The sequence below is a fragment of the Clostridium cuniculi genome (genome assembly GCF_004353185.1).
GTDB classification, from domain to species: Bacteria; Bacillota; Clostridia; order Clostridiales; family Clostridiaceae; genus Clostridium; species Clostridium cuniculi.
On sequence record NZ_SMUS01000024.1, the window covers coordinates 1 to 57671 of the forward strand.

The following is a 57671-nucleotide window of genomic DNA, read 5'->3' on the forward strand; positions in this document are numbered from 1 at the left end:
AGATGAGATTTCCCATAGCATAAGCTAGTAAGACCCCTTGAAGAACACAAGGTTGATAGGTCAGAGGTGTAAGTGCGGTAACGTATGTAGCTGACTGATACTAATAGGTCGAGGGCTTGACCAATAAAATAGAATAATTCATGTGCAATTTTGAGATAACAATCTCAAAGATCTGGTGATGATGGCGTAGAGGAAACACTCCTTCCCATTCCGAACAGGAAAGTTAAGCTCTACAGCGTCGATGGTACTGCACGGGAGACTGTGTGGGAGAGTAGAACGTTGCCAGGTAATGTGGCTCGATAGCTCAGTCGGTAGAGCAGAGGACTGAAAATCCTCGTGTCCCTGGTTCGATTCCTGGTCGAGCCACCAGGAAAAGCACTAACATAAGTTAGTGCTTTTTATTTTATATTAAAAAATATTTTTACATAAATGAAATATGAATAAATTTATAATTAAATATTAAAAAAATAACCTCGCTAGTTTAAAATGTAAAATATTATTTCAAATAAACTAACGAGGCCAAGTTTAAATTTAAATTGGTTTTTATAATGAATTTAAATCTTCAAGAATTGTATTAACATGTTCTTTAACTTTAACTTTTCTATATTCCTTAACAAGAATACCTTCTTCATTAATTATAAAGGTACTTCTTTCTATACCCATAACTTTTTTCCCATACATATTCTTTTCTTTAATAACATTGAATAAATTACAAACTTCTTCATTTTCATCACTTAAAAGTACGAAAGGAAGATTAAATTTTTCAATAAATTTAGCATGAGATTTTAATGAGTCTCTACTTACACCTATAACAATTGCATTTTTGTCAGCAAAGTTATTACTATTATCTCTAAAGTCACATGCTTCAGTTGAGCAACCAGGAGTATTATCTCTTGGATAGAAATAAAGTATTACCTTCTTACCTCTATATTGACTTAATTTATGTTCCTTATCATCAGAACCCATTAATGAAAAATCAGGAACTAAAGAATTAATTTCTACCATATTGACCTCCTAAATTTATTTAATAATAATTATTATATAATAATTAAAAAATATAATCAATAAAATAATTGTAACTATATACATTGGTAAAAATCTGTTATAATTATATACATCATATATAAAAAAGGAGAAATTTACATGGAAAACAAAGTTTTAGCTACTATTTCAGGTGTTGAAATAACAGAAAATGATTTAAATGCAATAATAATGAGATATCCAGCAGATAAAAGAGGAATGTTCAATTCTGAAATGGGGAAAAAGCAATTATTAGAGCAAATGATCTCATTTGATTTAATGCACAAATTAGGGACTGAAATGAAAATAAATGAGACAGAAGAATATAAAGCAAATTTAGCTCAAGTTGAGAAAGATTTACTTACACAATTAACAATTAATAAAGTATTAGCTGAGGTGACAGTTACTGATGAGGATGCTGAAAAATACTATGATGAGCATAAAAATGAATTTGAACAACCAGCAACAGTATCTGCAAAGCATATATTAGTTGATAATGAAGAATTATGTTCTGATGTTAAGAATAAGATAGAAAATGGAGAATTATCTTTTGAAGAAGCTGCAAAACAATATTCTACATGTCCTTCTAAAGAACAAGGTGGAAATCTTAGAGTATTTGGTAGAGGAATGATGGTTCCAGAATTTGAAGAAGCTGCTTTTGCGTTAGAATTAGAAAAAGTAAGTGAACCAGTTAAAACTCAATTTGGATATCATTTAATTAAAGTTGATGCAAAGAATGAACCAAAAACTTCAGAATTTGCTGACGTTAAAAATCAAATTATTCAAAAATTAATTCAAGAAAATCAAGAAAAGAAATATTTAGATTTAATAAAAGAACTTGAAGCTAAATATGATGTTAAGAGATTTTAATCTTAATATAAGATCTAAGTAAAATTTATAATAAAAATCACATGTATAGGTAATTTGCTCATACATGTGATTTTTATAATTATTAAACTTTTATTTAATAATTATAGTAATTCTTCATAACTATATATGTAATTATCACATTCTTTTTTTAACAGGTCTATTTGATGTTTAGCATGTTCATCATACACACCAGTAACTTTCATGCCAGCTAACTTTACACCTTCAACAGCAGCTATTATATCTTCATATACCATGCATTCAGAAGGATTAACTCCTAGCTTCTTAGCAGCTAATAAATATATGTCTGGATTGCTTTTGCTTTTTTTTACTTCATCTGTAACTGTAATGGCATCAAATAAATCAAAAGCATTGTTGTTTTTTTAAGTTGCAGTTAATAAAGGAATTGAATTACTAGTAGCTAGTCCTATTTTTATTCCTGATTCTTTTAATTTTTTTAAATAATTAAGAGCACCTGGCTTTAGTTTTACATTATTTTTATAATGATTATAGGCCATAGTGTTCCAAGTTTTCATTATATCTTCAATTGAATCTTCAATTGAGAATCTATTTTTGAAGTATTCAGCTGTTTGAGAAAAGCTTAAATGGGTAATTTCATCATTTAAGTTATCTGGAACAGCATGTCCTTTTTCTGATAAATAATCTATATCTATTTGTTGCCATACCCACATAGAATCAACGAGAGTTCCATCTAAATCAAATATAGCAGCTTTTATATTATTCAAATAATCATCTCCTAAATATAATTTTACATAACAAAAAAGAGATAGATCAAAACCTATCTCTTTGGTCGGGGTGACAGGGATCGAACCTGCGACCTCATGGTCCCAAACCACGCGCGCTCCCATCTGCGCCACACCCCGAAGTACATTTAATATTATATGAGCAATTTATAATTATGTCAATACTTTTAGTAAAATATATTTTAATATTTTGTTTAGTTGATAAATCATATTTATAAATAATGTGCTATAATTTTATATTGTAAATATTTTTGTGAGGTGAGAATATGAATATTACAACTTTAGTAATGTTTCTAGGGAGTTTAGGCTTTATATTGTTAGGAGCATTTTTATTAAACAATAAATATATAAAAAGTATGGATACTAGTGACAAAGAAGTTTATAAAGAAGTTAAAGCAATGAAAGTTAGTGGATATACTAATATAGCAATAGGGGGAATAGGCTTAGTTTGTTCTGCTATATCTTTTATTTCAGGAAATGTTAGTAAAACAGTAGTTACTATATTCGTTATATGTATAGCTTTATTATCTACTACTCAATACATATTAAATAAGAAAATTAGAAAGTAAGTAATAATTATTATTCGCATATTAAAATTCAAATATAAGAAAATAATTATTAATATGGTTAAAAAAGGGTATTTATTTTCCAGTAAAATAAAAATGAGTATACATTTACATTAAGCAAAATGCTTATTTTTAAAATTTACCATTGTCCAAAGTTTCCATAAGTGATATAATGGTAGAGAAAACAAAGGAGAGGGGGAAGGTCAGAGACCTTACGGATAATTATGAAGAAAAAGATAATATCAGCTACATTAGCTGCATTTCTGGTTATTACTTCAGCAATGCCTGCCTTTGCTACACCAAATCAAGAAGTAATAGAAAATCAGCAGAAATATGATGAGTTAACAAAGAAGATAGAGGATATAAACGATCAAATATATAGTTTAAATGAACAAATAGAACCTTTAGTTCAAACAATTGAATCAAATAATGCTCAAATGGAACAAATAAAGGTTGAAATAGAAAATACACAAAAAGAAATTGAAACTGCTAAAGAGGAAATCGCTAAGACTGAAGAACTTTTAGGTAAGAGAATTAGAGAGTTATACAAATCAGGTGGACAAAGTAGCTACATAATGTTGTTATTTAGCGCTGATAGTTTTAATGATTTAATTAGTAAGATTGAATCAACTAGCAGATTAGTGAACATAGATAAAAAGATGGTTAAAGAGTTAGAGGACAAGCAAGATTCTCTTAATGATAAGATTACATCTTTAGATGAAAAAGATAAAGAACTTACGAAGGTAAATGAAGAAACTGAAAAATCTTTAAGTGAATTTGAAGCTAAAAAAGCTGAACAAGAGGCATTAGTTGCACAAGTACAAGCTGAACAAGAGGAATTTGAAAGAGAATTCTTAGCTGTTTCAGAAAGAACATTGGTACAAGCTCAATTTTCTGTTATAGAGAATTCTTCAAGCTCAATAGATGATTTAAACAGTGCAATTAGCCAATTAAGAAGTATTAGAGATGGTCAGCTTAAGAGTAATATAGTTAAAGAAGAAGTAAATGCTAAGATAGAAGTTGCAAAAGATAAGGTTTCTCAACTTCAAGCAGCTATAGATGCAGCAAATTCTGCTAGTAAACCAAATAGAGGTGACTCAACAGTATCAGCAACAGGTAATGCAATAGTTGATTATGCATATCAATTTTTGGGAACACCTTACCTATGGGGTGGGACAACTCCAAGTGGATTTGACTGTTCAGGATTCACTCAATATGTATTTAAAAATGCAGCTGGAGTGAGCTTACCAAGAACAACATATGATCAAATAAATGTAGGAGTACCTGTAGCTTATGAAGATTTACAGCCAGGGGATTTAGTTTTCCCTCATACTGGACATGTTGGTATATATGTAGGCGGAGGACAAATGATACACGCACCAAGTACTGGTGATGTAGTTAAAGTTTCAAGCGTATATAAATTCTACACTGCAAGAAGAGTATTATAATTTGGATTTAGAGGCTAGGATTATTAATCCTAGTCTTTTTTGTGTATAATATGTATAATAAAAGTACTTAGTTTACAATTTAGTTAAGGAGTGTTTTATGGACATTAAGATAAATGTTGATGAAAGTGTTGATGATTTACAGCTAAAAGGATTAAAGTTAATTCAAAAACAACAAGGGTTTAGATTTGGCGTAGATGCAGTTTTATTATCACATTTTGCAAATATAAAGAATAAACATAGAGTTATTGATTTATGCACAGGAACAGGAATAGTTCCATTTTTAGCTTATGGTAAGTATTCACCTAAGGAAGTTATAGGTATAGAAATACAAGAAGATATGGTTGAAATGGCTAATAGAAGTTCTTTACTTAATGATACTACAGATATAGTTAAATTTGTTCATGGTGACTTAAAAGATAAAGCACTATTAGATTCTTTAGGTAAATTTGATGTATTAACTGTTAATCCACCGTATAAGTTAAATAATGCAGGAATAGTTAATCCAGATGATAAATTAGCAATAGCTAGACATGAAGTAATGTGTACATTAGAGGATGTAATTATAGCTGCTAGAAGATTGCTTAAAGATAATGGTAGAATGTTTATAGTACATAGACCAGAAAGATTAGCTGATATTTTCGGGCTTATGAGAAAATATAAAATAGAGCCAAAAAGAGTTAGAATGGTTCAGCCTAATACTAAAAAAGCACCTAATATAGTTTTAGTAGAGGGCCAAAGAGACGGTGGGGCATTTTTAAAATGGGAAGAAACACTATATGTATATGATGATAATGGAAACTATAGTGAAGAGATAGATCGTATTTATGGAAGGAAGTAGTTATATGGAATATGGAAAAGTATATTTAGTACCGACACCAATAGGCAATTTAAAAGATATAACATTAAGAGCATTAGAAGTATTAGAAAGTGTAGATGAAATTGCAGCTGAAGATACAAGACAAAGTTTAAAACTATTAAATCATTTTAATATAAAGAAACCTCTTTTTAGTTATCATCAACATAATGAACAAGGAAAAAGTGATGAAATATTATCTAAACTTCAAGTAGGGAAGAATATAGCTATAGTTACAGATGCAGGTACACCGGGAATATCAGATCCAGGAAGTGTCGTAGTTAGAAAATGTATAGAAAATAATATATCATTTGAAGTATTACCAGGAGCCACTGCTATAACAACAGCTTTAGTTTATTCTGGTTTAGATACGACGAAGTTTATTTTTAGAGGATTTATTCCAAGAGAAACTAAAGAAAGAAAAATATTAGCAGAAGAAATCAAAGATAAAAAGGAAACATTAATTTTTTATGAATCACCTCATAGGCTTATAGATACTTTAGATTATTTAAAGAAAACATTAGGTGATAGAAATATAGCAGTTTGCAGAGAATTAACAAAATTACATGAAGATATATATAGAGGAACTATTGGAGAAGCTTATAATTGGTTTTTAGATAATAAGCCAAGAGGAGAATTTGTATTAGTTATTTCAGGTAAAAGTGAAAGTGAGTTTAGAGCTGAAAAAGAACAAGAGCTTAGTGGAATAACAGTAGAACAGCACTTAATGAATTTAATTAATAATGGAGTAGATAAAAAAGAGGCTATAAAGATGGTTGCAAAAGAAAGAGAAATGCCTAAAAAAGAAGTTTATAAGATAGCAATTAATTTATAAATTAAAAAGAGAGGGTACCAAAAGGCAACCTCTCTAATTTCTTTGATAAAATTATGTATAGTAATAATTAATTACTTTCCAACTTTTAATTCTTCCATGCAGTTCTTGCAGATGTTTTTACCTTTATAGTTAACAACATCTCTAGCATCACCACAGAAGATACAAGCTGGTTCATATTTCTTTAATATGATTTGCTCACCATCTACGTATATTTCTAAAGCATCTTTTTCAGCGATGTCTAAAGTTCTTCTTAATTCTATTGGAATAACAATTCTTCCTAATTCATCTACTCTTCTTACAACTCCAGTTGATTTCATTTAAAATTCCTCCTTAAAACAAGTTTCGACATTTAGCAGATTAATATTAGCAGATATGTAATTAAAAGTCAATAATAAACTTTAAAAAAAGTTTTAATTACAAAATTCTCTTTAAATTAATTCATAAATAAACTATACTACCATATTTTTGAAAAGTCAATAACCTTTTATAAAATAAATGACAAAATAAACATAATAAGACATATATTGTCCACTAATATTGTAGAATTACAGTGGACAAGTTTAAAAATATTAAATATATAATAATAAAAAAAGAAAAAAAAGTAAAAAAGTTGAATTTATAAGTATAGTTTTATTAAGAGATGTTAAAAATTAATATTATATTAACAAAAAAAATAACACATAAGATAGATAAAAATAACTTGTAACAAGTTTATAGTTACTATATAATATAAATATTGAATTATAGAAGAAAAATGAGGTGAAATAATATGGTTAATAAAATTGATAATAAATATATAAAAAAAATTGCAGAAGAGATATCTAATACATCAATGATACCTTATGAAGAGTTACCGAAATATGATCTTTTTTTATCTCAAGTAATAGATTTTTTAAATGATAAATTCGTTGAAGATAAATATACTAATAATATAGTTCAAAATTATATAAAAAGTGAAGTTATTAGTAAACCTGAAGATGGTAAGAAGAGAGGTTATACTAAGATACATTTAGTTCAACTTGTGTTATTAAGTTATATGAGACCGATACTTACAACAGAGGAAATTAAAAAAGTATTCAGCTTAGCTTTTAATGAGATAAATGATAGAACAGATGATATTATAGATTGGGAAAGTGCATATAAATTATTTTTTGAAATTCAAGAAGAAAGTTTTGATAAAAACTTAAATGTTACTGCAATAAATGACGAAAAATTAGATTTAATCATTAAAGAATTCGATTTAGATGATAAGGACGAAAATAGTATCAGAACTTTTGTTATAGTATTATCTTTAATAGCTCAAGCTAGCGCTATTAAAAAATTAGTTCAAAAAATAGTAAAAGAATATCACTCATAATTTTAAGCTACCGATTTAATTGGTAGCTTTTTTGTTATAATAAAATAGTAATGTAAGAGAGGAATGCTTATGAAGGAGAAATTACTATTTAGAGAATCGGTTAGAGGGATAGTGGAATATGTATTAAAAACCGGAAGTTTAGATGATAGATTTGTATCTAGAGGTCGTGCTGTAGATGGAACAATTGCTCATGGAAAGCTTCAAAAAGATAATGAATTAATATATGAGAATTATGAAAAAGAAGTAAGAATGAAACATGAATTTCATAAGGATAATATAATTTTACTAGTTGATGGTAGGGCTGATGGAATTATAAATGAAAATGGAAATATAATTATAGAAGAGATAAAGTCAACTTATATGGATTTAAGTTATTTATATGAGGATTATAATTTACTTCATTGGGCTCAGGGAAAGTTTTATGGTTATATTTATTGTATAGATAATAATATAGAAAATATAACTATAAGATTGAGTTATTTTAATATAAATACAGATCAGGTTAGATCTTTTGATCATGTTTATAGCTTAAAAGAATTAGAGGATTTTGTACATGATTTAATAAATAAATATTTAGAGATATTAACTTTAAAAGAATCATTTAAAGCAGAGAGGGATAAAAGTATAAAAGAGTTACAATTCCCATTTAAGTCATATAGAAAAGGACAAAGAGAACTAGCAGTAAGCTGTTATAGTAGCATAAGAAAAAAAGGAATATTATTTGCACAAGCTCCTACAGGAATAGGAAAAACTATATCCACCATTTTTCCGGCTATAAAGGCAATAGGAGAAGGAATGGGAGAAAAGATAGTATATTTAACTGCAAAAACAATAACTAGAACTGTAGCAGAAGAGGCGTATATTAAATTATTTAAAAATAATTTAAAGTTTAAAGTAGTTACTATTACTGCAAAAGAAAAAATATGTCTTAATAATGAAGTAAAATGTAATCCAGATGATTGTGTTTATGCAAAAGATTACTTTACAAAAATAAATGATGTAATAAATAGTTTAATAAAAAGCAATAATATATTTTTTAGAGACGAAATAATTGAATATGCTAACAAGTATAAGGTATGTCCTTTCGAGCTTTCTTTAGATTTAAGTAATTGGTGTGATGGAGTTATTTGTGATTATAACTATGCTTTTGACCCCAGAGTAAAGCTAAAAAGAATATTTGAGGATAGAAATGAAGAAAATATATTATTAATAGATGAAGCCCATAATCTTGTTAATAGGGCTAGAGAAATGTATAGCTGCACTTTGCAGAAAAGTAAAGTAATGGGTGTTAATAAGATTATAAAAGGAAAAGTACCGAAGTTGTATAAAATTTCCAATTCTATAAATAAAGAAATGATACATATAAGAAGAGAATTAGAGGAAATAAATAAAAAATTTAAATATCATAATGAGGAATACAAAGAATTAATAAAGCTATTGAGGGCATTTATTAATGAAGCTGATAATTACTTAGTAAAAAGTAAGGGAACAGAAGGATATGAAGAAGTACTAGAGTTTTATTATGAAGCAAGAAATTTTATTTCAGCAAGTGAATTATATGATAAAGAATATACAACTATTTTAAAAAGTGATAAAAGTGAATTTAGTATAAAAATATTTTGTATTAACCCTGCTAAAAATTTAAGGAAAGTCATTAAAAATACCTATTCGAGTATTATATTTTCTGCTACTTTATCTCCTATAAAGTATTATGTTGATTTAATAGGAGGAGATGAAGAAAGTTTTAAATTAAGATTCGATTCACCATTTAATAGAGAAAACTTATCAACTTATGTATATCCTCTAGATATGAGATATGTTAATAGAGAAAAGAATATTGATATATTATGTAATATTATATATAAGTTTATTAATGAAAAAAAAGGTAATTATATGGTGTTTTTACCGTCCTTTGAATATTTATATAAGGTATATTCAAGATATATAGATATATATGGAGAAGAAGGAACCCTGATACAAGAGGAAAATTTGTCGGAAATAAAGAAAGAGGAGTTTTTAAAAGCTTTTAATGAAGATGATAATATAATTGGATTTACAGTTGTAGGTGGGATGTTTTCAGAAGGAGTAGATTTACCTGGTGATAAATTGATTGGAGCTATAATAGTAGGAGTTGGATTTCCTATGGTTTCTATTGAAAATAATATAATATCAGAATACTTTAAAGAAAATGGTTTTGATTATTCTTATACTTATCCAGGAATAAATAAAGTTCTTCAATCAGCAGGAAGAGTAATAAGAACAGAGAATGATAAAGGAAGAGTATTATTGATAGATAGAAGATATAAAAGTCCTAAATATAAATTTATTCTACCTAAGGAATGGGAAGTAGAAGAGTATAAATTTAGCTGTAAAAAATAGTAATTATATATAATAAGGGATATATTATATATTAGAAAGGAAATATGGTGATATTATGTCTAAAAAAGAGGTGGTAAGAAAAAAGGGATTCTTTGATTTTATAATTTATTTTATAGTTAAAATAAGAGATGATGATATTTTTGCTTTGGCAGCTCAACTAGCATATTATTTAATATTATCATTTTTCCCTTTTTTAATTTTCTTATTAACATTAGTTGGATTTAGTAATTTAGATTCCATGGAAGTATTAGGGGCATTAAGAGCTATATTGCCTACTAGTGCATTTGAACTTATTTATAATGTAATTATAGAAGTTATTGAAAAACAAAATACTGGATTATTAGGAGCTTCTTTATTATTGGTGGTTTGGTCTGCATCTTCAGCCTTTAGGGCTGTAATTAAAGGGATAAATAAGGCCTATGGATTAAATGAAAATAGATCATTTATTAGAAGAGCTTTTATAGCAATTATATGTACATTTGCATTAGCTTTTGTAATAATGTTAACATTAGTAATGCTAGTATTTGGACGCTTAATAGGAGAGTTATTGGCATCATATTTACCATTTCCAAGTGTGGTATATAAAGTATGGAATTTTCTTAGATATGTACTTGTTGTATTTATGATGATATTGATTTTTGCAAGTATATATAGATATACTCCTTCAAAAAGACTTATGTGGAAAGAAGTTTTACCAGGGGCCATTTCATGTACAGGTGGATGGTTAATTGTTTCTTTAGGTTTTTCATTTTATATAAATAATTTTAGTAATTATTCTAAAATATATGGTGGTTTAGGTGCAGTTATTATATTAATAACATGGTTATATCTTACTTCAATAATTTTGATTCTTGGAGGAGAGATTAACTCAGTTATAGTTATAAGAAAAACTAATCTGTTAAATTAATTATATTTTCTATGATTTTAATATATAAATTTGTTTAATTGTAATAATTTCAAAATATATTTCTATAATTTATAGTTATAATAAAATTTCCATGAATAGAAAAATTTGAAGTGGTTATACTCAAAGGTGAGATATTCAGGAGGTGCAATTAAATGAATAAAATAGTATTATTAGGAAAACTTATAAAGGACCCTGAACTAAAAACTATAGATAATGGTGAAAAAGTTTTTACAAGGTTCATAATAGCAGTAGATAGAAACTTTAAATCTGCTGATGGAACTAGAAAGGCGGACTTAATTCCAGTAACTATATGGGGAAGAAAAGCAGAAGTTGTTTGTAAGTATATGACTAGAGGTAGTTATATTAGCTTAAGTGGTAGATTAAAAACAGGAAGTTATGAAGATAAACAAGGGAATAAAAAATATATAGCGGAAGTTGTTGCTGAAGACTTCAAATTTGTTGGAAATAGAAGAGAAGTTAGAGAGAATAACGAAGTTAGTGGCGAAGAATAAATTATTATATAGAGGTTGTTAAGAAACAATCTCTATTTTTTTAAATAAAATTTTCCATGTTAGGATAGTTTTCGACACTTATTTTAATGTATTAAATAATATTATTAGTAAGTAAAGTTATAATATTAACTGAAAAAAGTGTAATAAATTACAATTATGTTGAAAGCTAAGGGAAATTTTATTTTGTACAGCACCACCATTTGACATAATTTTAATTCAATGTATGGTATTGTTTTATTATTAAATAATATGTAGAGGGGTAAGGGTATTATGAAGATAAATAAAACATTAAGTAAAATAGTAAATATTAATGAGAAAGAAGTTAAATATATTTATAGAATTACTGAAAAGAGCATAAAAAATAGACAAGCATTTGGAATTGAAATTGAAAGACAAGATTTTAATAATGGAGAAATAACAAGTTTAGAAAGAGACTCTGTAAGCTTAGTGGCTAGTGAAGAGAAGAAAGCTGATGATATATTATTATTGTTATTTAATAATTTAGTTTCACCTATTCATTTAGTTGATATTGTTGGTGAATATTCAGATTTGTGTGCTGCTGAATTTTAGTTTTTAAAATTATATTTACATAAGGGATATTTACAGAGGATAATTAAGTTATTCTTATAGATATATAGTTTAACAAAAGAGGTGATTTTATGATATTGGGAATTGGAACAGACATAATAGAAATAGAGAGAATTGAGAAGGCAATAAACAATACACCAATGTTTTTAAAAAAGATATTTACTAAAAGAGAACTTGATGAATTAAATAAGGGTACGCTTAGAGTTGAGAGTGTAGCTGGAAATTTTGCTGTAAAGGAAGCAGTAAGTAAAGCTGTAGGAACAGGTATGAGAGGGTTTACCTTTAATGATATAGAAGTTTTTAGAGATGAACTAGGAAAACCAATAGTGCAAGTATCTGATAAAGTAAAAGAGCTAATAAAAGTTGATAATTATATATTTAATGTTTCTATTTCTCATAATAGAACTTGCGCAATTGCATTTGTAGTACTAGAATCGCACCAACCTACATAATATTTATATAGTAATGAATAACATAAATAATATTTTTTTAAGTAACTTAATAATAAAATATGAATAAAATCTATAGTTGCTTAATATTAGTAATAATGAAATAGTGCTTATGGGAGGATATATGAAGAAAAAAATTATTATAACATTATTACTAATCATACCTTTTATATCTATTTTTCTTGTTGTTATTTTTAGGGGAATACTTTCACCAAGTAATGAGGATATAATTAGGGATTTAAAAAATATTAAATGTTATGAAACAAAAGTTGAGTACATAGTTAAGAATAGCAAAGGAGAAGAACGAGAGAGTACAGTTCAATATTATTCAAAAGAAGAGGGAGTAAGGGTAGAATTCGATGATGACAAAGTTAAGCTTTATAAGTCAGATGGAATTCATGTAAGGGATAATTCATCTACTGGTGAATATGTGATTGAAAGTGATATGGACATACTTCATTCAATGGCATTTATGAATAAAATATTATCTTATCCACTAAAGAGTGATTCTATAAAAGAGGGACAAGAAGAGTGGGGAGATAAAATATATATACAAGTGGATACAGAGTTATTTTTAAACAATGAACATTTTGATAGTGCTAGGATTTTTATAAATAAAAAAACTAAGACACCTATTGGAATTGTAATTTATGATAAAGATGGTAACGACTCAGTACGAATAATTTATGAAGATTTTAAAATTGTTAAAGAAGTTGATGAAAACTTATTTAACTAAGGATTATTAAAATTATTAGATGAATGCTGAATGTAAATTCAGTATTCATCCATATAAGTTATAAAAATAGTAAGAGTTAAATTGAACAAATGATTAAATATAGATGAATAATACAAAGAAAATTTTGCCGTTGTAGTATTTAGTTCAGTCTAGTTGTATTAACCATAGTGACAATCTAAGTACATAGTAATCATTTTATAGAAGAATGATTAAAAATATACTTTTAAAGGATTAATAATTGTAAAAAATATAAAATTTGCTCATATAATGACATTTCTATTTACAAAATGACATATTTTGAAATATAATTTTCTTATACATAGGGAAGAGAACTCCTAGGAGGTCAAATATGTCAAAAAAAATAGATAATATAATAATCCGTAAATTTAAAAATGATTTTGAAAAAAGTAGTAAATTTATTAAAGATAGTTTAATAGTATATAGTGAGGAGAATGAAGCAAGTGAGTTCTTTGAATTAATGAAAAATGGATATAAAGAGATGTCGAAAATTAATTTAGAACTTGCATATGATGCTAATTCATCACAAAAGTCACTTAAATACAAATTTGATGACATAAATGAATATGAGAAATGGCTTTGCGGAGTGTGATATTTTTAATGACGACTATGGTTGTAAAAAGAGGGGATATTTTTTATGCAGATTTAAGTCCTGTTATAGGCTCTGAGCAAGGTGGAATTAGACCAGTGATTATAATACAAAATGATATAGGAAATAAGTATAGTCCTACAGTAATAGTAGCGGCTATAACTTCTCAAATTAATAAAGCCAAGCTTCCAACACATGTGGAAATTTCATCAGAAGAGTATGGATTAAATAGAGATTCAGTTGTGTTATTAGAGCAAATAAGGACGCTAGATAAAAAAAGGCTTAAAGAGAAAATAGGCCATATGACAGATGCTGATATGAAAAAAGTAGATAAATCATTACTTATTAGTATAAGTCTAGCTTAAAGGTTTAATTTAACTAATTATTAAGACAAAGTAGGGATACTTTGTCTTTTTTAGTATAAAAATAAATATATTTTATAATTGATATTAAATGTGATATACAATTTAAAAACAATAATGTATACTTTAATTAAAAATAGTGTATACAAATAGAAATACTTATGTTAAAATAAATCTGGGTAATTTACATAATTATAGAGTATAATAAATTATATTAATATAAATTGTTACAACGGAGGCTTTCAAATGGTTAATAATGTAGAAGAATTAAAATCAATATCTAAACTAATCAGAAAAGATATAGTTTCAATGTTAACAGAATCAGCATCAGGACATCCAGGTGGATCTTTATCTGCAGCTGATATTGTAACTACACTTTTCTTTAAAGAAATGAACATAGATCCAAGTAATCCAAAAAATCCAGATAGAGATAGATTTGTATTATCAAAGGGTCATGCTGCACCAGTTTTATATAGTGCATTAGCAAGAAAAGGATTCTTCCCAGTAGAGGAATTAAGTACTTTAAGAAAGTTTGGATCAAGATTACAAGGTCATCCAAGTATGAAATGTTTACCAGGAATTGATATGTCAACAGGTTCTTTAGGCCAAGGTATTTCTTCTGCTGTAGGAATGGCTTTAGCAGGAAAAATAGATAACAAAGCATATAGAGTATATACTATTTTAGGTGATGGTGAATTAGAAGAGGGTCAAGTATGGGAAGCTTCTATGTGCGCAGCTCACTATAAATTAGATAACTTAACTGCTTTTGTAGATTTTAATGGACTACAAATAGATGGGAATATAGAAGATGTTATGAATCCATCACCAATAGATAAGAAGTTTGAAGCTTTTGGTTGGAATGTATTAGTTATTGATGGACATAACTATGATGAAATAATAGATGCTATAGAAAAAGCAAAAGAATGTAAGGATATGCCAACAGTTGTTATATGTAAAACTGTTAAAGGAAAAGGCGTATCATTTATGGAAAATGAAGCAGCATGGCATGGTACAGCGCCAAGCAAAGAACAATGTGAAAAAGCTTTAGCTGAGATTGGAGGAGACAGATAATGAGTAAGAAAATCGCTACAAGAGAAGCATATGGAAAAGCATTAGCAGAATTAGCAAAAGAAAATGAAAATGTAGTAGTCTTAGATGCGGATTTATCTAAATCTACTAAAACAGCTGACTTTAAAGCAGTTTCACCAGAAAGATTCTTTAACATGGGAATTGCTGAAGGAAATATGATGGGAGTTGCTGCAGGTTTATCAACTTGTGGAAAAATTCCATATGTAAGTACATTTGCAATGTTTGCAGCAGGTAGAGCTTTTGAACAAATAAGAAACTCAATCTGTTATCCTAAGTTAAATGTTAAAGTTTGTGCTACACATGCTGGATTAACAGTTGGAGAAGATGGTGCATCTCACCAAACTGTTGAAGATTTATCATTAATGAGAAGTATACCAAATATGGTAGTTATCTCACCAGCAGATGCAGTTGAAACTATGGCTGCAATTAAGGCTATAGCTAAATATGATGGACCTTGCTATGTAAGATTAGGAAGAGCTGCAGTTAATGTAATAAATGATGAAAGCACTTATGAATTCAAATTAGGAAAAGGTGTTGTAGTATCAGAAGGTAAAGATGTTACTATAGTTGCAACTGGAATTATGGTTGATGCTGCTATAGAAGCGAAAGAAATTTTAGCACAAGAAGGAATTGATGCTAAGGTTATAAATATACACACAATAAAACCTTTAGATAATGAGTTAATTATCGCAGCAGCTAAAGAAACAGGAGCTATAGTAACTGCTGAGGAGCATAGCGTAATTGGTGGATTAGGTTCTGCAGTTTCAGAAGTTGTTACTGAAAAATATCCAGTACCAGTTTTAAAGGTTGGAATTAATGATACTTTTGGAGAAAGCGGTAAGCCTGATGAATTATTAAAGGCTTATAACTTAACAGCACAAGACATAGTTAACAAAGTTAAACAAGCAATTACTTTAAAAAGATAGATTATATATACCACAAAACAGCTATTTTACCACTTAGAACTGCGATAAAAAAATCGCAGTTTTTTTGTTGTTAAAAAAGGTATATAATGGTGAAGTGTGTTAAATCATTTAGGATAAAAAAAGTAGAGTGAGGGAAAATAATACAAATAATTTAAATTTGTAAGGAGTATTTTTATGAGAAAAGATAATTTTAAAGATTTTTTATTAATAACTATTGGAATACTTTTAGTTGCAATATCAGTTGTATATTTCTTTGAACCTAATAATATTGCCGCTGGAGGAATAACGGGTTTAGCAATTGTTATAAATCATTATATACCATTTATATCAATTGGACCTCTTGTGCTTATTATGGATGCTACTTTATTTGTAATTGCATTAATAGTAATAGGACCTAAGTTCGGTGCTAAAAGCATATATTGTAGTTTTTTGTTATCAACATCTATGTGGGTAATGCAAAAGTTTTTTCCATTTACTATAACAAATGATTTAATGCTAGCCACTATATTTGGTACGTTAATAGCAGCTGCAGGAATGGCAATAGTATTTAATGCTAATGCATCAAGTGGAGGAACAGATATAATAGCTAAGATATTAAATAAATTTTTTCATTTTAATATAGGAAAATCATTGCTTATGGTAGATTTTTTAGTTACTCTATTAGGGGCAATAACATTTGGTATAAATATAGGGCTGTATGGATTATTATCTGTTATAGTAAATGGTGTTGTTATAGATAAGATAATAGCTGGGTTTAAAGTTAAGAGTGAAATTACAATAATAAGTAATAGAAATAAAGAAATAAGCCAATATATCTTAAATGATTTAGAAAGAGGATGCACCTTTATAAAGGGTGTTGGTGGTTTTACTGGTAAAGATACATCTTTGTTATATACGGTATTGGATAGAAGTGAGTTTATAAAACTAAAAAATCATATTAGCAGTATTGATAAAAATGCATTTATTACAGTTGGAGAAGTTCATGAGGTTATGGGAGAAGGATTTAAGGGTATAGATGAGGATTAAAAATAAATAAAAGATAGGAGATAGTTATGCAAAAGATTAAAGAATATTTATTAACGACAATAGGAACAGCATTAACAGCAATAGCATTAGAGTATTTTTTCTTTCCAAGCGATATAGCAGCAGGAGGGGTATCTGGTATAGGTTTAGTAATAAATAAATTATTAGGATTAGATACTAGTATAGTTGTTTTGGTCCTTAATATTTCCCTTTTTATATTAGCATTTCTTGTTTTAGGTAAATCTTTTGGAGCAAAAAGTATTTATGCAACAATAATGCTTTCAGTATTTATGTGGATAATTGAAAGGTTTTTTACTCCAGGAGTTTTAACTGAAAATATGTTTTTGGCTAGTTTCTTCGGATCAATAATTTTAGGAATGGGGGCAGCTATTGTTTTTCATCAAGGTGCATCTACTGGTGGAACTAGTATTATAGCTTCAATTATTAGTAAATTTACTCCAATTGGTATAGGAATATCTGTATTACTTACAGATTCATTTGTTTGTATATTAGCAATTAGTGTATTTGGTGTAGACAAAGGATTATTTGGATTCTTTAGTGTTATTTTAATAGGTTTAGTTATAGATAAGTTTATAGATGGATTTAATACATGTAAGCAGGTATTTATAATAACATCAAAAGAAAAAGCTATAGTTAACCATATAATTAAAAAAATTGATAGAGGATGTACAGTGCTTAATGGACATGGAGGATATACTGGAAGTGATGTGAAAATAATATACACAGTATTAAATTCAAATGAGTTTATAGCTTTAAAAAAAGATGTAAAAGAAATAGATCCAGATGCTTTTGTAACTGTTAATGAATCAACGGAAGTATTAGGAAAAGGATTTACAGATTTTCAATAAAAATATAGTAAAATAAAGTAAATAGCCCTTTAATATTGGTATTATGACTTTTAGTATGATATAATGGCTGTATAGTTTTTTTAGTTATTAAAGTTAAAGTTGTAAGAGGTGTTATTTATGATAGAATTTAAGGACGTGTCCAAGATATATGATAACAATGTTAAAGCGTTATCAAATGTAAATATAAAGATAGATTCAGGAGATTTTGTTTTCCTAGTTGGACCATCTGGTGCAGGTAAATCTACTTTTATAAAAATGTTATTAAAAGAAGTAGATCCAACAATGGGAGAAATTATAGTAGCTGATAAAGAGTTATCTAAGGTAACCAGAAAACAGATACCATATTATAGAAGAAAAATTGGAATGGTATTCCAAGATTTTAGATTAATACCTACTTTAAATGTATATGAAAATGTTGCATTTGCAATGAGAGTAGTAGAGGCATCACAAAGAGAAATAAGAAGAAGAGTGCCTATGGTATTATCTCTAGTAGGCTTATCTCACAAATATAAAATGTTCCCTAATGAGTTATCAGGAGGAGAGCAACAAAGAGTATCTTTAGCAAGAGCGATAGTTAATAATCCATCGGTTCTAATAGCTGATGAACCTACAGGTAACTTAGACCCAGAAACAGCAAAAGAAATAATGGGATTATTAGAGGATATAAATAGATCAGGAACAACTATATTAATGGCAACTCATGCAAAAGACATAGTAGATAATATGCAAAAGAGAGTTATAGCTATTGATAAGGGAATGGTTGTAAGAGATGATAGAAAGGGGATGTACGAAAATGAAAATTAGCACGTTAAATTATTTTATAGTAGATGCTTTAAAAAGCATAAAAAGAAATAGGACAATCAGTGTTGCCGCTATGATAACTGTATTAATAACTTTTTTCGTATTTGGTACATTTACTCTATTAGCATTAAATTTTAATAAAAGTATTGAAGATGTAGCATCTAAGATTCAAATTCAAGTATACTTAAAAGATGATATAAAATTAGTTGATCAAAAAGAAATAGAACTTAAGTTGATGGAAAATCAACAAGTTAGCGAAGTTACATATGAATCTAAAGATGAAGCATTTTTAAATTTAAAAGAAAACCTAGGAAGTAATGAAGGATTACTAGAAGGGTATGATTTAACTAATAATCCATTACCAAGTTCATTTATAGTTAACTTAAAAGATCCTTCATATGCCGAAGATGTAGCTAAATCAGTAGAAAATATGACTGGTGTTGAAGGAATAGGAAATCAACAAGATGTAATTAATACAATAAGTAAGTTTGTTGATGTAGTTCAAATAGTAGGAATAGGATTATTTATAGTATTTGTAGGTGTATCAGTATTCTTAATAATGAATACAATCAAGCTTACAGTTTACTCAAGAAGAAGAGAAGTTGGAATAATGAAGTTTGTTGGTGCAACAGACTGGTTTATTAGATGGCCTTTTGTTATTGAAGGTATAATAATTGGTGCAATAGGTTCATTATTATCAAGTATAATATTATACTTTGCATATAACGGAATATTTAGATGGATTGTTTCATCTATGTTTATAGTAAATTTAGTACAGCCACAATTTGTTTTAACAACTCTATTAGCTTGCTTTGTTGGTGGAGGTATAGTAGTTGGAGCAATAGGAAGTATATTTGCATTAAGAAAATTCTTAGTTGTTTAGTATATAGAATTTGTTAATTAGGCAAAAATAAATATATATAGAAATTATTTTAAAACTACAACTCATTACTTTAGTTCTGGGTTGTAGTTTTGTGTAAATAAAGGGAAATCAAATGAATATAAATTATTTTATATAGAAAGGAAAGGGAGTTTATGGAGAATTTTAATGAAGAAGAAAAGAAACCTAAGAAAAATGGAAGGAAAATATTTAAATACTTAATTTTAATAGCAGTGTTATTAATAACATATGTAGGAGTATTTTATTTAGGAAATATACTTGCTACTAAAGGTGTAATAATCGGATCAGTACCTGAAGATGCTATTAATGATTTAGAAGATATTCAAGATACTGAAAAATATTCAAATTTGTTTAATCTAAGAAGCATGTTATTTTCAATGTATGATGGAGAAATAGATGATGAGAAGCTTTTAGAAGGAGCTATGAAAGGTATGGCTGAGGCTATAGGAGATCCATATACTGTTTATATGGATAAAGATGAGTTTACAACATTTATGGAATCAAGCCAAGGAAGCTTCTATGGAATAGGAGCTCAATTAGGAGTTAGAGATAATAATATAACTATAATAGCTCCAGTTGAAGGATCACCAGCAGAAAAGGCAGGATTAAAGGCTGGGGATATAATATTAAAAGTTGATGATTATGAGGTTACAGATTTAAATACAGAGGCTGTTGTTTCTAGAGTTAGAGGAGAAGAAGGTGTTCCGGTTACATTAACGATTATGCGTGAAGGTGTAGATGAACCTTTTGAAGTTGAAATAGTAAGGGCTGAAATAAAGACTGAGTCAGTAAAGGGTGAAATACTAGAAGATGGAATAGGATATATTCAAATAACAACTTTTAGTGATGAAGAAGTAAGTGATAAGTTTAGTGAAAAATTAAATGAATTAAAACAACAAGGAATGAAAAAACTAATATTAGATTTAAGAGGAAACCCAGGTGGATACTTAAATGAATGTGTTGAAATAGCTTCTAATTTTATTCCAGAAGGAGAAGTAGTTACTTATACAATTGATAAGTATAACAAGAAGGTAATATCAAATTCAATAGGAGGAGATGCTATTGGAGTGCCGCTAGTTGTACTTGTTGATGGTGGAAGTGCTAGTGCTTCAGAAGTTGTAACTGGAGCTTTAAGAGATCATGAAGCTGCAACGATAATTGGAACAACGACTTTTGGTAAAGGGATAGTTCAACAACTTAAGGTTTTACCTAATGATATGGGAGGACTTAAAGTTACAACATCTAAGTACTATACACCAAATGGTGAAAATATTCATGGTACAGGAATAGAGCCAGATATAGTTGTAGAAATTCCACAAGAAGTATTAGAAATGGATTATGATAGAAGTATAGATCCACAATTTCAAAAAGCTTTAGAGGTAGTAAGAGAGAAGAATTAATTAGGAGGCTCAGAATGGATTTAATAATTCATAGTTTAACATCTGTAGCAGAAACAATAATTGAGCCAATGCATTTAGTTATGCTTTTAGTATTTGGGATAATATTTTATTTTAAAAATGTTAGAATAGTTTCTATTCAAAAAATGACATTAGGAGAGGGGCTAAATACCCCTCTAGAACTTACATTATCTCAAATTGTATTAGGAATATTAGCAGGTGCAATTGGAAGTGTAATATTATCTGTACTTGGAGTTACATTTAATGAAAATTCAGGAATAGAGTTTATATTTATGATATCAATATTATCTTTATTCTATAAAAAGAAATATATATCATATGCATACTCTGCAGCTATATTAGGTGCTATAGGAATTGCTTTAAAGTTTATCAGTAATATTACTGAAATGAAACTATTTTTAAATACTGATATATTATCATTGATGACTTTTGTAGGAGTAATATACATATTAGAAGGATTTTTAATTATATTTGATGGAAGTAGGGGAGCAATACCTGTATTTACAAAAAAAGAGGACAAAATAGTTGGAGGATTTTCATTTAATAGATATTGGCCAATACCTGTTGCAATACTTATGATTTTTACAAATAGTATAGCAGGTGAAGATTCGATTTATTCTAATGTAGCATCATGGTGGCCTATTATAAATAATAAAGAAGTATTATCTTTATTAGCTACTGCAATGATAGCAAGTATTCCTTTGTATGGAATAATGGGATATAGTAATGTTACATTTACTCAAGAAAAGAAAACTAAGTCATTAAGATGTGGCAGTACTATTTTAATATATGGAGTAACAGTTGCTTTAGTTGCACAGTTAGCTAGCATTAATATATTAGGGCAAATAATAGCTATAATATATGCACCATTAGCCTTTGAATTAATTATGAGATATGAGTATAGAGTTGAAAAGAAAGGCAAATGCTTATATGTAAGTGATGATGAAGGAATTATGGTTCTTGAAGTTACACCTAATTCACCAGCATATGAGGTTGGAATTAAGCGCGGAGATAAAATAATAGAAATTAATGGACAAAATATAAAATCAGAAGGAGATATTTTTAAGGCTGCTAGAGATAGTATACTTAAGGTTCCAATGAAAGTTAAAAACAATTCAGGACAAGTATTAGAATATATTGTGCAACCTAGAAATAAAAGGTTAGGTCTTCTACTAGTTCCTAAAATGGTTAAAAGAGAAGATATGTTTGAAATAAAGCCCGATGATTTAAAAAATATAATAAACGAGCTTAAGAATAAAAAGTAGAGGCTAACTTAGATGTTAGTCTCTATTTTCTATTTAGTGGAATGCCACCTTATTATAAAAGTTTTGAAAATGGTGAAGATAAAAAGTAAAATGTATTTATATTTTATTATTTTAAAGGTAATATTATTTTAGATAATTTAAGGTTTAAATATTTTGTAGAGAATATTTAAATTAATAAATAATAATTTGGAGGTGAGTATATGGGAGAATTTAAGATTCATTCTAAATTTAAACCAACAGGAGATCAGCCAGCAGCAATTGAAAGCTTAGCAAATGGTATAAAGAATAATGAGAAATATCAAACTCTTTTAGGTGTAACAGGTTCAGGAAAAACATATACTATGGCGAATATAATTGAAAAGGTTCAAAAGCCAACTATAGTTTTAGCACATAATAAAACTTTAGCAGCACAATTATGTTCTGAGTTTAAGGAGTTTTTCCCAGATAATATAGTTGAATATTTTGTTTCTTATTATGACTATTATCAACCAGAAGCATATGTTCCTCAAACTGATACATTTATAGAAAAGGATGCATCTATAAATGATGAGATAGATAAGTTAAGGCACTCTGCTACATCAGCATTGTTTGAAAGAAGAGATGTAATAATAGTAGCTTCAGTTTCTTGTATTTATGGACTAGGTAATCCGGATGAATATAAAAAGCTTACTATTTCTTTAAGAGTAGGTATGGAGAAAGATAGAGATGAGATAATAAAGAAGCTTATCGAAATTCAATATGAAAGAAATGATATTGATTTTTCGAGAGGTACTTTTAGAGTAAGGGGAGACTCTTTAGATATTATTCCAGCTTCATCTTCTACAAAAGGAATTAGAATTGAGTTCTTTGGTGATGAAATAGATAGGATAAGAGAGTTTGATGTTTTAACAGGAAAGATATTAGGAGAAAGAGAGCATGTTGCTATATTCCCGGCATCTCACTTTGCTGCATCACAAGAAACTTTAGATAAGGCAATAAAAGAGATAGAAGATGAACTTGAAGATAGATTAAGAGAGTTGACATCGCAAGATAAGTTATTAGAAGCTCAGAGATTAAGACAAAGAACTAACTATGATATAGAAATGATTAAAGAAATGGGATATTGTAGTGGAATAGAAAATTACTCAAGAGTATTAGATGGAAGAGCACCAGGTACTCCACCTAAGACATTATTAGATTATTTCCCTGATGATTATTTAATGTTTATAGATGAAAGTCATGTTACATTACCTCAATGTAGAGCAATGTATGCAGGTGATAGATCAAGAAAAGATACATTAGTTGAGTATGGATTTAGACTTCCATGTGCTTATGATAATAGACCATTGAAATTTACTGAATTTGAGAAAAAAATTAATCAAATTGTATTTGTTTCCGCAACTCCAGCTCAGTATGAATTAGACCATTCAACTAATATAGCTGAGCAAATAATTAGACCAACTGGATTATTAGATCCAGTAGTTGAAATAAGACCAGTAACAGGTCAAATAGATGATCTTTATGCTGAAATATTAAAAACTACAGAAAGAGGATTCAGAACATTAGTAACAACTTTAACTAAGAGAATGGCAGAAGATTTAACTAAGTATTTAACTGAATTAGGAGTTAAAACTACATATATGCATTCAGACATAAAAACTATTGAAAGAATGGAAATAATAAGAGATTTAAGATTAGGAGAGTTTGATGTTCTTGTAGGAATAAATCTATTAAGGGAAGGGCTGGATATTCCTGAAGTTGCACTAGTTGCAATTTTAGATGCAGATAAGGAAGGATTCTTACGTTCTGAAACTTCAATGATTCAAACTATAGGAAGAGCTGCAAGAAATTCAGAAAGTAAGGTTATAATGTATGCAGATAAAATGACAGGATCTATGGATAGAGCTATTAAGGAAACTAATAGAAGAAGAGAAATCCAAATGAAGTATAATGAAGAGCATGGAATTATACCTAAAACTATTATTAAGGATGTAAGGGCTGTAATTGAAGCAACAAAGGTTGCAGAAGAATCTGCGGACTATAATGTAGAGGAAGCAGTTGAATTAAGTGCTAAGGATAAGAAAAAATTAATTAAACAATACACAGAAGAAATGAAGGATGCAGCTAAAAATCTTCAATTTGAAAGAGCAGCAGAACTTAGAGATATGATTAATAAACTTAAGGATGAATGATTTCCTAGGAAATTATATTAAAATTTTTAATATATACCATTTATAAATCTCATAATTAAAATAAGGGTTAATATGATATAATAAAAAGGAAATGTTTTGAAAATAAGTGTATATAACTACTATAGTGTACATTTATCATGAGATTTTATAGCCCAAATTATATAATGAATTAGCTGATTCCTATATTTTAAAGTAGGAATCAGTTTTTTTATTATAGTTATAAATTAATTAGTTAAAATTTGGTATAATTTATATAGTTATTTATATAGGGGAGAATGTAAAGATGGATTTAAATAAAAAGATATTAGTAGTTGAAGATGATTGGGATATTAATGGACTTTTATGTAAAATGTTAATTCAAAATGGATATGAAGTTAGAGGTGCTTATTCAGGATCTGAGGCAAAGATGTGTATAGAGCAATTTGAATATGATCTTATAATTTTAGATTTAATGTTACCAGGAATATCTGGAGAAGAACTATTAAATGAAATAAGGAAAAAGCATGTTATGCCAATAATAGTTGCTTCAGCTAAAACTAGCGCTGAAGATAAGATATCAGTACTTAGAATGGGAGCTGATGATTTTATAAGTAAACCTTTTGATATTAATGAAGTATTAGCTAGAGTTGAAGCTCAATTAAGAAGGTATACTAAGTTTTCTAGCAAAAACAGTATTAGCAATAAATTAATTCATAAAAATTTAGAATTAGATATTGATAGCAGACAGGTACAGGTTAATGGAAAAGAAGTAAGTTTAACTGTTAGAGAATTTAATATATTAGAATTATTAATTACTAATCCCAATAAGGTATTTACTAGAGCGAATCTTTTTGAGTCTGTTTGGAAAGATGATTTTATGGGGGATGATAATACTGTTAATGTTCATATAAGTAACTTAAGATCTAAGCTTTCAAAAGTTGATAAGGATAATGAATATATACAAACGGTATGGGGAATTGGATTTAAGCTTAAGGATTAATGATTTTGATAATGAAGATGAGATGAATAGAGATATGGAAAGAGTAAAAGAGGAATCAATATTTTATAGAGATATAAAGGCAGAGGATATAGTAGAGGAAGAGGGAATTAGTAGCTTAATAACAATGGTAACATGTAGTTATGAGTTTGATGATGCAAGAACTTTAGTATAAGCAGCATTAAAACCAGTCCAATAAAAACTATTGTAAATATAAAATTGACATAATAAAACAAAAAAACATTGAGAATATGGAATAGAGAGCCTATAATAAATAAATCTAAAAGTGGTTATTAAAATATTATAATTTTAATAACTACTTTTTTCTTACTATAAAAAATAATAGATTTTACTACATAATTTAAATTTTTAGTTTTTATATATTATATTTTTGAACTTAATACTTTCTTAATATTTTCTTTAAGGTATTTTACAACTATAGATATACAATAAAATCAAGTTAAGAGATTAAATAAAAAATAACAAAAAAGCAATAGAGAATTTTATCAAGGGGGTAAATGAAGATGAAAGAAGTTATATTAAAAACTTATAACATTACTAAGAAATATGGAAATCAAGTAGCAGTAAACAATGTTAATATGACAATTAAAAAAGGTGAGATATATGGATTTATAGGTCAAAATGGAGCTGGTAAAACAACATTAATTAGACTTATTACAGGATTAATTCATAAAAGTGGTGGAGATATAGAACTTCTAGGAGTTAGTGGAGAAAATGAATTAAATAAAGCTAGAACAATGGTTGGAAGTTTAATTGAAACCCCTTCATTTTATACTAATATGACAGCAAGAGAAAATTTAGAGGTATCTAGACTAGTAAGAAACATACCTGGAAAGAAGTGTATAGATGAAGTATTAGAATTAGTTGGACTAAAAGATGTTGAAAAGAAAAAGATTAAAAATTTCTCTTTAGGAATGAGACAAAGGTTAGGAATTGCAAATGCATTAATGGGAAATCCTAAACTGCTTATACTAGATGAACCTATAAATGGACTTGATCCTATGGGGATAATTGAAATAAGGGAGTTATTAAAGAAGATAAATAAAGAAAAAGACATGACAATATTAATATCAAGTCATATATTAAGTGAATTATCAGAGCTTGCAACAACTTATGGAATAATATCAAATGGTAAGTTAATTGAAGAAATAACATCAGAAGAACTATCAGAAAAATGTAGACAATATATAGAGTTAAAGGTTGATGATACATCTAGAGCAGTAACTTTATTAGAAAGAGAGTTAGGAATTAGTGATTATGAGGTCTTAGAAGATAAAAAGATAAAGGTATTCTCTAATTTAGAGAATGTTGGAGAGGTAAATTCAATACTTTCGAAGTCTGGTGTTATTGTTGAAAGTATAAGTGTTAAGGGAGAAAATTTAGAAGGATACTTTATGAATACAGTTGGAGGTGTTTTAAATGCTTAAAGCTATACAAGCTGAATTATATAAATTATTTAAAAATAGAACATTTAAGGTATTAATATTTGTTGGAATTTTATTGTCTACATTAGTAATAGTTATGTGTTCATCAGTTTTTGATCAAATACTTAGTGATAGTTTAGGTAATATGCCAGAAGACCAAAAACAGGTTCTTATAGAGCAGATGGAAAGTATCTCTGAAAGTGATTCAGTAGTAACGCCAGGTCAGTTAGGAGTGCAATTGCAAGCCAAGGATATAATGAATCCTACTGCATTAGAAGTATATCATTCTTCTTTTGGTTCAGGAGTAATAGAGATATTAACAGGAATATTAGTAGCAGCATTAATGGCAAAAGAATATTCACAAGGTACAATTAAAAACTTTTTAGCTTATGGTAAGAAAAGAGAAGAATTTTATTTAGCAAAATTTACAGCTATAGTTGTAGCAATTGCAATTATTTTAGCAGTTATGACTATATTACCAACAATAGCAGTGACTATTATGAATGGATGGGGGCAAGCTTTTGAAATTTCACAATTATTAGGAATGATAAAAACGTTTGTAGCATCACTTATAGCTAGTTCTGCAGTAGCTGCATTAGCTATGATTATAGCAACATTAGTAAAAAGTAATGGAGCTACAATTGGAATAACAGTAGCAATATTTATAGGAATTCCAACATTTGCAGGATTTTTATACGGAATATATCCTTGGTTTGATAGAGTTTATGAAGTGTTACCATTTTATAATTCAGCATTAGCATCTTCAATTAAAGCAGGAAATGGAGATTTACTTAGATCAGTAGTAATTGCATTAATGACAATAGCAATTTCATTATTTGCGGGAATAAGAGTATTCAAAGCTCAAGATATAAAATAATGACAAAAAGTATGAAAAAGCGTGTAAAAACGCGTACCTCCGGGGTTAATCCAAAAATTGGATTAACCCCGGAGGTGGATACAATATTTGGAAGAGGTGTTTTTATGTTATATATAAAGAATTTTTCAAAGGAATATTCAAAAGGGAAAAAAGCTGTAGATAATATATCTTTAACTGTAGAAAGTGGAGAAATATTTGGATTTATAGGTCATAATGGTGCAGGAAAGACAACCACTATTAAATCTATAGTTGGAATTTTAGAATTTAATGAAGGTGATATTTTAATAGATAATAAATCTATAAAGAAAAATCCAATAGAGTGTAAAAAGGTAATGGCATATATTCCAGATAATCCTGACCTTTATGAAGCTTTAACTGGAATACAATATCTAAGTTTCATAGCAGATATTTATAAGGTAAGTAAAGATCAAAGAGAAAAATTAATTAAGTATTATGGGGATAAGTTTGAACTAACTAAATATTTAGGAGACTTAATATCTTCATATTCACATGGAATGAAGCAAAAGCTGGCAGTTATTTTTGCTTTAATTCATAAACCAAAATTGCTAATACTTGATGAACCTTTTGTTGGGTTAGATCCTAAGGCTGCGCATACACTTAAAGAAATAATGAGGGAAATTTGTAATGAAGGTAGTGCTATATTCTTTTCAACTCATGTATTAGAAGTAGCAGAAAAATTATGTGATAAGATTGCAATTATAAAAGGGGGAAAAATAGTTGCAGTAGGGGATACGGAAGAGGTTAAAGGAAATAGTACATTAGAAAATGTATTTATGGAGTTGATTGATAATGAGTAATTTATTTATTTTATTAAAAAATTCATTTGTAAATAGTACTGGTATTAATTCTTTATCTAAGGGAATAGATAATTCTAAAGAAAAAAAGAAATTGCTTATTACTACAGCAACATTGTTATTAATAGCTACAGTAATATGTTTTATGTCCACATCATATTCAATTGCATTAGCTATAGTGTTAAAACCAATGGGATATTTAGATTTAATATTAATAGTTGCTATATTATTTTCTTGTATTTTAAGTTTTATAATGTCAATTTACAAAGCACAAGGCACATTATTTAGTTCTAAAGATTATGATTTATTAATTTCTTTACCTATTAAGAATAGTACAATATTAACTAGTAAAATCCTAAGGTTAATGTCTATAAGCTATATAGAAACAGCACTTATAATAATACCGGCATCAATAGTATATTTTATTTATAATGAAAGTTTATCATGGATTTTCTTTATTATATTAGTAGTAGGATTAATATTTATCCCCATGATTCCAATAATAGCAGCATCAATAATAGCTATGATTATAACATTTATATCATCAAGATTTAAGCATAAAAATATAGCAACTACAGTAGTTGGGATGGGAGCTCTTTTATTAATTCTAATAGTTTCAATGAATATGCAAAATTATATTGATGAATTTGTAGAAAATAGTGATTCCATAGTAAGTGGATTATCTAAAATATATCTACCAGCAATGTATTTAAAAGATGCATTAGTAAATTATGATGTATTTAACTTATTAAAATTTATAGTAATATCAATAATTCCATTTGTAATATTTATAATAGTCTTTAGTAAGGCATTTAAAACTGTAAATGGGAAATTATCAGAAAGTTATAAGAAAGCAAATTATAAAGTAAAAAAACTAGAGACAAGTAGTATAACAAAAGCTCTAGTTATGCAAGAGTTAAGAAGATACTTTGCAACACCTATTTATGTTATGAATACAGCATTTGGAATGGTTTTATTAGTTGCAGCATCCATAGCTACTTTATTTGTAAGTAAGGAAACATTAGTAGAATTATTAGGATATCCAGAAATAGCAAATATGATTCCTGTAGCAATATTAGTTATTTTAGTATTTACTATTGGATTATCTTGTACAACAAATTCATCTATATCATTAGAGGGAAATAGATTGTGGATATTAAAAGTCTTACCAATAGAGCCTAAGGATATATTTAAGGGTAAAATAATAACTAATTTAATAATAACAATTCCAGCAGCAGTTATAGCAAATATTATATTTTATATAGGGTTAAAGTTTGAGGTTAAGTATTTAATATTTAATTTAGTAATAAGTATAGTATTTTCAATTGTATCAGCAGTATTAGGATTAATAATTAATTTATGTTTTCCTAAAATGGAATGGACGAATCCAACCGCAGTAGTAAAACAAAGTGCAAGTGTAATGATAACTATTTTAGGAATAATGATATTAATCTTAGCACTAATAGGGGTATCAATTGGATTAGTTAAAATATTTAGTGTTACCAATATGATGATTATTTTAACTGTAGTGCTAATTTTATTTTTGATAACATTATTTGTTTCAATTAAAGTATTAGATAATATAGGTAGTAAAAAATTTAATAGGTTATAAACAAGTTACCTCTGAGGTCCATATAAGTATTTGATGTGACTCAGAGGTAGTTTATTTATAAATTATTGGAAATGTTTAATATATAGAATATAATATATGTTAGAAAATATCAGCGAAAAATTGGTTTAGAAGAGGAGAAAATATGGCTGTAATATGTGGTTTAATAGCAATAATTATTGTTTTAATTTCTATTATTATAGGATATAAGAGAGAGTTTAGAAGAATAAACAAGGAGATTTCTAATAATTTAGATGAATATGTAAATATAAAAACTAAATCTGTAGATAAGGATGTTGAGAATTTAGTTCAAAATATAAACTTAATATTTGATTCAAAGCAAAAGGTTGTAGCCGAAAAGAAGAAAAAAGAAGATGAGTTAAGAGCAAGTATATCAAATATGTCTCATGATTTAAGAACTCCATTAACATCTATAATCGGATATTTACAAATGATAAAATCAGAAAAATCATCAGAGGCTGATAAAAAAGAATATATAGATATAGTAGAAAAAAGAACAAAATCTTTGCAAAAGCTTATTAGTAGTTTTTATGACTTATCAAGAATAGAAGGAAATGAATATAACTTTAATTATAAGAAAGTAAATTTAAGTAATGTATTATGTGAAAATGTAGCAGTATTCTATAATGACTTTATAAATAATAATATTGAACCAGTTATTGAAATTGAAGAAGGTATTAAGGAAATTATATCCGATGAAGGTGCTATTACTAGAATTTTTTCTAACTTAATAGGAAATATGATTAAGCATGGTGAAAACTATGTAAAAATATCTTTAAAGCAAGAAAATGATATAATAATTACAGAGTTTACTAACAAAGCAACAGGATTAACACAAGAAAATGTGGATAAATTATTTAATAGATTTTATACTGTGGATAATTCGAGAAGCGATAGAAATACAGGATTAGGCCTATATATAACAAAGGTATTAGTAGAAAAGCTAGGGTATGATATAACAGCAAAACTAGAAAATGAAAATTTAAAAATTAAAATAGTATGGAAATAAAAGAATTTTAAAAATACAAGTAGATATAAATAAAATATTTACTTGTATTTTTTTATCTATAATAATTGCAAAAAAATTGAAATTATATTGAAAAAAGAATACTAATATGCTAGTATACTAGTAGGAGCTATGAAAATTTATTGTTAAAAAGCTATTTTATAGGTTAGTGTTGATGCAAATATATACGACTTTGTTTATAAAATTACAACATTTACCCAATTAAAATCCACATGAAAGCATTAACACTAACAAAATTAAGTATGAAAATAACTAATAGTAGGTGAGAGAAATGAGCAATATTTTAGAAAAATTTAATAAACAAAAAGATTATATTATTTGTATAGATTCTGATGGATGTGCAATAGATACTATGGATATAAAGCATATAAAGTGCTTTGGACCATGTATGGTAACAGAGTGGAATCTTGAAGAGTGGAGAGAACCTATATTAGAAAGATGGAATGAAGTTAATCTTTATACATTAACAAGAGGAATAAATAGATTCAAAGGGTTAGCAGTAGCCCTTACAGAAATTAATGATAAATATGTAAAAATTGAAGGATTAGATGAATTTGTAAAATGGACGGAAGAAACTAAAGAGCTTTCAAATGAAGCTTTAGAAGTTGAAATACAAAAAACAAATAATATTTGTATAAAAAAGGCCTTAGAGTGGTCTAAATCTGTAAATGAATCAATTGATTTATTAAGTGATGATGAAAAGCGTCCATTTGAAGGAGTAAAAGAAGCTATAATTGAAGCTAAAAAGAAAGCTGATATAGCAATAGTATCATCTGCAAATGAAAAAGCAGTTTTAGATGAATGGAGCAAGCATGGCCTTTTAGAACATGTTGATATAGTTTTAACTCAAAACATTGGCTCAAAGGCTTATTGTATTAGTAAGCTTATTGAAAAAGGATATAGTAAAAATAATGCTTTAATGGTTGGGGATGCTTTAGGGGATCTTAAGGCTGCTGAATCAAATGAAGTTTCATTTTATCCAATAATGGTTAAAAAAGAAAAAGAGTCATGGAGTAGATTTACTAAAGAAGCTTTAGAGAAATTTATAGGTAATTCATATTCAGGTGGATATCAAGAAAAAGTTATAGATGAATTTAAAGAAAATTTATCTAAATAAAAATTATAGTATTTAAGTAAAGGTGGAGTTTTAATGAAAGACTTAGGATTCAAAAGCAAAAAAATATTAGGTTTTGGAGAGATAATGCTAAGGCTTACTCCTCCTAATAATCAAAAAATAATACAAGCTAATTCTTTTGAGGCTGTGTATTCTGGGGGAGAAGCAAATGTAATAGCAAGTCTTGCTATATTAGGTCATGATACTAAATTTATAACTAAGCTTCCAAATAATTATTTGGGAAAGAAAGTAATAAGTAAATTTAGAAGTTATAACGTTGATGTAAACGATGTTATTCTAGGGGATGGTAGATTAGGTGTATATTATTCCGAAATTGGACATGGACTTAGGAGTACTGAAGTTATATATGATAGAAAATACTCAGCAATATCTATAGCAGAAAAAGATGAATTTAATATAAAGAATATGTTGAATGGTATTGGATTAGTGCATTTATCAGGGATAACTCCTGCTTTAAGTAAAAATTTAAAAGAGCTGATAATAGATATTGTAAAAGAATGTAAAAAACAAGGTATATTAATCTCTTATGACTCCAATTATAGATCAAAATTATGGTCTATAGATGAAGCTAAAGAGGTATTAGAGGAAATATTGCCATATATAGATTTCGCTTTTTTAGGATATTTAGATATGATAAATATATTAAAGTTTGATGATAATAATTTGCCATTTGAGGAAAATTTAGAGTATAATTATAAAAAATTATTTGAAAAATATCCTAATTTGAAGTATGCAGCATCTACTAAAAGAACTGTAAATTCAATAAATAATAATACGTTACAAGGATATCTATTCAATGGAAATGAACTTTTTAAATCAAATTCATATACATTTGATATATTAGATAGAGTTGGTGGAGGAGATGCCTTTACAGCAGGAATACTTCATGGAATTTTAAGTAATATGAAAAATGAGAGAATTATAGAGTTTGGAACTTGTGCAAGTTCTTTAAAACATTCAATAATAGGAGATATAAATATTATTGATGAAGATACAATTAATTCATTTATAGATGATGGATTATGTAATGTAAAGAGATAGTATATAAATATTTAATAATAAGTTATAAATAGTATATTGTAGGAGGAGAGTTTATGTTATATCCAATAATTACAGAATCAAGACAATTAATAAATTTAAATGGTATATGGAAGTTTAAATTAGATAAAGGGTATGGTTTAACTGAAGAACTAAGTAAGTCACCATTAAAAGATACTATAGAAATGGCTGTTCCAGCATCATATAATGACTTAGTAGAAAGTAAAGAAGTAAGGGATCATGTTGGATGGGTATGGTACGAGAGAAACTTTGTAATTCCTAAGTATTTACTTAATGAAAGAATAGTATTAAGATTTGGATCAGCAACACATGAAGCAAAAGTATATTTAAATGGACAATTTTTAGTTGAACATAAGGGTGGATTTACTCCTTTTGAAGCTGAGATAAATAATTTATTGGTATCTGGGGAAAATAGACTTACAGTTGCTGTTAATAATATAATTGATGAAACTACTTTACCAGTAGGATTAGTAAAAGAAGAAGAAATCAATGGAAAAAAAGTTATAAAAAATTTGGTTAATTTTGACTTCTTTAATTATGCTGGAATACATAGACCAGTAAAAATATATACAACACCAAAAAATTATATAGAAGATATAACTATTGTTACTGACTTTGAAGAAAATACTGGATATGTTAATTATGAAGTAAAGACTATTGGAGAAGGTAACATCAAGGTATCAATAATTGATGAAGAGAATAATTTAGTTTCAGAAGGTGCAGGAAAGCAAGGAAAGCTTACTATAGATAATGTTAGACTATGGGAGCCTATGAACGCATACTTATATAGATTAAAAGTAGAATTAGTAAAGGATGACTCTATAGTTGATACTTATGTAGAAGAGTTTGGAGTGAGAACTGTTGAAGTTAAAGAAGGAAAGTTCTTAATTAATAATAAACCATTTTACTTTAAAGGATTTGGTAAGCATGAAGACTCTTATGTTAATGGAAGAGGAATAAATGAAGCTATTAACATAAAAGATTTTAATTTAATGAAGTGGATTGGAGCAAATTCATTTAGAACTTCACACTATCCTTATTCAGAAGAAATAATGAGATTAGCAGATAGGGAAGGAATAGTAGTAATTGATGAAACTCCAGCAGTTGGTGTACACTTAAACTTTATTGCTACTGGATTTTTTGGAGAAAATGTTAAAAGAGATACATGGAAAGAAATTAGAACTAAAGAGGCACACGAGCAAGTTTTAAGAGAATTAGTTGAGAGAGACAAAAATCATCCATGTGTTGTAATGTGGTCTGTAGCTAATGAACCAGACTCAGATTCTGAAGGTGCAAAAGAATATTTTGAACCATTAATAAAACTAACAAAAGAGTTAGATCCTCAAAAGAGACCTGTTACTGTAGTTACTTATTTATACTCTACACCTGATAAATGTAAAGTTGGGGATATAGTAGATGTATTATGCTTAAATAGATATTATGGATGGTATGTAGCAGAAGGAGATTTAGAAGAAGCTAAAAGAATGCTTGAAGATGAATTAAGAGGATGGGAAGAGAGATGTCCTAATACTCCTATAATGTTTACAGAGTATGGTGCAGATACTGTTGCTGGTATGCATGATACAGTTCCAGTTATGTTTACTGAAGAATACCAAGTAGAATATTATAAAGCTAATCATGAAGTTGTAGATAAATGTAAAAACTTTGTTGGTGAACAAGTATGGAATTTTGCAGATTTTGCAACAAGTCAAGGAATTAAAAGAGTTCAAGGAAATAAAAAGGGTATATTTACTAGAGAAAGAAAACCTAAAATGATAGCGCATTCATTACGTGAGAGATGGAGAAGTATACCTGATTTTGGATATAAAAAATAATATCTAGTAGTTTTTATAATTTAAATTAGGTATACACTGTATACCTAATTTTTTTTATGTTATAATGTAATATACTAGTGTACTAGAGTCAAAGTCTAAGTTAGAGTTTATAGATAGCATTATTAGGAGGTAATAAAAAGTGATTCTTTATGAAAAGTTAGATAAAGAAACAGGAAAAGATTATGTGTATAGAGTGTTAAAAGGCAACATTATGTGTTTAGAATTAAAACCTGGAGAATTATTAAGTGAGGCAGAGCTAGCTAAAAAGTTAAATGTATCAAGAACACCTATAAGAGAAGTATTAATAAAGCTTAAGGCTGAAAAATTAATAGAGGTTAAACCACAAGCAGGAACTTATGTTTCTTTAATAGCTTGGAATTTAATAGAAGAGGCTGTTTTCATTAGATATAATTTAGAAAAAGAAGCATTAAAAGAAGCTTGCGAAAATTTCTCAGAAGATATATTAATGGAAATGGAAAAGTGTCTATTTGCACAAAAGTTAATTGCACAAAAAGGAGATAACTTAATAGAGTTTCATAATTTAGATAAGGAATTCCACAAATTGTTATTTGTTGGTATAAATAAATCAAATGTATGGGAATCTATTTGTAATATAAGCACTCATTATAATAGAATGAGATTGCTTGCAGAAATGAAGTCCAATAAAGAGTTTTTAGTAGATCAACATATAACATATTTAGATATTATAAAAAATAAAAAGAGTGATATTATTGAAGAGGTTGTATCAACTCATATTAAAGAACCGGTTGAACAATGGAAAAAATTGATAAAAGAAGATGCAGAAATAGCTCATTATATAGTTTAATATAAAAATAAAAAAACAAATTAAAAAATAATACAAAAATATGAAAAAATAGCAAATTAATTTAAGAAAAGTAAAAAATATTATATAAAATAGAGCCATATTATATTAAATTTAATATTATATGGCTTTTTATTATGTATAAAAATTTAAATGTTTTCAAAAAAAACTATTGTAATTCATATATTAATATGCTAGTATACAAGTATAGTAGTTGCAAGGAGGAATGAAAAATGAAATTACCATTTAATATTGATTTAAAAGATAAAGTTTGTGTTGTAACAGGTGGAACAGGAGTTCTTTGCGGAGCAATGGCAGACGCACTTGCAGAATGTGGAGCAAAAGTTGCTGTTTTAGCATTAGGACAAGAAGCTTGTGATAATAAAGCTAAAGAGATAAATGAAAAAGGTGGACAAGCAATTGGTGTTGAAGCCAATGTTTTAGATAAAGAAAGCTTAAGAAAAGCTCATGAAATAATTCTTAAAGAATTCGGACCAGTTGATATATTAATAAATGGAGCTGGAGGAAATCATCCAAAGGGAACTACTACTAAAGAGTATTTAGAAGCTGAAGATTTAGAAAATGAAGAGTTAATAACATTCTTCGATTTAGATCCAAAAGGAGTAGAATTCGTATTTAATTTAAACTTCTTAGGAACATTACTTCCATCACAAGAGTTTAGTAAGGATATGATTAATAAAGATGGTGCTACAATAATTAATATATCATCTATGAATGCATTTACACCACTTACAAAGATACCAGCATATTCAGGAGCTAAAGCAGCAGTAAGTAACTTTACTCAATGGCTTGCAGTGCATATGTCTAAGGTTGGAGTTAGAGTTAATGCAATAGCACCAGGATTCTTTGTAACAGCTCAAAATAAAAAATTATTATTTAACGAAGATGGAACAGCAACACCAAGAACTGAAAAAATCTTAAATAGCACACCTATGAGAAGATTTGGTGAAGCTGAAGAATTAATAGGAACATTATTATACTTAGTGTCTGAAGAAGCATCAGGCTTTGTAAATGGAGTAGTTATTCCAGTTGATGGAGCATTTTCAGCTTATTCAGGAGTATAGGAGGTATAAAACAATGATTTTAGATGAATTAAAAGCAAATGGAATCGTAGCTGTAGTCAGAGGTAAAAGTATTGATGAAGCTAGAGGATACATGGAAGCTTGCTTAAGAGGTGGAGTTAAATCATTGGAACTTACTTATACAATACCAGATGTATGTGAGCTTATAAAAGAATATAGCTCACATGCAGAAGCATTAATTGGAGTTGGAAGTGTTTTGAATGCTAAAATGGATTCTGATGCAATTGAGGCTGGGGCAAAATATGTTGTAAGTCCAGGATATAGTGAAGAAGTTAATAAGGTTTGTAAAGAAATGAATATTCTTTATTTACCAGGTTGTATGACAGTAAGTGAAATAATGAGAGCTATGGATGCTGGAAATAAAATGGTTAAATTATTCCCAGGAGATGCATTTGGACCAAAATATGTAAAAGCAATAAAAGCACCTATTCCAAATGTAGAAATAATGCCTACAGGAGGCGTTTCAGTTGATAATATTGAAGAGTGGTTTGCAAATGGAGTTTCTTGTGTTGGAGCTGGAAGTTCATTAATAAAAGGATCACTTGAAGATATAGAAAATAAAGCTAAAGCTTTCATGGAAAAGCTAGACAAAATTAGAGGTTAAAAAATTTTTTTAAATAAACTAGTATACTAGTATTCGAAAAGTAGACTAGAAAAATTTAAAATAATAATCTATATTGTTAGAAGGAGGAAAAAAATCATGGAAATGACATTCAGATGGTATGGTAAAGATGATCCAGTTAAAATTGAATACATCAAGCAAATACCAGGAATGAAGGGAATAGTCACGGCTATATATGATATTCCAGTTGGAGAAGTTTGGCCGTTAGATAGAATTTTAGAATTAAAAAAAGAAATAGAAAGTCATGGATTAAAGCTTTCAGTAATAGAAAGTGTACCAGTTCATGAGGATATAAAGCTTGGTTTACCAACAAGGGATAAATATATAGATAATTATATACAAACAATTAGAAATTTAGCAGAAGCTGGCGTTGATACAATATGCTATAATTTTATGCCAGTATTTGATTGGACAAGATCTGATTTAAATTATGAATTAGAAGATGGCTCAACATGTTTAATATATGATGAAGAACAAGTTAAGAAGATGGATCCAGCTTTAGGTGAATTAGAGTTACCAGGATGGGATACTTCTTATGGAGAAGGTGGCCTTAAAGCTTTATTAGAACAATATAAAGATATAGATGAAGAAAAACTATGGAGTAATCTAAATTACTTTATACAAAGAATAATGAAGGTTGCTGATGAAGTAAGAATGAAAATGGCAATACATCCGGATGATCCACCATGGGGAATATTTGGATTACCAAGAATAATAACTAATTTTGATAACTTAAAGAGATTCATAGATTTATATGATAGTCCATATCATGGAGTAACTTTATGTACAGGTTCTTTAGGATGTACTAAGTCTAATGATATAGTTAAGATGATTAACTATTTTGGTAAAGAAAGAAATAGAATCCATTTTGCTCATCTTAGAAATGTAAAAATAACTGGAGATAGCAGCTTTAATGAAGTAGCTCATTTATCAGAAGCAGGTTCTTTAGATTTCTATGAAATAGTTAAAGCATACTGTGATTATGATTTTGCAGGTCCATATAGACCAGACCACGGAAGAATGATCTGGGGGGAAACTGGTAGACCTGGATATGGATTATATGATAGAGCATTAGGTGCAGTATATATTAATGGATTAATTGAAGCAATTAAAAAGAATAAAAATAATTAATATATAAGGGGATAGTAAAATGAAGAATTTTATGGATAAAGACTTTTTACTAGAAAATGAAGTAGCTAAAGTTTTATACCATAATTATGCTTCAAAGGTGCCAGTGTTTGATTATCACTGTCACCTAGTTCCTATGGAAATAGCCACAGATCATAAGTTTAAAAATGTAACTGAAATGTGGCTATACCATGACCACTATAAGTGGAGAGCTATGAGAAGCTTTGGTATAGATGAAGAATATATAACAGGAAATGCAAGTGACTATGATAAATTTTATCAGTTTGCAAAAATGATGCCATATTTAATTGGAAATCCAATTTATCATTGGTCTCATTTAGAACTTAAAAGATTCTTTGGAGTAGAAGAAACATTAAGTGAAAAAACAGCTGATATTATATGGGAAAAATGTAATAAGGCAATAGAAGAAAATGAGTTAACTGCTAAAAAGTTAATTGAAATGTCTAATGTTCTTTATATTGCAACTACAGATGATCCAATAGATGATTTAAGATATCATAAGCAAATAAAAGAAGATAAAAACTTTAAATGTTCTGTTAATCCAACCTTTAGACCAGAAAAAGCAATGAAAATACAAAACCAAGGATTTAAAGAGTACATAAGCAAGTTATCTGAAATTAGTAGTATTCAAATTAAATCTTTTAATGATTTAAAGAAAGCTTTAGAAATAAGATTAGATTATTTCTATGAAAATGGATGTATGATTAGTGACCACAGTTTAGAGAGGGTTATTTTTTATAATTTTTCATGTGAAGAAATTAACGAAATCTTTATTAAGGCTTTAAATGATCAAAATATAACTAATGAAGAAGCATCAAAATATTCAGTAGCATTATTAATAGAATTAGGAAAAATGTATGCTGAAAGAAAAATGGTAATGCAATTACACATAGGTGCATTAAGAAACAATAATACAAGAATGTTTAATAAAGTAGGGGCAGATGCAGGATTTGATAGTATTGATGATGGTGAAATAGCATATTCACTTTCAAGGATATTAGATGAATTAGATAAGGAAGATAAGCTTCCGAAAACTATTTTATATTGCCTAAATCCAAAGGATAATGAAGTAATCGGAACTATGATTGGTAATTTCCAAACTGGAGGAATAGCTGGAAAGATTCAATTTGGATCAGGATGGTGGTTTAATGATCAAAAAGATGGTATGGAAAGACAAATGATGGCATTATCACAACTTGGCCTTATAAGTCAGTTTGTAGGTATGGTAACTGATTCAAGAAGCTTTTTATCTTATACAAGACATGAATATTTTAGAAGAATATTATGTAATTACCTAGGACATTTAGTTGAAAGTGGTCAATATCCTTATGATGAAGAAATATTAGGTAATATTGTAGAAAATATTTGTTATAAAAATGCTAAGAAATATTTTGAAAGATAGACTATTGTATATTTAGAGTGGGAATTTTCAGAGTATGATATTCCCTTCTAGATTTAATATTATCATATGTGTAAATGTATTCAGAGAATTGAAGAGTTATTTGGGAGAGTGAGTAAATTATGTTTCTTGATTTAATAAGTAAAAAAGAAGATCAAGTAAAAGAGTTTAATATGGGTGATAAAATTGGATATGCATTTGGAGATTTCGGATGTGCTATATTCTTTGCATTCGTAAGTAGTTATTTAATGGTTTTCTATACAGATGTTTTAGGAGTAAGTGCAGCTGCTGTTGCTATATTATTTGTAATAGCTAGAGTATGGGATGCTATTGCTGACGTTGTAATGGGGGTTATTGTAGATAAGATAGGAACTACTAGGCATGGTAAGTTTAGACCTTATGTAGTTAGATTTGGTTTACCATTAGTTATAGTAGGTGTATTTTGTTTTACTTTAATTCCAGGTTTACCAGAAAATATGAAATTACCATATGCTTATGTAACATATATTTTATTTGGTATGTTATATACAGCAGTAAATATTCCATATGGTTCTTTAGCGTCTGTTATGAGTAATGATCCTGACGAAAGAACTGCCTTATCAACATTTAGAAATATTGGATCTATGGCAGCAAATATTTTTGTAATGTTCTTTGTTCCAGAGGTAGTTTTCAATGCTCAAGGAGAAGTAACAGCAGAAGGATTTATACTTTGTGCAATAATACTTGCTATAATTTCTACAGTATCATTTTTCCTAAACTTTAGATTAACTAGAGAAAGAATAGTTCATAATACAAGTCAAAATAAAAAAAGTTTATTAAGTACTTTAAAAATGTTATTAAAGAATAGAGCTTTCATAGGAGTTTCAGTAGCATCATTTACTATGATGGGGGCTTCTTTAACTATTACTTCTTTAAATGTATATATATTTAAAGATTATTTCAATAATACAGCATTAACGTCTTTAGGTGGAATGGTAGGAATGGTTGCAAGTTTTTGTGTTATTCCTTTTGCAGGAACTATAGTTAAGAAAATTGGTAAAAAGGAAGCAACAGTTTTAGGTGGAGCATTTGCCACAATTATTTATGGAATAATGTTAATTATACCAAACTTAACAGCTATAACTTATATAGTACTATCATTTATTGCTGGATTAGGGACAGGATTAATTAATACGATAATATGGGCATTAGTTAGTGATGTTATTGATTACCAAGAATACATTAGTGGAGAAAGAAATGAAGGTACTGTTTATTCACTTTATTCATTGGCAAGAAAATTATCACAAGCTGTATCTGGAGGAATTGGTGGAGTTGCATTATCAATACTAGGGTATAAATCAGGAGCTGCAGTACAAGCAGCATCAGTTGGATTAGGTATTAAAAATATGGCCTTAGGAATAGCTGTATTTGGATATTTATTGACAACATTAATATTATTATTTGTATATAATCTTTCTAAGAAGAGATTAGCAGAAGTTAATAATGAATTAGCAAAGAAAAGAGTTATGGTATAACACTAAAAGTAAAAAGTTTTATTAGAATTAATTATTTTTTATATAAATAGGGTATTAGTATACATTGACATGTATACTAGTATTCAATTAATTGAAAGATACGTTATAATGGAGGTAATAAAAATGGTAAATTTAAAAGCAACACCTTATAATTTAGATGAAGAATCTATAAAATGGGTAGAAGATACAATAGCTAATATGTCTATTGAAGAAAAGATAGGACAATTATTTGTTAATATGGGATCTAGTCGTGATGAGGAGTATCTAAAAAGTATTTTAGATAATTATCATATTGGAGCTGTTCGTTATAATCCAGGTAAAGCTGAAGAAGTATATGAACAAAACAGAATATTACAAGAAAATTCTAAAATTCCACTATTAATAGCTGCTAATACAGAAATGGGTGGAAATGGAGCATGCACAGATGGAACATATGTTGGTAATGAGGTGAAAATTGCTGCAACTCAAGACCCACACTATGCTTATGAATTAGGAAGAATATCTGGTGTTGAAGCATCTGCTATAGGATGCAACTGGAGTTTTGCTCCAATTGTTGATATAAATAGAAACTGGAGAAATCCAATAATCTCTACTAGAACTTGGTCTGCAGATGTTGATCAAACTTTAGAATTATCTCTAGAGTATATGAGAGGTATAAGAGAATCAGGAATTTTACCAGCTGCTAAGCATTTCCCTGGAGATGGTATAGATGAAAGAGACCAACATTTATCATTTGCGCCAAATTCTTTATCAGTAGAAGAATGGGATGCTACTTTCGGAAAAGTATACTCTGGATTAATTGAAGCAGGTCTTCCATCAATAATGGCAGGTCACATTGCTTTACCAAAATACGTAAAATACTTTAATCCAAATGCTACAGTTCAAGAAATGAATATGCCTGCAACTTTAAGTAAATATGTATTAACAGATTTATTAAAAGGTAAAATGGGATTCAATGGCTTAGTTGTAACTGATGCATCTCACATGGTTGCTATGACTTCAGCTATGAAACGTAAAGATATGTTACCAACTGCAATTGCTGCAGGTAGTGATTTATTCTTATTCTTTAATGATCCAGATGAGGATTTCCAATGGATGATGGAAGGATATAAGAATGGAGTTATAACTGAAGAAAGACTTCATGATGCATTAAGTAGAATATTAGGTTTAAAAGCTTCTTTAGGATTACATAAGAAAGCTAAAACTGAAATATTACCACCAAAAGAAGAAGCTATGGCTAAAATTGGATTAGAAGAAAATAAAAAAGTAGCTTTAGAGGTAGCTGATAAAGGTATAACTTTAGTTAAGAATAATGAAGAAATATTCCCAATTTCACCAGATAAGACTAAGAGAGTGTTACTTGTAAATGCTAAAGGATTTGAAGGTGGCTTTGGTAAATTTGTATCTCTTATGCAAGGAGTACAAAAAGGACCTATAGATATACTGAAAGAATTATTAGAAGCAGAAGGATTCCAAGTAGAAATATATGAATCACAAATAGATAAGGTTATGAAGTTACCAAAAGAAGAAATGTATTCAGCACTTGGTAATGTTTATGCTGGTAAGCGTCCAATATCTGAATTAACTTCAAAATATGATTTAGTTATAAACTTAGCTAATGTAGATGCAAGTGTTGATCAACGTCTTCAATGGCCACCAAGCAAAGGTACTCCAGATATTCCATTCTATGTAAATGAAATACCTACTATCTTTGTTTCAGTACAATGTCCATTCCACTTAGCTGATGTACCACAAGTTAAGACTTATATAAATGCTTATGATGGTAAAGATTATACTCTTAAAGCATTAGTTGATAAAATGATGGGACGTTCAGAATTTAAGGGAGTAAGTCCAGTAGATGCCTTCTGTGGACTTGAAGATACTAGATATTAATAAAAAGAAAAAATACTATTACAATACCTACCTAGACACTTAAGAATATTATAGAAAACAAACGAACGAGATAAAAAGCATTTTCTTTTACTAAAGGAAAATGCTTTTTATTATATTAAAAATTATAGTAAACAAAAGATAAATTTCATTGACAATAAAAATCAATAATTCTAAAATTAAATAAAGAATGTTTGTTCGAGAGTAAAATATACTATTTCTGACAAAAATAAAATAATGAAGTATATTGAAGAGGTTAAAAAAATGAAAGATAAGATTATAGTAAAAGGTGCAAGAGTACATAACTTAAAAAATGTATCATTAGAAATACCAAGAGACAAATTAATAGTATTTACAGGTTTATCAGGTTCAGGTAAATCTTCTTTAGCTTTTGATACATTATATGCAGAAGGACAAAGAAGATATGTTGAATCTTTATCATCATATGCGAGACAATTTTTGGGACAAATGAATAAGCCAGATGTTGATTATATTGAAGGATTATCACCAGCAATATCAATAGATCAAAAAACAACTAGTAAAAACCCAAGATCTACAGTAGGAACAATAACAGAAATATATGATTATCTAAGATTATTATATGCAAGAATAGGTATTCCACATTGTCCTAAGTGTGGTAAGGTAATAAGCCAACAATCTGTGGATCAAATTGTGGATCAAATAATGGCTATTGGGGATAGAACTAAGATTCAAGTTTTAGCTCCAATTATAAGAGGAAAAAAAGGAACACATGAAAAAGTATTAGAAAGCATTAAGAAAAATGGATATGTAAGAGCCAGAGTTGATGGTGAAATATACGAATTAGCAGAAGAAGAAATAAAGTTAGAAAAGACTAAAAAACATAATATAGAAGCTGTAGTAGATAGACTTGTTATTAAAGAAGGAATTGAAGGAAGATTAAGTGATTCTTTAGAAGCTGCATTAAAGTTAGGAGAAGGTTTAGTAATCATAAATATAATTGGAGATAAGGATATATTATTTAGTGAAAACTTTGCTTGTGCAGATTGTGGAATTAATATACAAGAATTTGAACCAAGAATGTTCTCGTTTAATGCTCCATTTGGAAAATGTGAAAAATGTGATGGTTTAGGAACATTAATGGAAATAGATCCTGACTTAGTTATTCCAAATAAAAACCTAAGTGTAATGGAAGGTGCTATTGCAACTTGGGGAGAAGGAAGATTAAAAGATGATTCATGGACTTATGCAATTTTAAAGGCATTAAGTGAAGAGTATGACCTAGATTTAAATAGACCTATAAAGGAACTATCAAAAGAACATGTAGATTTATTATTATATGGAACAAATGGACATAAGTTAATAGTTACATACACTAAAGATGGAGTAAAAGGTAAATATTCATATGCATATGATGGAGAAATAAATTCCCTTGTAAGAAGATATAAAGAAACAAACTCAGATGTAATTAAAGGCGAAATCGAACAATATATGAGCAATAAACATTGTCCAAAATGTAAAGGAGCTAGACTTAATAAAGAGGTTTTAGCAGTTACAGTTGGTGATAAAAACATATATGAATTTACACAAATGCCTATTAAAGAAGAATTAGATTTTATTAATTCATTAAATTTCACTGAAAAGGAAAGAATAATAAGTGACCAAATAGTAAAAGAAATTAAGAGCAGATTAAAATTCTTAGTGGACGTTGGATTAGATTATTTAAACTTATCAAGAAGTTCAGGAACACTTTCAGGAGGAGAAGCTCAAAGAATTAGACTTGCTACTCAAATTGGGTCTGCATTAATGGGAGTTCTATATATTTTAGATGAACCTAGTATTGGATTACATCAAAGAGATAATGATAAATTAATTCAAACTTTAAAGAATTTAAGAGATGTTGGAAATACTGTTATAGTTGTTGAACATGATGAAGATACTATGAGAGAAGCAGATTTTATAGTAGATATTGGTCCTAGAGCAGGAGAGCATGGAGGACAAATTATTGCAGCAGGAACTGTAGATGAAATTAAAGCATGCAAAGAGTCTATAACAGGTCAATATTTAACAGGAGAAAAAGAAGTTAAAGTTCCAGATACAAGAAGAGAAGGAAATGGACAATTTATCACTGTTGTAGGAGCTAAGGAAAATAACCTTAAGAATTTAACAGTTAAATTCCCATTAGGAGTATTAACAATGGTTACTGGTGTTTCTGGTTCTGGTAAAAGTACATTAGTAAATGAAATTCTTTATAAGGGACTAAACAAAATAGTAAATAAGAGTAAGAATCCAACTGGAGCTTACAAAGAAATAACTGGTTATGAAAGTATAGATAAAATTATAGATATAGATCAAAGTCCAATAGGAAGAACTCCACGTTCAAATCCAGCAACTTATACAGGAACTTTTGACATAATAAGAGAATTATTCTCTCAAACACCAGAAGCTAAAATGAGAGGATATAAACCAGGAAGATTTAGTTTCAATGTAAAAGGTGGAAGATGTGAAGCTTGTTCAGGAGATGGAATTATAAAAATAGAAATGCAATTCTTATCAGATGTTTATGTACCTTGTGAAGTTTGTAAAGGTAAGAGATATAACAGAGAAACTCTTGAAGTTAAATATAAAGGAAAAAATATTGATGATATTTTAAATATGACTGTAGAAGAAGCATTAGATTTCTTTGAAAATATACCAAGAATAAAGAATAAAATTCAAACATTAAAAGATGTAGGGTTAGGTTATATAAGATTAGGTCAACCATCAACACAATTATCAGGTGGTGAAGCTCAAAGAATTAAACTTGCATTCGAATTATCTAAGAGAAGTACAGGAAAAACATTATATATTTTAGATGAACCAACAACAGGGCTTCATGTTGATGATGTTAATAGATTAGTAGATATATTACAAAGATTAGTTGATGCTGGAAATACTGTTGTAGTTATTGAACACAATTTAGATATGATTAAGTGTGCTGATTATATAATAGATTTAGGGCCAGAAGGCGGAGATAAAGGTGGTACTTTAGTAGCACAAGGTACGCCAGAGGAAATAGTTAAAAAGGATAAATCATATACTGGAAAATATCTTAAGAAGTTATTAAGATAATTTAGGTGACTTGTTATTTTTTACAATAAGATTTAATATATAATGGTGAATATACATTAATTTGAGGTGAAGATATGAGTTTTGGGAAGGTAGTCACTTTTATAGCTGGAATAATTTTTATAATTTTGTTATATGTCATTATATATTATGCATTGAAGATAATGTATAAAGATGTTAAGACAGGAGGAAAAAGAAAAAATAACAATTCAAGTATAAGATATGGTATAGAAGTTATTCAAACAGGTGTTAACTCCACCTTAGAGCAGGGTTCGGTAGTGCCCATTAGGGGGATAACAACTTTAGGAAGAAAACCAGACAATACAATTGTCTTAACAGAGCCTTTTGTATCAGGAAATCATGCAAAGATATACACTAAAAATAATAATTTATATGTTGAAGATTTAAATAGTACAAATGGTGTATATGTTAATGGTGAAAAAATAGAAGAAAAGTTCAAGCTTATTGCTGATGATGAAATTAAAATAGGAAGTGCTATTTTTAAAGTTTTAAAATCAGGTAAGTAAAACCCTAAATTTATGATTTGGTTTGGTTGAACTTACATCTTTAATGATAGAAAAAGATGTTTCATTTAAGTGAAACTCTAAATCTGTGATTTAGATAGTTGAACTTACATCTTAGACGATAGGAAAAGATGTTTCATTTAAGTGAAACTCTAAATCTGTGATTTAGATAGTTGAACTTACATCTTAGACGATAGGAAAAGATGTTTCATTTAAATAATTAGAGGTGGATTTATGAAAGCATTAAAGCGTGAAAAAAGATTACTTAGATTAGTATATCTGCTATGCTTACTACTGTTCACAACCTTAGGGTTTTTACAAAAACCTTTTGATACATTTGCATTAATAATGGGAGTAGTCTTATGTGTTTTAATAGGCTATTCCCACTTTGTAATTAGAAGATTTTATCCAGATGGAGATAAATTTATACTAATTTTTGCAAGTATATTGGCGGTAGTAGGAGTAGCAACATTATATAGAATAAACAGAGTAACTGCAATTAAGCAATTAGTATGGATTGCTATAGGTATAGTTTCCTATATTTTAATTGTAGTAATTTTACCTGATTTAAGGAGCTTTGCAAAATATAAAAATGTATATATGATAATAACATTGGCATTAATGCCATTGGCATTACTATTTGGTACAGAATTATATGGTGCGAAGAACTGGATTATAATAGGAAAAGTCATTTCTTTTCAACCATCAGAGTTTGGTAAAATAGCTCTTGTGTTATATTTAGCTTCAGCTTTAGCTACATATGAAAATAAGAAGAGCTTCAAAGAAGAATTTAAAGAGTTATGGCAACCAGCATTAGTAGCAGGGTTTTCTATGGGATGTATGGTACTTCAAAGAGATTTAGGAAGTGCATTAATATTCTTTGGTATTTCAATAACATTATTATATGTTGCAACATCAAAGAAAAAGTATGTATTTACAGCATTAGGTTTAGCAGCTGTTGGATCAGTTGCTGGTTATTCAATGTTTGGACACGTAAGAGAAAGAGTTATGATTTGGCTAGATCCATGGAAATATGCCTTAGGAGAATCCTATCAAATAGTTGAAGGAATGTATTCAATTGCAGCTGGAGGATTATTTGGTGTTGGATTAGGGCAAGGTCATTTTCAAAACTTACCAGTTAAAGAAAGTGATATGATATATGCAATTATTTGTGAAGAGTTTGGAATAATATTTGCAATTGGACTAATGATAATATACTTCTTATTATTCTATAGGGGTATAAGAGCTGCATTTGTTACAGATGATAAGTATTCACAATTAATAGCTGTTGGATTTAGTACAATGATAGCTTGCCAAACATTAGTTATAATAGGAGGAATCTTTGCAGTTATTCCACTAACGGGGATAACATTGCCTATTATAAGCTATGGTGGTTCGTCAGTATTAACAATATTCTTTGCTTTAGGAATATTGCAAAAGATATCAGAGGAGGCATAAGGATATGAATGATTTAGCAAGAAGTGTTAAAAACGTAATGACTGTATTCTTAGTTTTCTTTATAGCATTAATATCCTATATTGCTTATTTCCAGTTGATTAAGAGTCCTAAGATTAATGAGATGCCAGGAAATACAAGAGTTATTGCTGTAAAAAATGAAGTTTTAAGAGGAACTATTTATGATAGAGATGGAAATCCTCTAACAACTAGTGAGAGAGTAAATGAAACATCTCAAAAAAGAGATTACTTATATGATGATTTATATGTGCATGCATTAGGATATACAAGTGCTGTTTATGGAACCACTGGTTTAGAGGAAGAGTATGATAGTGAATTAACTACTTATAATGCTTTTGGAAATAACTTTAGACAGTTCTTAGATAGTATTGATGTAAAAGGTCTTATAGAAAACATAAAGAATGATAAAGCTAATACAGGAAGTTTTAATTTTTCAAGTAATTTTAAAGCATTCATGGATGAAATTAATTTTGATGAATTAACAAAGGAAGATGATAAGGTTGGAAATGGTGTTGTAACAACTTTAGATACAACATTACAACAAGTAGCATCAGATGCATTAGGAGATAATAAGGGAGCTGTTGTTGCATTAAATCCTAAAACAGGAGAAATATTAGCAATGGTATCAAAACCTACATTTAATCCTAATAATTTAGCTGATGAAATGAATAAAGCTAATAGTGGTAGTGCAGATGATACACCATTAATTAATAGAGCTATAAATGGACTTTATCCTCCAGGTTCTGTATTTAAGACTGTTACATTAACAAGTGCTTTAAAAAATATATCATCAGTAACTAGCAGAACTTTTGAGGATGATGGTAAGATAAAATTCCAAGATGGAAGAACTTTAAGTAACTTTGGTAATAATGTATATGGTTCAATAGATTTAAAACAAGCATATAAGGTATCAAGTAACGTTGTATTTGGTACATTAGCAATGGAATTAGGTAATGATGCATTAAAAGCTACAGCAGAAGATTATGGATTTAATTCAGTAATAACTGGTCCAGGAGTATCTATAACGGCAAGTAGATTCCCATCATTAGATAGTTCAGAAGTGGGTAATATAGCTCAAAGTGGAATAGGGCAAGGAAGTGTTTTATCTACACCTATGCAAATGGCTTTAGTAGCAGCTACAGTAGCTAATGATGGTGTTATGATGCAACCTAAATTAGTTAATTCAATTGTTGATAAAGATCAAAATGTAATAAAAACTATAGATAGTAAAGAATTGAAGCAAGTTATGTCTAGTGATATTGCAGAAACAATTCAAGATTATATGACTAATTTAGTTAATAGTAATTTAAGTAAATGGCCAGCATTTAAGGGAACTAATGCTGGAGGAAAAACTGGTACAGCAGACTATACTTTAGCAGATGGAACTGAAGCGACTCCACACAGTTGGTTTATAGCAGCAGCACCAATGGATGACCCACAAATAGCAGTTGCAGTAATTGTTGAAAATGGTGGTACTGGTTCAGGAGCAGCGGCAACAGTAGCTAGTAAAGTTGTTAGGCAAGCAGTTTTAGGATATTAAAGTTAATAATTTAAGAATATATAATAAATAGACTTAATAGATAAATGTTAATTTAGATGAGTTAAGAGTTAAGAAAGAGAGTTAAGAGTTTAGGGTAAAATTCAGATTTAACTGAATTTATAAAGAAGAGTATCTAAGAAATTCCTTATGGAGTTCATCCTTTAACTTTTAACTATTAAATCTTAACTCTTAATTTTTTTTACATAAGAAAGGGGAGTAAGATGTTTGATTTTGAGTATCATCTAAAAAATTTACCGGATAAACCTGGAGTTTATCTAATGAAGAATTCATTAGGTGAAGTTGTTTATGTTGGAAAAGCAAAGATTTTAAAAAATAGAGTAAAAAGTTATTTTCAAAATTCAAAGAATCATTCTGAAAAAGTAAGGGTTATGGTAAAGAATATTGCCGAATTTGAGTATATAGTTACAGATTCAGAAATGGAAGCACTTATTTTAGAATGTAACTTAATAAAGAAATATAGTCCTAAGTATAATATCTTGTTAAAAGATGATAAATTCTATCCTTTTATAAAAATAACTACAAAGGATGACTTTCCTAGAGTTTTTGTAACTAGAAATTTTGCTAAGGATGGAAGTAAGTATTTTGGACCATATACTAATGGAGCAGCAGTATATGAAACCATAAATTTAATATATAAAATATTCCCTTTAAGAACATGCAAATTAGCAATTAAGGAAAATGGAGAAGCAGTGAGACCATGCTTAAATTATCACATAAAGAAATGTTTTGGTCCCTGTGGAGGACACATAGGTAAAGAAGAGTATGGAAAGATGATAAGTGACATAATTGATATTTTAAGTGGAAAAGAAACTTATCTTACTAAAATGCTTAAAACAGAAATGGAAAATGCAGCAGAAAATTTAGAGTTTGAAAAGGCTGCATCATTAAGAGATAAAATATTAGCAATAGAAGCCATAGTTGAAAAACAAAAGATATTTAAGACTATGGAAGGTGATGAAGATTTTATAAATATTTATCAAGATGAAAAGGATAGTTGTATTCAAGTATTTTTCTCTAGAGATGGAAAGATACTTGGAAGAGAACACTTTATATTTGAAAATACAGCAAATGAAAGCATAGCAGAGATATTAGAGGAATTTATAGCATCATTTTATGGTGGCACAGCTAAAGTTCCTAAAACAATATATGTTCCTGAAGTTAATGAAGCAGAATTAATGGAAGAGTATTTAACTATAAAAAGAGGATCTAAGGTATGGCTTAAAGTTCCACAAAAAGGACAGAAAAAAGATATGTTAGAAATGGTTAAGAATAACGCTAAAATAACCTTAGAGAAATTTAAGGATAAATATTTAAAGGATAAAGAGATAAATAGAATAGCATTACAAGAACTTCAAGATTTATTAGAGCTTGATGAGTGGCCAGCTAGAATAGAAGCATATGACATATCTAATATTCAAGGTGTGGATTCAGTAGGAACAATGGTTGTATTTGAAGAAGGAAGATCAAAAAATAGCGATTATAGAAGATTTAAAATAAAAACTGTAAAAGGTGCTAATGATTATGATAGTATGAGAGAAATTTTAACTAGAAGATTTAATCATGGCCTTGAAGAAATAAAAGCCATTCAAGAGAGAAATTTAAAGCTATCTGCAGGTAAATTTTCTAACTTTCCTGATTTAATAATGATGGATGGTGGTAAAGGACAAGTAAATATAGCTTTAGAGGTATTAGAAAGTTTAAATATAAATATTCCAGTATGCGGTTTGGTTAAGGATGATAAACACCAAACTAGGGGGATAGTATATAATAATAAAGAGTTAATAATTAATAGAAGCTCAAATTTAATGCAGTTAATAAGAAGAATACAGGATGAAGTTCATAGATTTGCAATAACATATCATAGAAGCTTAAGAGATAAGAGGACTTTACATTCTATTCTAGATGATATACCTAATGTTGGAGAAAAGAGAAGAAGAGCTTTATTAATGAAGTTTGGAAGTGTAGATAATATTAAAAAAGCAACAGTGGAAGAGCTACTAGAAGTACCATCTATAGATAAAAAATCGGCAGAAAGTATTTATATTTACTTTAATGGCAATAATTAAAAGAAAATCACTTGTTTAATAGGATAATATACTTTATACTATTAAACTGTAAATATTTTATGTTTTAAGGAGCTTATCATGAATAAATACGGTAAATTTGTAGGGCTATTTAGGGAATTTTACAATGAAGATAATATTAAAATAGATGAGAAATTAAGTGGTTATGTTAATTTTAAAGTTGGAGGACCAGCAGATATATTATTAATTCCAGATTCAAAGGAACAGGTAAAGAAGAGTATTTGTATTTGTAGAGAAAATAATATTCCTGTTTATGTTATTGGTAATGGATCTAACATATTAGTTAGAGATGGTGGATTTAGAGGCGTTGTTATATCACTAAAAGGCGTTCACAATGTAACTGTAAATGATGAGAGAATTGAAGCAGAGTGTGGTGCAATGTTAAAAGAAGTTTCTGATAAAGCTATGGAAAATTCATTAACTGGATTTGAATTTGCATGTGGAATACCAGGAACTATTGGTGGAGCAGTATTTATGAATGCTGGTGCTTATGATGGAGAAATTGCACATGTTGTTGAAAGTGCTGAAGTAATTGATGAAAATTGTAATATAATAAACCTTACAAATGAAGAATTAGATTTTGGATATAGATCTTCTTTAGTTATGAAGAAGGGATATATAGTATTGTCAGCTGTATTTAAACTAAAAAAAGGCCAAGTAAAAACTATTAAGGAATTAGTTGATGATTTAACTAATAAAAGAGAGTCTAAGCAACCACTTGAATACCCATCAGCAGGAAGTACATTTAAAAGACCAACAGGGTATTTTGCTGGTAAACTTATTCAAGATGCTGGATTAAAGGGATATTCTATAGGTGGAGCAGCCGTTTCAGAAAAGCATTCAGGATTTGTAATTAATAAGGGAAATGCTACAGCTAAAGATATTACTGATTTAATAGAGCATATTCAAGATGAAGTTAAAAAGCAATTTGGAGTTGATCTTCATACAGAAGTAAGAATAATAGGTGAAGAATAAGAAGTTACCAATTGGTAGCTTCTTTTTTTTATATATATGATATAATTGAAATAAGTTACTTTAAAGTAAAATTATAAACTTCAATTTGGTTATTGAACTTTTGAAATTCAATATAAATTGATAATGTGCTTTCGACATTAATAAATAGATTTTTGGAGGTATGACATGAGATTTATTATAGTTACGGGATTATCAGGAGCAGGTAAATCAGAAGCTACTAAAAGTTTAGAAGATATGGGGTATTTTTGTGTAGATAATCTTCCACCAACATTAATAACAAAATTTGCAGAAGCATGTAGACAAAGTGATGGAAAAATAGATAAAGTTGCATTAGTTATAGATATAAGAGGTGGAGTATTCTTTAATGATCTATTCCAAAGCTTAAAAGATTTAGAAAAAGAACAATTTAAATATGAAATATTATTCTTAGATGCAACTGATGAAGTGCTTGTAAAGAGATTTAAAGAAAAGAGAAGAAGTCATCCATTATCAGGTGGAGGAAGAGTAATAACTGGAATAGAATTGGAAAGAGAGAAACTAAGAGAAGTTAAAGATAAATCAGATATTATAATCGATACTTCAAAATATAAAATAGGTGATTTGAGAGAAGAAATGACTAAGTATTTTGGAGATGAAACATTACCTGAAAAGCAATTATCAATTACTATATTAAGCTTTGGCTTCAAGTATGGTATACCAGTTGATTCTGATTTAGTATTTGATGTTAGGTTTATACCAAATCCATTTTATATACCAGAGTTAAAGCCATTTTCTGGATTAGACACACCAGTTAGAGATTATGTATTAAAGCAAGATGAAACTAAATCATTCTTAGAAAAAATAAATGATATGCTAGAGTTTTTAATTCCTAATTACCAAAAAGAAGGAAAGAGACAACTTATTATTTCAATAGGATGTACAGGTGGAAGACATAGATCAGTAGCTATAGCGAATCAAATTTATGAGAATTTATATGATAAGAACTATAATGTATATATTGAACATAGAGATATTAAAGAGGATGTTCATAAAGGGGATAAAAAACTATGATAATGGATTTTTTAATGAAGCCGGGAATAAGAATGAAAAGATGGATATTCCTTGGGTTCATTGGGGTAGTGATACTTGTATTAGGTGTTGTTGAGATTTTTTCAAATAAAGATTATAACGGCACTATAAGACTTTTATATTTATTTTTAAGTTTAATTGGAATCGTAATAATGTATATAGCATTTTCTGAATTTGTTAAGTCATTTATTTCTTTAATAAATTCTGAAAAGGTTAAAATAACAATAAATGATAAGAATATAGAAGAACTTGTAGATGAGAAGAGAGTTCATGTAGGTGGTCCTAAAGTAGTTGTTATTGGTGGAGGAACAGGATTATCTACAATGTTGAGAGGATTAAAGTTATACACAAATAATATAACTGCAATAGTAACAGTTGGAGATGATGGAGGAGGATCAGGAAAGCTTAGAGCAGACCTTGGAATGCTTCCTCCAGGGGATATACGTAACTGTATTTTAGCACTAGCTGATACTGAGCCTATTATGGAAGATTTACTTCAGTATAGATTTAAAGAGGGTTCATTAAAAGGACAGAACTTTGGTAATTTATTCTTAGCTGCAATGGCAGGAATAAGTGATAATTTTGAAGATGCTGTACAAAAAATGAGTTCAGTACTTGCAGTAACAGGAAAGGTATTACCTGTTACACTTGATGATATGAAGCTTATAGCAGAACTTGAAAATGGAAGTGTAGTAGAAGGTGAATCTATAATTCCAGAAGAAGTTATAAAACAAAAAAGTAAAATAAAACAATTAAGAATTGATCCAGAAAGAGCTAAGCCGTTGATGGATGCACTTATAGCTATTAAAGAAGCTGATGCTATTGTTATGGGACCTGGAAGTCTTTATACTAGTATAATACCAAATCTATTAGTTGAAGATATAGTTGAAGGAATAAATAAGAGTGATGCAATAAAGATATATATATCTAATGTAATGACTCAACCAGGTGAAACTGATGATTTTGCAGTATCTGATCATATAAAGACATTAATGAAGTATAGTGGGAAAAATAGTGTTCAATATGTTATTGCAAATAATGGGACAATTCCTAAAGATATAGAAGAAAGATATTTAAGTGAAGGTTCTAAATTAGTAAAACTAGACTATGAGAACATAGAGGATTTAAATGTAAAAGTAGTTGAGACTGACTTAGTTAAGATAACTAAGGGATATGTAAAGCATGATTCTGAGCATTTAGCACAGGTTCTAATGACAACTATTTTAGATAAGAAATTACTTTATGATAAAAGGAAGATTATAGAGTACATGTATTTATCTAAAAAGATAGGAAATAAAAAATAAAAATATTAGGCTGTATCAAAATTTTTTGATATGGTCTATTTATTTTCCAGTATTATATTATGACACATACGGCACAGTTTATGGTATAATGAAGTATACATTTATAGTTAGTTAGGAGAAGAATTTATGTCGTTTTCAGCGAAAGTAAAAGGAGAAATATGTAGATATACTGATATATCTAAAGAGGAAGCATTAGCAGAGCTTTCAGCAATAATGAAAGGTAGTGGAACAATAGGATTTAGTGGGAAGGGTCTTAGCTTTAGAATTACAACAGAAAATCCAGCTTCAGCAAGACATATATTCACTATACTAAAGGAACACTTTAATATACACTCTAAATTAATGGTTAAAAAGAGTAACTCTTTAAAGAAAAACAATATATACATGGTTTTAATTGAGGAAGATATGGGGGTTAGGGACCTACTTCAAGAAACAGGTATCTTTAGAGAAATAGATGGGGTATTAACTATTGATTATAAAATAGATCCTGAAATGGTGAAAAAAGAAGAGTATAAGAAGGCTTATATAAGAGGAGCATTCATTGGTGGAGGAAGTGTAACTAATCCTGAAAAGACATATCATTTAGAGTTTGTAACTCATAGTGAGGAGTATGCACAAGATTTATCTAAGCTTATTAATTCCTTTGGATTAAATTCAAAGGTTATTCAAAGAAAAAATAGCTTTATAATATATATAAAAGAAGGTGAGCAAATAGTTGATCTTCTAAACATTGTTGGAGCTCATACTTCATTACTTGAACTTGAGAATATAAGAATAATGAAGGAAATGAGAAACAACGTAAACAGACTTGTTAATTGTGAAACTGCAAATTTAAGTAAAACAGTTAATGCAGCAGTAAGACAAGTTGAAAGTATAAAGCTTATACAAAATAGTATAGGACTTCAAAGATTACCTAAAAATCTTCAAGAAGTTGCAGAGCTTAGATTAAGTTATCCAGATGAATCACTTAAGGAATTAGGAGAAATGCTAGATCCTCCAGTAGGTAAATCAGGAATAAACCATAGGTTAAGAAAAATAGAAAAGATAGCTGAAGAAATTAGGAGTGGAAACTACTAAATAGTCAATAATTTAAATATAGTTTTTTTAATAAGGTCTGCTACGGCAGGCCTTAAAGTTATATAAGTAATTGTAATAGTGCATTTAATAGTTTAAAATTTTTAGTAAATAATCATAATAAGGGGGTGTCTTATTGGAAAATAAAAAGTTCTGTCATCTCCACTTACATACTGAATATAGTTTGCTTGATAGCTCAGCTAAAATTAAGAAAGTTATTAGTAGAGCAAAAGAGCTTGGAATGGATAGCATAGCCATTACTGATCATGGTGTTATGTATGGATGTGTTGCATTCTACAAAGAAGCTATAGCACAAGGTATTAAACCTATACTTGGTTGTGAAGTATATGTAGCAAGCAAGTCTATGAATATTAAAATTAATGATAAGGATAATGGTACATATCACTTAGTTTTATTAGTAAAAAATGAAGTTGGTTATGAAAATCTAATGGAAATAGTATCAGCAGCATCTATTGATGGATTTTACTATAAGCCAAGAGTTGACC

Annotated in this window: 51 protein-coding genes, 2 tRNA genes, 2 rRNA genes and 2 pseudogenes (1 of these 57 running past the window's edge); 53 read left to right on the top strand and 4 right to left on the bottom strand. The window is 28.4% G+C overall.

The genetic code is table 11. The features are described 5' to 3' along the window. The 3 genes from EJJ37_RS12460 to EJJ37_RS12470 all read left to right on the top strand — a co-directional run. Positions 1-124: ribosomal RNA gene (locus tag EJJ37_RS12460) — 23S ribosomal RNA — on the top strand; the annotation flags it as partial. A gap of 47 nt (positions 125-171) precedes the next feature. Continuing rightward, a 5S ribosomal RNA gene (gene rrf, locus EJJ37_RS12465) occupies positions 172-288 on the top strand. Positions 289-293: 5 nt separating this feature from the next. Further along, positions 294-369: transfer RNA gene (locus EJJ37_RS12470), tRNA-Phe, on the top strand. Between the two features lie 174 nt (positions 370-543). Here the strand turns inward: EJJ37_RS12470 and bcp are convergent. Beyond that, positions 544-1005 (bottom strand): thioredoxin-dependent thiol peroxidase, encoded by a 462-nt coding sequence (gene bcp, locus EJJ37_RS12475; protein WP_133015912.1) that lies wholly within the window; start codon positions 1003-1005, stop codon positions 544-546. A 138-nt stretch (positions 1006-1143) separates the two neighbouring features. On the opposite strand from bcp, the gene EJJ37_RS12480 reads away from it, so the two are divergent. After that, a complete protein-coding gene (locus EJJ37_RS12480; RefSeq protein WP_133015913.1) occupies positions 1144-1890 on the top strand; it encodes a peptidylprolyl isomerase in 747 nt (248 codons plus the stop codon). A gap of 101 nt (positions 1891-1991) precedes the next feature. Here EJJ37_RS12480 and EJJ37_RS12485 read toward each other — a convergent pair. Together EJJ37_RS12485 and EJJ37_RS12490 are read right to left on the bottom strand one after the other, a co-directional pair. Beyond that, a pseudogene (locus tag EJJ37_RS12485) lies at positions 1992-2633 on the bottom strand (HAD family hydrolase). Between the two features lie 62 nt (positions 2634-2695). Beyond that, positions 2696-2771 (bottom strand) — tRNA-Pro (locus tag EJJ37_RS12490). Between the two features lie 146 nt (positions 2772-2917). On the opposite strand from EJJ37_RS12490, the gene EJJ37_RS12495 reads away from it, so the two are divergent. From EJJ37_RS12495 to rsmI, 4 genes are all read left to right on the top strand, one after another. Further along, positions 2918-3220, top strand: a complete 303-nt coding sequence (locus EJJ37_RS12495; RefSeq protein WP_133015914.1) for a hypothetical protein — start codon at positions 2918-2920, stop codon at positions 3218-3220. Between the two features lie 221 nt (positions 3221-3441). After that, complete coding sequence (locus EJJ37_RS12500) at positions 3442-4665, top strand: C40 family peptidase (protein WP_133015915.1); 1224 nt, start codon at positions 3442-3444, stop codon at positions 4663-4665. 97 nt (positions 4666-4762) lie between these two features. Beyond that, positions 4763-5503 (top strand): tRNA1(Val) (adenine(37)-N6)-methyltransferase, encoded by a 741-nt coding sequence (locus EJJ37_RS12505; RefSeq protein WP_133015916.1) that lies wholly within the window; start codon positions 4763-4765, stop codon positions 5501-5503. 4 nt (positions 5504-5507) lie between these two features. Beyond that, positions 5508-6353: a 16S rRNA (cytidine(1402)-2'-O)-methyltransferase gene (rsmI, locus tag EJJ37_RS12510; RefSeq protein WP_133015917.1), complete on the top strand. Its 846-nt coding sequence runs from the start codon at positions 5508-5510 to the stop codon at positions 6351-6353. A gap of 71 nt (positions 6354-6424) precedes the next feature. Here rsmI and EJJ37_RS12515 read toward each other — a convergent pair whose 3' ends face one another. Continuing rightward, the gene (locus EJJ37_RS12515; RefSeq protein WP_133015918.1) at positions 6425-6670 is read right to left on the bottom strand and encodes an AbrB/MazE/SpoVT family DNA-binding domain-containing protein; all 246 of its coding nucleotides are present in this window, start codon (positions 6668-6670) and stop codon (positions 6425-6427) included. A gap of 452 nt (positions 6671-7122) precedes the next feature. Between EJJ37_RS12515 and EJJ37_RS12520 the strand changes: the two genes are divergently transcribed. The 45 genes and pseudogenes from EJJ37_RS12520 to dnaE all read left to right on the top strand — a co-directional run. After that, positions 7123-7710 carry a DUF1836 domain-containing protein gene (locus tag EJJ37_RS12520; RefSeq protein ID WP_133015919.1) on the top strand — a complete coding sequence of 196 codons (588 nt, stop codon included), beginning with the start codon at positions 7123-7125 and terminating at the stop codon, positions 7708-7710. A 69-nt stretch (positions 7711-7779) separates the two neighbouring features. After that, positions 7780-10089, top strand: coding sequence for an ATP-dependent DNA helicase (locus EJJ37_RS12525; RefSeq protein ID WP_133015920.1), 2310 nt, complete (start codon positions 7780-7782; stop codon positions 10087-10089). Between the two features lie 55 nt (positions 10090-10144). Beyond that, positions 10145-10996, top strand: coding sequence for a YihY/virulence factor BrkB family protein (locus EJJ37_RS12530; RefSeq protein ID WP_133015921.1), 852 nt, complete (start codon positions 10145-10147; stop codon positions 10994-10996). Between the two features lie 152 nt (positions 10997-11148). Continuing rightward, positions 11149-11508, top strand: coding sequence for a single-stranded DNA-binding protein (locus EJJ37_RS12535; protein WP_133015922.1), 360 nt, complete (start codon positions 11149-11151; stop codon positions 11506-11508). 270 nt (positions 11509-11778) lie between these two features. Continuing rightward, a complete protein-coding gene (locus tag EJJ37_RS12540) occupies positions 11779-12078 on the top strand; it encodes a DUF6514 family protein (protein WP_133015923.1) in 300 nt (99 codons plus the stop codon). An 89-nt stretch (positions 12079-12167) separates the two neighbouring features. Further along, a complete protein-coding gene (acpS, locus tag EJJ37_RS12545) occupies positions 12168-12548 on the top strand; it encodes a holo-ACP synthase (protein WP_133015924.1) in 381 nt (126 codons plus the stop codon). Between the two features lie 121 nt (positions 12549-12669). Next, positions 12670-13281: a germination lipoprotein GerS-related protein gene (locus tag EJJ37_RS12550; protein ID WP_166484763.1), complete on the top strand. Its 612-nt coding sequence runs from the start codon at positions 12670-12672 to the stop codon at positions 13279-13281. A gap of 349 nt (positions 13282-13630) precedes the next feature. After that, positions 13631-13891 carry a hypothetical protein gene (locus EJJ37_RS12555; RefSeq protein ID WP_133015925.1) on the top strand — a complete coding sequence of 87 codons (261 nt, stop codon included), beginning with the start codon at positions 13631-13633 and terminating at the stop codon, positions 13889-13891. Positions 13892-13899: 8 nt separating this feature from the next. After that, positions 13900-14253: a type II toxin-antitoxin system PemK/MazF family toxin gene (locus EJJ37_RS12560; RefSeq protein WP_133015926.1), complete on the top strand. Its 354-nt coding sequence runs from the start codon at positions 13900-13902 to the stop codon at positions 14251-14253. 243 nt (positions 14254-14496) lie between these two features. Then, the gene (locus EJJ37_RS12565) at positions 14497-15321 is read left to right on the top strand and encodes a transketolase (protein ID WP_133015927.1); all 825 of its coding nucleotides are present in this window, start codon (positions 14497-14499) and stop codon (positions 15319-15321) included. Next, positions 15321-16265 (top strand): transketolase family protein, encoded by a 945-nt coding sequence (locus tag EJJ37_RS12570; protein ID WP_133015928.1) that lies wholly within the window; start codon positions 15321-15323, stop codon positions 16263-16265. Before EJJ37_RS12565 ends, EJJ37_RS12570 begins: the two co-directional genes overlap by 1 nt. Before the next feature lie 174 nt (positions 16266-16439). Continuing rightward, the gene (locus EJJ37_RS12575; RefSeq protein ID WP_133015929.1) at positions 16440-17291 is read left to right on the top strand and encodes a YitT family protein; all 852 of its coding nucleotides are present in this window, start codon (positions 16440-16442) and stop codon (positions 17289-17291) included. Positions 17292-17317: 26 nt separating this feature from the next. Next, complete coding sequence (locus EJJ37_RS12580) at positions 17318-18157, top strand: YitT family protein (RefSeq protein ID WP_133015930.1); 840 nt, start codon at positions 17318-17320, stop codon at positions 18155-18157. Positions 18158-18274: 117 nt separating this feature from the next. Then, a complete protein-coding gene (ftsE, locus tag EJJ37_RS12585) occupies positions 18275-18961 on the top strand; it encodes a cell division ATP-binding protein FtsE (RefSeq protein ID WP_133015931.1) in 687 nt (228 codons plus the stop codon). Continuing rightward, positions 18951-19841, top strand: coding sequence for a permease-like cell division protein FtsX (ftsX, locus tag EJJ37_RS12590; RefSeq protein ID WP_133015932.1), 891 nt, complete (start codon positions 18951-18953; stop codon positions 19839-19841). The genes ftsE and ftsX overlap by 11 nt, the downstream gene beginning before the upstream one ends. A gap of 152 nt (positions 19842-19993) precedes the next feature. Then, the gene (locus EJJ37_RS12595) at positions 19994-21259 is read left to right on the top strand and encodes a S41 family peptidase (RefSeq protein ID WP_133015933.1); all 1266 of its coding nucleotides are present in this window, start codon (positions 19994-19996) and stop codon (positions 21257-21259) included. Between the two features lie 14 nt (positions 21260-21273). Next, on the top strand, positions 21274-22542 hold the full coding sequence (locus EJJ37_RS12600; RefSeq protein ID WP_133015934.1) for a PDZ domain-containing protein: 1269 nt from the start codon (positions 21274-21276) through the stop codon (positions 22540-22542). Between the two features lie 200 nt (positions 22543-22742). Beyond that, on the top strand, positions 22743-24713 hold the full coding sequence (uvrB, locus tag EJJ37_RS12605) for an excinuclease ABC subunit UvrB (protein ID WP_133015935.1): 1971 nt from the start codon (positions 22743-22745) through the stop codon (positions 24711-24713). Positions 24714-24996: 283 nt separating this feature from the next. Next, a complete protein-coding gene (locus EJJ37_RS12610) occupies positions 24997-25692 on the top strand; it encodes a response regulator transcription factor (RefSeq protein ID WP_133015936.1) in 696 nt (231 codons plus the stop codon). Beyond that, positions 25670-25864: a sortase family protein gene (locus EJJ37_RS12615; protein WP_133015937.1), complete on the top strand. Its 195-nt coding sequence runs from the start codon at positions 25670-25672 to the stop codon at positions 25862-25864. Before EJJ37_RS12610 ends, EJJ37_RS12615 begins: the two co-directional genes overlap by 23 nt. A gap of 349 nt (positions 25865-26213) precedes the next feature. Continuing rightward, on the top strand, positions 26214-27137 hold the full coding sequence (locus EJJ37_RS12620; RefSeq protein WP_133015938.1) for an ABC transporter ATP-binding protein: 924 nt from the start codon (positions 26214-26216) through the stop codon (positions 27135-27137). After that, the gene (locus EJJ37_RS12625; RefSeq protein WP_133015939.1) at positions 27130-28011 is read left to right on the top strand and encodes an ABC transporter permease; all 882 of its coding nucleotides are present in this window, start codon (positions 27130-27132) and stop codon (positions 28009-28011) included. Before EJJ37_RS12620 ends, EJJ37_RS12625 begins: the two co-directional genes overlap by 8 nt. A gap of 104 nt (positions 28012-28115) precedes the next feature. Beyond that, on the top strand, positions 28116-28829 hold the full coding sequence (locus EJJ37_RS12630) for an ABC transporter ATP-binding protein (protein ID WP_133015940.1): 714 nt from the start codon (positions 28116-28118) through the stop codon (positions 28827-28829). Continuing rightward, positions 28822-30438: a putative ABC transporter permease subunit gene (locus tag EJJ37_RS12635; protein ID WP_133015941.1), complete on the top strand. Its 1617-nt coding sequence runs from the start codon at positions 28822-28824 to the stop codon at positions 30436-30438. Before EJJ37_RS12630 ends, EJJ37_RS12635 begins: the two co-directional genes overlap by 8 nt. 142 nt (positions 30439-30580) lie before the next feature. After that, the gene (locus EJJ37_RS12640; RefSeq protein WP_133015942.1) at positions 30581-31465 is read left to right on the top strand and encodes a sensor histidine kinase; all 885 of its coding nucleotides are present in this window, start codon (positions 30581-30583) and stop codon (positions 31463-31465) included. A 289-nt stretch (positions 31466-31754) separates the two neighbouring features. Continuing rightward, positions 31755-32600, top strand: coding sequence for an HAD family hydrolase (locus tag EJJ37_RS12645; protein WP_133015943.1), 846 nt, complete (start codon positions 31755-31757; stop codon positions 32598-32600). A gap of 33 nt (positions 32601-32633) precedes the next feature. Beyond that, positions 32634-33659, top strand: coding sequence for a sugar kinase (locus EJJ37_RS12650; RefSeq protein WP_133015944.1), 1026 nt, complete (start codon positions 32634-32636; stop codon positions 33657-33659). A 53-nt stretch (positions 33660-33712) separates the two neighbouring features. After that, positions 33713-35512: a beta-glucuronidase gene (gene uidA / locus EJJ37_RS12655; RefSeq protein WP_133015945.1), complete on the top strand. Its 1800-nt coding sequence runs from the start codon at positions 33713-33715 to the stop codon at positions 35510-35512. A 139-nt stretch (positions 35513-35651) separates the two neighbouring features. Next, the gene (locus EJJ37_RS12660; RefSeq protein WP_133015946.1) at positions 35652-36338 is read left to right on the top strand and encodes a GntR family transcriptional regulator; all 687 of its coding nucleotides are present in this window, start codon (positions 35652-35654) and stop codon (positions 36336-36338) included. Between the two features lie 230 nt (positions 36339-36568). Then, positions 36569-37420 carry an SDR family oxidoreductase gene (locus EJJ37_RS12665; RefSeq protein ID WP_133015947.1) on the top strand — a complete coding sequence of 284 codons (852 nt, stop codon included), beginning with the start codon at positions 36569-36571 and terminating at the stop codon, positions 37418-37420. Positions 37421-37433: 13 nt separating this feature from the next. Further along, positions 37434-38042: a bifunctional 4-hydroxy-2-oxoglutarate aldolase/2-dehydro-3-deoxy-phosphogluconate aldolase gene (locus EJJ37_RS12670; protein ID WP_133015948.1), complete on the top strand. Its 609-nt coding sequence runs from the start codon at positions 37434-37436 to the stop codon at positions 38040-38042. A 96-nt stretch (positions 38043-38138) separates the two neighbouring features. Next, a complete protein-coding gene (uxuA, locus tag EJJ37_RS12675; protein WP_133015949.1) occupies positions 38139-39191 on the top strand; it encodes a mannonate dehydratase in 1053 nt (350 codons plus the stop codon). Positions 39192-39210: 19 nt separating this feature from the next. Beyond that, on the top strand, positions 39211-40611 hold the full coding sequence (uxaC, locus tag EJJ37_RS12680; protein ID WP_133015950.1) for a glucuronate isomerase: 1401 nt from the start codon (positions 39211-39213) through the stop codon (positions 40609-40611). A 119-nt stretch (positions 40612-40730) separates the two neighbouring features. Beyond that, positions 40731-42122 carry an MFS transporter gene (locus EJJ37_RS12685; RefSeq protein ID WP_133015951.1) on the top strand — a complete coding sequence of 464 codons (1392 nt, stop codon included), beginning with the start codon at positions 40731-40733 and terminating at the stop codon, positions 42120-42122. Between the two features lie 123 nt (positions 42123-42245). Next, the gene (locus EJJ37_RS12690) at positions 42246-44015 is read left to right on the top strand and encodes a glycoside hydrolase family 3 protein (protein ID WP_133015952.1); all 1770 of its coding nucleotides are present in this window, start codon (positions 42246-42248) and stop codon (positions 44013-44015) included. Positions 44016-44276: 261 nt separating this feature from the next. Further along, a complete protein-coding gene (gene uvrA, locus EJJ37_RS12700; protein ID WP_133015953.1) occupies positions 44277-47102 on the top strand; it encodes an excinuclease ABC subunit UvrA in 2826 nt (941 codons plus the stop codon). Between the two features lie 74 nt (positions 47103-47176). Beyond that, complete coding sequence (locus EJJ37_RS12705; RefSeq protein WP_133015954.1) at positions 47177-47626, top strand: FHA domain-containing protein; 450 nt, start codon at positions 47177-47179, stop codon at positions 47624-47626. Positions 47627-47857: 231 nt separating this feature from the next. Further along, entirely contained in the window at positions 47858-49081 is a 1224-nt protein-coding gene (locus tag EJJ37_RS12710; protein ID WP_133015955.1) for an FtsW/RodA/SpoVE family cell cycle protein, read from the top strand. A 4-nt stretch (positions 49082-49085) separates the two neighbouring features. Next, complete coding sequence (locus EJJ37_RS12715; RefSeq protein ID WP_133015956.1) at positions 49086-50639, top strand: peptidoglycan D,D-transpeptidase FtsI family protein; 1554 nt, start codon at positions 49086-49088, stop codon at positions 50637-50639. A 221-nt stretch (positions 50640-50860) separates the two neighbouring features. Further along, positions 50861-52726 (top strand): excinuclease ABC subunit UvrC, encoded by a 1866-nt coding sequence (gene uvrC / locus EJJ37_RS12720; protein ID WP_133015957.1) that lies wholly within the window; start codon positions 50861-50863, stop codon positions 52724-52726. 78 nt (positions 52727-52804) lie between these two features. Continuing rightward, positions 52805-53719, top strand: coding sequence for a UDP-N-acetylmuramate dehydrogenase (gene murB, locus EJJ37_RS12725; protein WP_133015958.1), 915 nt, complete (start codon positions 52805-52807; stop codon positions 53717-53719). Positions 53720-53884: 165 nt separating this feature from the next. Further along, positions 53885-54769: an RNase adapter RapZ gene (gene rapZ / locus EJJ37_RS12730; RefSeq protein ID WP_133015959.1), complete on the top strand. Its 885-nt coding sequence runs from the start codon at positions 53885-53887 to the stop codon at positions 54767-54769. After that, positions 54766-56091, top strand: a complete 1326-nt coding sequence (locus tag EJJ37_RS12735; RefSeq protein WP_133015960.1) for a gluconeogenesis factor YvcK family protein — start codon at positions 54766-54768, stop codon at positions 56089-56091. The genes rapZ and EJJ37_RS12735 overlap by 4 nt, the downstream gene beginning before the upstream one ends. A 126-nt stretch (positions 56092-56217) precedes the next feature. Then, complete coding sequence (gene whiA / locus EJJ37_RS12740) at positions 56218-57168, top strand: DNA-binding protein WhiA (RefSeq protein ID WP_133015961.1); 951 nt, start codon at positions 56218-56220, stop codon at positions 57166-57168. 133 nt (positions 57169-57301) lie between these two features. Next, positions 57302-57671, top strand: a pseudogene (gene dnaE / locus EJJ37_RS12745) (DNA polymerase III subunit alpha); its annotated part runs 857 nt beyond the window's last position; the annotation flags it as partial.

Bases quoted from the DNA above. Each gene is read 5' to 3' on its own strand.
- bcp (WP_133015912.1), bottom strand. From the start codon at position 1,005: ATGGTAGAAATTAATTCTTTAGTTCCTGATTTTTCATTAATGGGTTCT.
- EJJ37_RS12480 (WP_133015913.1), top strand. From the start codon at position 1,144: ATGGAAAACAAAGTTTTAGCTACTATTTCAGGTGTTGAAATAACAGAA.
- EJJ37_RS12495 (WP_133015914.1), top strand. From the start codon at position 2,918: ATGAATATTACAACTTTAGTAATGTTTCTAGGGAGTTTAGGCTTTATA.
- EJJ37_RS12500 (WP_133015915.1), top strand. From the start codon at position 3,442: ATGAAGAAAAAGATAATATCAGCTACATTAGCTGCATTTCTGGTTATT.
- EJJ37_RS12505 (WP_133015916.1), top strand. From the start codon at position 4,763: ATGGACATTAAGATAAATGTTGATGAAAGTGTTGATGATTTACAGCTA.
- rsmI (WP_133015917.1), top strand. From the start codon at position 5,508: ATGGAATATGGAAAAGTATATTTAGTACCGACACCAATAGGCAATTTA.
- EJJ37_RS12515 (WP_133015918.1), bottom strand. From the start codon at position 6,670: ATGAAATCAACTGGAGTTGTAAGAAGAGTAGATGAATTAGGAAGAATT.
- EJJ37_RS12520 (WP_133015919.1), top strand. From the start codon at position 7,123: ATGGTTAATAAAATTGATAATAAATATATAAAAAAAATTGCAGAAGAG.
- EJJ37_RS12525 (WP_133015920.1), top strand. From the start codon at position 7,780: ATGAAGGAGAAATTACTATTTAGAGAATCGGTTAGAGGGATAGTGGAA.
- EJJ37_RS12530 (WP_133015921.1), top strand. From the start codon at position 10,145: ATGTCTAAAAAAGAGGTGGTAAGAAAAAAGGGATTCTTTGATTTTATA.
- EJJ37_RS12535 (WP_133015922.1), top strand. From the start codon at position 11,149: ATGAATAAAATAGTATTATTAGGAAAACTTATAAAGGACCCTGAACTA.
- EJJ37_RS12540 (WP_133015923.1), top strand. From the start codon at position 11,779: ATGAAGATAAATAAAACATTAAGTAAAATAGTAAATATTAATGAGAAA.
- acpS (WP_133015924.1), top strand. From the start codon at position 12,168: ATGATATTGGGAATTGGAACAGACATAATAGAAATAGAGAGAATTGAG.
- EJJ37_RS12550 (WP_166484763.1), top strand. From the start codon at position 12,670: ATGAAGAAAAAAATTATTATAACATTATTACTAATCATACCTTTTATA.
- EJJ37_RS12555 (WP_133015925.1), top strand. From the start codon at position 13,631: ATGTCAAAAAAAATAGATAATATAATAATCCGTAAATTTAAAAATGAT.
- EJJ37_RS12560 (WP_133015926.1), top strand. From the start codon at position 13,900: ATGACGACTATGGTTGTAAAAAGAGGGGATATTTTTTATGCAGATTTA.
- EJJ37_RS12565 (WP_133015927.1), top strand. From the start codon at position 14,497: ATGGTTAATAATGTAGAAGAATTAAAATCAATATCTAAACTAATCAGA.
- EJJ37_RS12570 (WP_133015928.1), top strand. From the start codon at position 15,321: ATGAGTAAGAAAATCGCTACAAGAGAAGCATATGGAAAAGCATTAGCA.
- EJJ37_RS12575 (WP_133015929.1), top strand. From the start codon at position 16,440: ATGAGAAAAGATAATTTTAAAGATTTTTTATTAATAACTATTGGAATA.
- EJJ37_RS12580 (WP_133015930.1), top strand. From the start codon at position 17,318: ATGCAAAAGATTAAAGAATATTTATTAACGACAATAGGAACAGCATTA.
- ftsE (WP_133015931.1), top strand. From the start codon at position 18,275: ATGATAGAATTTAAGGACGTGTCCAAGATATATGATAACAATGTTAAA.
- ftsX (WP_133015932.1), top strand. From the start codon at position 18,951: ATGAAAATTAGCACGTTAAATTATTTTATAGTAGATGCTTTAAAAAGC.
- EJJ37_RS12595 (WP_133015933.1), top strand. From the start codon at position 19,994: ATGGAGAATTTTAATGAAGAAGAAAAGAAACCTAAGAAAAATGGAAGG.
- EJJ37_RS12600 (WP_133015934.1), top strand. From the start codon at position 21,274: ATGGATTTAATAATTCATAGTTTAACATCTGTAGCAGAAACAATAATT.
- uvrB (WP_133015935.1), top strand. From the start codon at position 22,743: ATGGGAGAATTTAAGATTCATTCTAAATTTAAACCAACAGGAGATCAG.
- EJJ37_RS12610 (WP_133015936.1), top strand. From the start codon at position 24,997: ATGGATTTAAATAAAAAGATATTAGTAGTTGAAGATGATTGGGATATT.
- EJJ37_RS12620 (WP_133015938.1), top strand. From the start codon at position 26,214: ATGAAAGAAGTTATATTAAAAACTTATAACATTACTAAGAAATATGGA.
- EJJ37_RS12625 (WP_133015939.1), top strand. From the start codon at position 27,130: ATGCTTAAAGCTATACAAGCTGAATTATATAAATTATTTAAAAATAGA.
- EJJ37_RS12630 (WP_133015940.1), top strand. From the start codon at position 28,116: ATGTTATATATAAAGAATTTTTCAAAGGAATATTCAAAAGGGAAAAAA.
- EJJ37_RS12635 (WP_133015941.1), top strand. From the start codon at position 28,822: ATGAGTAATTTATTTATTTTATTAAAAAATTCATTTGTAAATAGTACT.
- EJJ37_RS12640 (WP_133015942.1), top strand. From the start codon at position 30,581: ATGGCTGTAATATGTGGTTTAATAGCAATAATTATTGTTTTAATTTCT.
- EJJ37_RS12645 (WP_133015943.1), top strand. From the start codon at position 31,755: ATGAGCAATATTTTAGAAAAATTTAATAAACAAAAAGATTATATTATT.
- EJJ37_RS12650 (WP_133015944.1), top strand. From the start codon at position 32,634: ATGAAAGACTTAGGATTCAAAAGCAAAAAAATATTAGGTTTTGGAGAG.
- uidA (WP_133015945.1), top strand. From the start codon at position 33,713: ATGTTATATCCAATAATTACAGAATCAAGACAATTAATAAATTTAAAT.
- EJJ37_RS12665 (WP_133015947.1), top strand. From the start codon at position 36,569: ATGAAATTACCATTTAATATTGATTTAAAAGATAAAGTTTGTGTTGTA.
- EJJ37_RS12670 (WP_133015948.1), top strand. From the start codon at position 37,434: ATGATTTTAGATGAATTAAAAGCAAATGGAATCGTAGCTGTAGTCAGA.
- uxuA (WP_133015949.1), top strand. From the start codon at position 38,139: ATGGAAATGACATTCAGATGGTATGGTAAAGATGATCCAGTTAAAATT.
- uxaC (WP_133015950.1), top strand. From the start codon at position 39,211: ATGAAGAATTTTATGGATAAAGACTTTTTACTAGAAAATGAAGTAGCT.
- EJJ37_RS12685 (WP_133015951.1), top strand. From the start codon at position 40,731: ATGTTTCTTGATTTAATAAGTAAAAAAGAAGATCAAGTAAAAGAGTTT.
- EJJ37_RS12690 (WP_133015952.1), top strand. From the start codon at position 42,246: ATGGTAAATTTAAAAGCAACACCTTATAATTTAGATGAAGAATCTATA.
- uvrA (WP_133015953.1), top strand. From the start codon at position 44,277: ATGAAAGATAAGATTATAGTAAAAGGTGCAAGAGTACATAACTTAAAA.
- EJJ37_RS12705 (WP_133015954.1), top strand. From the start codon at position 47,177: ATGAGTTTTGGGAAGGTAGTCACTTTTATAGCTGGAATAATTTTTATA.
- EJJ37_RS12710 (WP_133015955.1), top strand. From the start codon at position 47,858: ATGAAAGCATTAAAGCGTGAAAAAAGATTACTTAGATTAGTATATCTG.
- EJJ37_RS12715 (WP_133015956.1), top strand. From the start codon at position 49,086: ATGAATGATTTAGCAAGAAGTGTTAAAAACGTAATGACTGTATTCTTA.
- uvrC (WP_133015957.1), top strand. From the start codon at position 50,861: ATGTTTGATTTTGAGTATCATCTAAAAAATTTACCGGATAAACCTGGA.
- murB (WP_133015958.1), top strand. From the start codon at position 52,805: ATGAATAAATACGGTAAATTTGTAGGGCTATTTAGGGAATTTTACAAT.
- rapZ (WP_133015959.1), top strand. From the start codon at position 53,885: ATGAGATTTATTATAGTTACGGGATTATCAGGAGCAGGTAAATCAGAA.
- EJJ37_RS12735 (WP_133015960.1), top strand. From the start codon at position 54,766: ATGATAATGGATTTTTTAATGAAGCCGGGAATAAGAATGAAAAGATGG.
- whiA (WP_133015961.1), top strand. From the start codon at position 56,218: ATGTCGTTTTCAGCGAAAGTAAAAGGAGAAATATGTAGATATACTGAT.